Annotated in this window: 44 protein-coding genes, 1 tRNA gene, 3 rRNA genes and 2 pseudogenes (1 of these 50 running past the window's edge); 16 read left to right on the top strand and 34 right to left on the bottom strand. The window is 73.1% G+C overall.

Going from position 1 to position 57,671, the window contains the following annotated elements:
- A protein-coding gene (locus AYX06_RS00240) for a mycothione reductase (RefSeq protein WP_062733247.1) crosses the window boundary here: on the bottom strand, positions 1–726 show its 5' portion. It extends 732 nt beyond the left edge of the window; only the first 726 of its 1,458 coding nucleotides appear in the window; the start codon lies at positions 724–726; its stop codon lies off the left edge, out of view.
- 105 nt (positions 727–831) lie between these two features.
- Here AYX06_RS00240 and AYX06_RS00235 point away from each other — a divergent pair, with 105 nt between their 5' ends.
- Positions 832–2,208 carry a phenylacetate--CoA ligase family protein gene (locus tag AYX06_RS00235; protein ID WP_147017615.1) on the top strand — a complete coding sequence of 459 codons (1,377 nt, stop codon included), beginning with the start codon at positions 832–834 and terminating at the stop codon, positions 2,206–2,208.
- 79 nt (positions 2,209–2,287) lie between these two features.
- On the opposite strand, the gene AYX06_RS00230 is transcribed toward AYX06_RS00235, so the two are convergent.
- The gene (locus AYX06_RS00230; protein ID WP_062733245.1) at positions 2,288–5,740 is read right to left on the bottom strand and encodes a pyruvate carboxylase; all 3,453 of its coding nucleotides are present in this window, start codon (positions 5,738–5,740) and stop codon (positions 2,288–2,290) included.
- 361 nt (positions 5,741–6,101) lie between these two features.
- Between AYX06_RS00230 and AYX06_RS00225 the strand changes: the two genes are divergently transcribed.
- Positions 6,102–6,890 (top strand): ParA family protein, encoded by a 789-nt coding sequence (locus tag AYX06_RS00225; protein WP_062733243.1) that lies wholly within the window; start codon positions 6,102–6,104, stop codon positions 6,888–6,890.
- 9 nt (positions 6,891–6,899) lie between these two features.
- Here the strand turns inward: AYX06_RS00225 and AYX06_RS00220 are convergent, their stop codons facing one another.
- From AYX06_RS00220 to AYX06_RS00195, 6 genes are all read right to left on the bottom strand, one after another.
- Positions 6,900–7,502: a MerR family transcriptional regulator gene (locus AYX06_RS00220; RefSeq protein WP_062733240.1), complete on the bottom strand. Its 603-nt coding sequence runs from the start codon at positions 7,500–7,502 to the stop codon at positions 6,900–6,902.
- Positions 7,503–7,679: 177 nt separating this feature from the next.
- Complete coding sequence (locus AYX06_RS00215) at positions 7,680–8,204, bottom strand: bifunctional nuclease family protein (protein ID WP_062733238.1); 525 nt, start codon at positions 8,202–8,204, stop codon at positions 7,680–7,682.
- 1 nt (position 8,205) lies between these two features.
- Positions 8,206–8,952, bottom strand: a complete 747-nt coding sequence (gene ftsR, locus AYX06_RS00210; protein ID WP_062733236.1) for a transcriptional regulator FtsR — start codon at positions 8,950–8,952, stop codon at positions 8,206–8,208.
- Positions 8,953–8,961: 9 nt separating this feature from the next.
- Positions 8,962–9,417, bottom strand: coding sequence for an FHA domain-containing protein (locus AYX06_RS00205; protein WP_062733233.1), 456 nt, complete (start codon positions 9,415–9,417; stop codon positions 8,962–8,964).
- A gap of 195 nt (positions 9,418–9,612) precedes the next feature.
- On the bottom strand, positions 9,613–9,999 hold the full coding sequence (gene gcvH, locus AYX06_RS00200) for a glycine cleavage system protein GcvH (RefSeq protein ID WP_062733231.1): 387 nt from the start codon (positions 9,997–9,999) through the stop codon (positions 9,613–9,615).
- Positions 10,000–10,081: 82 nt separating this feature from the next.
- A complete protein-coding gene (locus AYX06_RS00195; RefSeq protein ID WP_062733229.1) occupies positions 10,082–11,080 on the bottom strand; it encodes an adenosine deaminase in 999 nt (332 codons plus the stop codon).
- 258 nt (positions 11,081–11,338) lie between these two features.
- Here AYX06_RS00195 and AYX06_RS20320 point away from each other — a divergent pair, with 258 nt between their 5' ends.
- The 5 genes and pseudogenes from AYX06_RS20320 to AYX06_RS20685 all read left to right on the top strand — a co-directional run bounded on the left by AYX06_RS20320 (position 11,339) and on the right by AYX06_RS20685 (position 16,106).
- Entirely contained in the window at positions 11,339–13,534 is a 2,196-nt protein-coding gene (locus AYX06_RS20320) for a DUF2252 domain-containing protein (RefSeq protein WP_232319349.1), read from the top strand.
- A gap of 594 nt (positions 13,535–14,128) precedes the next feature.
- Positions 14,129–15,286: pseudogene (locus AYX06_RS20100) on the top strand (LuxR C-terminal-related transcriptional regulator); the annotation flags it as partial.
- Between the two features lie 121 nt (positions 15,287–15,407).
- On the top strand, positions 15,408–15,632 hold the full coding sequence (locus AYX06_RS20095; RefSeq protein ID WP_269148892.1) for a response regulator transcription factor: 225 nt from the start codon (positions 15,408–15,410) through the stop codon (positions 15,630–15,632).
- A gap of 183 nt (positions 15,633–15,815) precedes the next feature.
- Positions 15,816–15,881: pseudogene (locus AYX06_RS20690) on the top strand (PLDc N-terminal domain-containing protein); the annotation flags it as partial.
- A 66-nt stretch (positions 15,882–15,947) separates the two neighbouring features.
- Positions 15,948–16,106, top strand: a complete 159-nt coding sequence (locus tag AYX06_RS20685; RefSeq protein WP_261775417.1) for an SHOCT domain-containing protein — start codon at positions 15,948–15,950, stop codon at positions 16,104–16,106.
- 19 nt (positions 16,107–16,125) lie between these two features.
- Here AYX06_RS20685 and AYX06_RS20680 read toward each other — a convergent pair whose 3' ends face one another.
- Together AYX06_RS20680 and AYX06_RS20675 are read right to left on the bottom strand one after the other, a co-directional pair.
- Complete coding sequence (locus AYX06_RS20680; RefSeq protein ID WP_269148882.1) at positions 16,126–16,701, bottom strand: AI-2E family transporter; 576 nt, start codon at positions 16,699–16,701, stop codon at positions 16,126–16,128.
- Positions 16,702–16,736: 35 nt separating this feature from the next.
- Positions 16,737–17,372 carry an AI-2E family transporter gene (locus AYX06_RS20675; protein WP_198161406.1) on the bottom strand — a complete coding sequence of 212 codons (636 nt, stop codon included), beginning with the start codon at positions 17,370–17,372 and terminating at the stop codon, positions 16,737–16,739.
- Positions 17,373–17,566: 194 nt separating this feature from the next.
- Between AYX06_RS20675 and AYX06_RS00165 the strand changes: the two genes are divergently transcribed.
- On the top strand, positions 17,567–18,484 hold the full coding sequence (locus AYX06_RS00165; RefSeq protein ID WP_062733223.1) for a PfkB family carbohydrate kinase: 918 nt from the start codon (positions 17,567–17,569) through the stop codon (positions 18,482–18,484).
- A 79-nt stretch (positions 18,485–18,563) separates the two neighbouring features.
- Here the strand turns inward: AYX06_RS00165 and AYX06_RS00160 are convergent.
- The 9 genes from AYX06_RS00160 to AYX06_RS00120 form a co-directional block, all read right to left on the bottom strand.
- A tRNA-Pro gene (locus AYX06_RS00160) sits at positions 18,564–18,637 on the bottom strand.
- A gap of 84 nt (positions 18,638–18,721) precedes the next feature.
- Positions 18,722–20,281, bottom strand: a complete 1,560-nt coding sequence (gene der, locus AYX06_RS00155) for a ribosome biogenesis GTPase Der (protein ID WP_232319348.1) — start codon at positions 20,279–20,281, stop codon at positions 18,722–18,724.
- Between the two features lie 74 nt (positions 20,282–20,355).
- Positions 20,356–21,021 carry a (d)CMP kinase gene (gene cmk, locus AYX06_RS00150; RefSeq protein WP_062736786.1) on the bottom strand — a complete coding sequence of 222 codons (666 nt, stop codon included), beginning with the start codon at positions 21,019–21,021 and terminating at the stop codon, positions 20,356–20,358.
- A 104-nt stretch (positions 21,022–21,125) separates the two neighbouring features.
- On the bottom strand, positions 21,126–22,244 hold the full coding sequence (locus tag AYX06_RS00145; RefSeq protein ID WP_062733221.1) for a prephenate dehydrogenase: 1,119 nt from the start codon (positions 22,242–22,244) through the stop codon (positions 21,126–21,128).
- 10 nt (positions 22,245–22,254) lie between these two features.
- Complete coding sequence (locus tag AYX06_RS00140; protein ID WP_062733218.1) at positions 22,255–23,403, bottom strand: pseudouridine synthase; 1,149 nt, start codon at positions 23,401–23,403, stop codon at positions 22,255–22,257.
- Positions 23,404–23,412: 9 nt separating this feature from the next.
- On the bottom strand, positions 23,413–24,027 hold the full coding sequence (gene scpB, locus AYX06_RS00135) for an SMC-Scp complex subunit ScpB (RefSeq protein WP_062733216.1): 615 nt from the start codon (positions 24,025–24,027) through the stop codon (positions 23,413–23,415).
- Positions 24,024–24,941 carry a segregation and condensation protein A gene (locus tag AYX06_RS00130; RefSeq protein ID WP_062733213.1) on the bottom strand — a complete coding sequence of 306 codons (918 nt, stop codon included), beginning with the start codon at positions 24,939–24,941 and terminating at the stop codon, positions 24,024–24,026. Before AYX06_RS00130 ends, scpB begins: the two co-directional genes overlap by 4 nt.
- Positions 24,941–25,834, bottom strand: a complete 894-nt coding sequence (locus tag AYX06_RS00125) for a ParA family protein (RefSeq protein WP_062733211.1) — start codon at positions 25,832–25,834, stop codon at positions 24,941–24,943. The genes AYX06_RS00130 and AYX06_RS00125 overlap by 1 nt, the downstream gene beginning before the upstream one ends.
- Before the next feature lie 112 nt (positions 25,835–25,946).
- Positions 25,947–27,386, bottom strand: coding sequence for a cation:dicarboxylate symporter family transporter (locus AYX06_RS00120; RefSeq protein ID WP_062733209.1), 1,440 nt, complete (start codon positions 27,384–27,386; stop codon positions 25,947–25,949).
- 256 nt (positions 27,387–27,642) lie between these two features.
- On the opposite strand from AYX06_RS00120, the gene AYX06_RS00115 reads away from it, so the two are divergent.
- The 3 genes from AYX06_RS00115 (at position 27,643) to AYX06_RS00105 (ending at position 31,374) form a co-directional block, all read left to right on the top strand.
- Positions 27,643–29,271, top strand: a complete 1,629-nt coding sequence (locus AYX06_RS00115) for a sensor histidine kinase (protein ID WP_062733207.1) — start codon at positions 27,643–27,645, stop codon at positions 29,269–29,271.
- Positions 29,268–29,960 carry a response regulator gene (locus AYX06_RS00110; protein WP_062733205.1) on the top strand — a complete coding sequence of 231 codons (693 nt, stop codon included), beginning with the start codon at positions 29,268–29,270 and terminating at the stop codon, positions 29,958–29,960. The genes AYX06_RS00115 and AYX06_RS00110 overlap by 4 nt, the downstream gene beginning before the upstream one ends.
- A 109-nt stretch (positions 29,961–30,069) precedes the next feature.
- Positions 30,070–31,374, top strand: coding sequence for a cation:proton antiporter (locus AYX06_RS00105; protein WP_062733202.1), 1,305 nt, complete (start codon positions 30,070–30,072; stop codon positions 31,372–31,374).
- A gap of 19 nt (positions 31,375–31,393) precedes the next feature.
- Here AYX06_RS00105 and AYX06_RS00100 read toward each other — a convergent pair whose 3' ends face one another.
- The gene (locus AYX06_RS00100) at positions 31,394–33,346 is read right to left on the bottom strand and encodes a propionyl-CoA synthetase (RefSeq protein ID WP_062733200.1); all 1,953 of its coding nucleotides are present in this window, start codon (positions 33,344–33,346) and stop codon (positions 31,394–31,396) included.
- A 218-nt stretch (positions 33,347–33,564) separates the two neighbouring features.
- On the opposite strand from AYX06_RS00100, the gene AYX06_RS00095 reads away from it, so the two are divergent.
- From AYX06_RS00095 to AYX06_RS00080, 4 genes are read left to right on the top strand one after another with little or no spacing between them, the layout of a single operon-like run.
- On the top strand, positions 33,565–34,245 hold the full coding sequence (locus AYX06_RS00095; RefSeq protein WP_062733197.1) for a GntR family transcriptional regulator: 681 nt from the start codon (positions 33,565–33,567) through the stop codon (positions 34,243–34,245).
- A gap of 44 nt (positions 34,246–34,289) precedes the next feature.
- The gene (locus AYX06_RS00090; protein WP_062733195.1) at positions 34,290–35,810 is read left to right on the top strand and encodes an MmgE/PrpD family protein; all 1,521 of its coding nucleotides are present in this window, start codon (positions 34,290–34,292) and stop codon (positions 35,808–35,810) included.
- A gap of 2 nt (positions 35,811–35,812) precedes the next feature.
- Entirely contained in the window at positions 35,813–36,721 is a 909-nt protein-coding gene (gene prpB / locus AYX06_RS00085; RefSeq protein ID WP_062733193.1) for a methylisocitrate lyase, read from the top strand.
- A gap of 36 nt (positions 36,722–36,757) precedes the next feature.
- The gene (locus tag AYX06_RS00080; protein ID WP_062733191.1) at positions 36,758–37,921 is read left to right on the top strand and encodes a bifunctional 2-methylcitrate synthase/citrate synthase; all 1,164 of its coding nucleotides are present in this window, start codon (positions 36,758–36,760) and stop codon (positions 37,919–37,921) included.
- On the opposite strand, the gene AYX06_RS00075 is transcribed toward AYX06_RS00080, so the two are convergent.
- The 10 genes from AYX06_RS00075 to AYX06_RS00030 form a co-directional block, all read right to left on the bottom strand.
- The gene (locus tag AYX06_RS00075) at positions 37,915–39,072 is read right to left on the bottom strand and encodes a D-alanyl-D-alanine carboxypeptidase family protein (protein WP_062733189.1); all 1,158 of its coding nucleotides are present in this window, start codon (positions 39,070–39,072) and stop codon (positions 37,915–37,917) included. The two genes, AYX06_RS00080 and AYX06_RS00075, sit on opposite strands and share 7 nt — an antisense overlap.
- A gap of 155 nt (positions 39,073–39,227) precedes the next feature.
- Positions 39,228–40,172 (bottom strand): site-specific tyrosine recombinase XerD, encoded by a 945-nt coding sequence (locus AYX06_RS00070; RefSeq protein WP_307725498.1) that lies wholly within the window; start codon positions 40,170–40,172, stop codon positions 39,228–39,230.
- Between the two features lie 263 nt (positions 40,173–40,435).
- Positions 40,436–41,089, bottom strand: coding sequence for an NUDIX domain-containing protein (locus AYX06_RS00065; RefSeq protein ID WP_062733186.1), 654 nt, complete (start codon positions 41,087–41,089; stop codon positions 40,436–40,438).
- A 132-nt stretch (positions 41,090–41,221) separates the two neighbouring features.
- Positions 41,222–42,946, bottom strand: coding sequence for a CTP synthase (locus tag AYX06_RS00060; RefSeq protein WP_062733184.1), 1,725 nt, complete (start codon positions 42,944–42,946; stop codon positions 41,222–41,224).
- Between the two features lie 87 nt (positions 42,947–43,033).
- Positions 43,034–44,746 (bottom strand): DNA repair protein RecN, encoded by a 1,713-nt coding sequence (recN, locus tag AYX06_RS00055; protein ID WP_062733182.1) that lies wholly within the window; start codon positions 44,744–44,746, stop codon positions 43,034–43,036.
- On the bottom strand, positions 44,747–45,811 hold the full coding sequence (locus AYX06_RS00050; protein ID WP_062733180.1) for an NAD kinase: 1,065 nt from the start codon (positions 45,809–45,811) through the stop codon (positions 44,747–44,749).
- A gap of 122 nt (positions 45,812–45,933) precedes the next feature.
- Entirely contained in the window at positions 45,934–46,689 is a 756-nt protein-coding gene (locus tag AYX06_RS00045; protein WP_062733179.1) for a TlyA family RNA methyltransferase, read from the bottom strand.
- A complete protein-coding gene (locus tag AYX06_RS00040) occupies positions 46,686–46,910 on the bottom strand; it encodes a hypothetical protein (protein ID WP_062733177.1) in 225 nt (74 codons plus the stop codon). The genes AYX06_RS00045 and AYX06_RS00040 overlap by 4 nt, the downstream gene beginning before the upstream one ends.
- On the bottom strand, positions 46,907–47,911 hold the full coding sequence (locus AYX06_RS00035; RefSeq protein WP_062733175.1) for an HAD-IIA family hydrolase: 1,005 nt from the start codon (positions 47,909–47,911) through the stop codon (positions 46,907–46,909). The genes AYX06_RS00040 and AYX06_RS00035 overlap by 4 nt, the downstream gene beginning before the upstream one ends.
- Positions 47,904–48,842, bottom strand: a complete 939-nt coding sequence (locus tag AYX06_RS00030; protein ID WP_062733173.1) for a hypothetical protein — start codon at positions 48,840–48,842, stop codon at positions 47,904–47,906. Before AYX06_RS00030 ends, AYX06_RS00035 begins: the two co-directional genes overlap by 8 nt.
- A gap of 1,443 nt (positions 48,843–50,285) precedes the next feature.
- Between AYX06_RS00030 and AYX06_RS00025 the strand changes: the two genes are divergently transcribed.
- Positions 50,286–51,518 (top strand): dicarboxylate/amino acid:cation symporter, encoded by a 1,233-nt coding sequence (locus AYX06_RS00025; protein ID WP_062736784.1) that lies wholly within the window; start codon positions 50,286–50,288, stop codon positions 51,516–51,518.
- Between the two features lie 78 nt (positions 51,519–51,596).
- Here the strand turns inward: AYX06_RS00025 and AYX06_RS00020 are convergent, their stop codons facing one another.
- The 4 genes from AYX06_RS00020 to AYX06_RS00005 all read right to left on the bottom strand — a co-directional run bounded on the left by AYX06_RS00020 (position 51,597) and on the right by AYX06_RS00005 (position 57,671).
- The gene (locus AYX06_RS00020; protein WP_062733171.1) at positions 51,597–52,085 is read right to left on the bottom strand and encodes a GyrI-like domain-containing protein; all 489 of its coding nucleotides are present in this window, start codon (positions 52,083–52,085) and stop codon (positions 51,597–51,599) included.
- A 309-nt stretch (positions 52,086–52,394) separates the two neighbouring features.
- Positions 52,395–52,511, bottom strand: a 5S ribosomal RNA gene (gene rrf, locus AYX06_RS00015).
- Between the two features lie 139 nt (positions 52,512–52,650).
- Positions 52,651–55,784, bottom strand: a 23S ribosomal RNA gene (locus AYX06_RS00010).
- 672 nt (positions 55,785–56,456) lie between these two features.
- Positions 56,457–57,671, bottom strand: a 16S ribosomal RNA gene (locus AYX06_RS00005).
- The 16S, 23S and 5S rRNA genes sit together here, the layout of an rRNA operon.

Below are 57,671 nucleotides of genomic sequence, written 5' to 3'. Positions count from 1 at the left end.
GGCGCACTCGTCCCCGGCCCACTCCTCGATCGCCGACAGCGCCCAGCCCGTCTCGAGCTTCCACTGCCGGGAGGCCTCCCGGGCGAACCGCTCGGCGATCTCGGGGTCGTGGTAGCGCAGGAGGCGCTGGGAGCGGTTCACCTGGGTGACCCGGGAGCCCAGGCTGGAGAAGACGTGGGCGAACTCGGCGCCGATGTAGCCGCCGCCGACCACCACCACGCGACGGGGCAGCTCGTCGATGCGCATCACGGTGTCCGAGGTGTGCACCTGGGGCAGGTCGATCCCGGGGACGTTGGGGCGGACCGGGCGGGACCCGGAGGCCACCACGATCTGCGGGGCGGTGATCTCCTCCCCGGACGCGGTGCGCAGGACCCGCGGCCTGATGAAGCGCACGTGCTCCTGGTAGACGGTCACCTGCGGCAGCGTCCGGCGGTACTCCAGGCCCCCCTGGGAGATCGCGTCGATCCGCCCGAAGATCCGGTCCCGCATCTCCCGCCAGCGCACCTCCTGCACCTCCGCGCGGACCCCGAGCCGGTCGGCGTCCGCGGTGTGCCGGGCCAGCGTGGCCGGGTAGGCGTACATCTTCGTGGGGATGCAGCCCACGTTCAGACAGGTGCCCCCGAAGGTCCCCCCGTCGACGATCGCCACGTCCAGGCCCTCGTAGTCCTCGTTGAGGATCGAGTTGCCGGAGCCGGAGCCGATGATGATGAGGTCGAATGTCCGCATGGCGTCATCCTATGCGGCTCCCGTGCCCTCCCGGCCGGCCGGCCCTACCCTGGGTCCACGGGCACGGGCACGAGCACAGGCACAGGCACGGACACGGAGGATGCGATGGCCACAGCCGCGGCGGCCGGGGCGGCGGGGGACGCCTGGTGGGTCGAGCACGCCGGGGCGGCGGCCGTGGCGCACCGGCAGCAGGTCCGCCTGGCCGCGCTCGTGCGGCACGCCCGCCGGGCGTCGCCCTACTACCGGCGGCTCTACCGCGCGGTGCCGCCGGACGTGACGGAGCCGGTGGTCCTGCCGCCGGTGGCGAAGCCGCAGCTCATGGAGCACTTCGACCAGTGGGTGACCGACCCGCGGATCACCCTCGCGGGGCTGCGCCGTGATGTCCTGGCCGACCCGGCCCGGGTGGGCGTCCCCTACCTCGGCCGGTACCACGTGCTCACGAGCTCCGGGAGCAGCGGGGAGCCCGCGGTGCTGGTGCACGACCACCGCTCGTGGTCGAGCGCCGGCGCGGTGCTGGGGGTCCGGGCGCGGCGCACGCTCCTGCGCCGCGACGTGCTCGCCCCGGTGGCCCGCCACGGCCTGCGCGTGGCCGCGCTGCTGGCCACGGGCGGGCACTTCGCGGCCGTCACCGCCGCCGAGGACCTGCGGCGGCGGAGCCCGCGCCGGCGCGAGCGGCTGCGCGTGCTCTCCGTCCTGCGGCCGCTCCCCGAGCTCGCGGCGGAGCTCGACGCCTTCCGCCCCACCGTGCTCGTGGGCTATCCGAGCGCCGTGGACCTGCTCGCCGCGGAGCAGGCCGGCGGGCGGCTGCGGATCGCCCCGGCGCTGGTCGCCGTGGGCGGGGAGACGCTCACCCCCGCCGCCCGGCGCCGGATCCGGGCCGCCTTCGGCTGTCCCGTCCTCGACGAGTACGCGGCCTCCGAGGCGCCGGGCCTGGCCGTGCAGTGCCACCGCGGGACGCTGCACGTGAACGCCGACCGGTACCTGTTCGAGCCCGTCGACGAGGACGGCCGGCCCGTGCCGCCGGGCGGCACCTCGGCCACCGTGCTGGTGACGGACCTCGGCAACCGGGTGCAGCCCATCGTCCGCTACGACCTCGGCGACCGCGTCGAGCTCCCGGCCGACCCGTGCCCGTGCGGCAGCCCGCTGCCCGCGGTGCGGGTGGAGGGGCGCGCCGGGGACGTCCTGCGCTTCGCGTCGGCCGACGGGCGCGCGGTGCCCGTGCTGCCCCTGGCCCTGGGCACGGTCGTCGAGGAGACCCCGGGGGTCCGGCGGTTCCAGGCGGTGCGGACCGCCCCGGACACCCTCGTCCTGCGGCTGGAGCCGGAGTCCGGCGCCGATCCGGGGCGGGTGCGCGCGGCCGTGGACGCCCGGGTGCGCGCCTTCCTCGCGGACCGGGGCCTGGGCGCGGTCCGTGTCCGGCACGCCCCGGACCCGCCCCGCCCGGAGCCCTCCGGGAAGTTCCGCCAGGTGTGGTCGGCCTGAGCCGGGCGCACCGCCCCGGCCCTCCGACGCCCCGGCGGGCTTCCCACGACGGCCCGGCCGCCCGCCCGGGCGGGACGCCTCAGCCCGCGGGCTCCAGGACGAGCAGGAGGTCCCCGCCGGAGACCTGCGTGACCCCCTGCAGCGCGACGCGCCTGACGGTCCCGCCGGTGGGGGCCGTGATGGAGGCCTCCATCTTCATGGCCTCGATGGTGGCCACCTGGGCCCCGGCCTCCACGGTGTCCCCCTCGGCCGCCGTGACGGTCACGGCGCCGGCGAAGGGAGCGGCCACGTGGCCGGGGTCGGCGGGGTCGGCCTTCTCGGTCTCGGGCACGGCCGAGGCCACCGAGGTGTCCCGGACCTCGATCATGCGCGGCTGGCCGTTGAGGGTGACCATCACCGTGCGCATGCCCTTGTCGTCGGCCTCCGAGATCGCCTGCAGCGTGACGAGCAGCCGCACCCCCTTGCCCAGGGAGATCACGTGCTCGTGGTCCGAGGTCAGACCGTAGAGGAAGTCCCGGGTGTGCAGCAGGGCGAGATTGCCGTACTTCGCCCGGCTGGCCTCGAAGTCACGGGTGGGGCCGGCGAAGAGCAGCCGGTTGAGCGTCGCCCGCCGGGTCGCGGAGTCCCCGGCCAGGGCCTGCGAGTCCTCGGGGGCCAGCTCGGTGATCCCCACCTTGACGGTGCGCCCCTCCAGCGCCCGGGTGCGGAACGGCTCGGGCCACCCGCCCGGGGGCGTGCCCAGCTCCCCGGCCAGGAAGCTGATCACCGAGTCCGGGATGTCGAACCTCTGCGGCTGGGCCTCGAACTCGGCCGGGTCCACGCCCATGCCCACCAGCTGCAGTGCGAGGTCGCCGACGACCTTGGAGGACGGGGTGACCTTCACCAGCCGCCCGAGCATGGCGTTGGCGGCGGTGTACATGTCCTCGATGGCCTCGAAGCGCTCCCCCAGCCCCAGCGCGATCGCCTGCTGGCGCAGGTTCGACAGCTGCCCGCCGGGGATCTCGTGCCGGTAGACCCGCCCGGTCGGGGCGGTGAGCCCGGACTCGAAGGGGGCGTACATCCGGCGGATGACCTCCCAGTAGGGCTCCATCGCGGTGGCCGCCTCCAGCGGGATGCCGGTGTCGCGGTCGGTGTGGGCCAGCGCGGCGATCAGCGCCGAGGCCGGGACCTGGGAGGTGGTGCCGGCCATCGAGGCCTCGGCGACGTCCACGGCGTCCACCCCGGCCTCGATCGCCGCCATCAGCGTGGCGAGCTGGCCACCGGCGGTGTCGTGGGTGTGCAGGTGCACGGGCAGGTCGAAGCGCTCCCGCAGGGCGGTGACGAGCGTGGCGGCCGCGGCCGGGCGCAGCAGCCCGGCCATGTCCTTGATCGCCAGCACGTGGGCGCCGGCGTCGACGCACTGCTGGGCGAGGTCGAGGTAGTAGTCGAGGGTGTAGAGGTCCTCGGCCGGGTCCAGGAGGTTGCCGGTGTAGCACAGGGCGACCTCGGCCACCGCGGTGCCGGTCGCCCGCACCGCCTCGATGGCCGGGCGCATCTGCTCGACGTCGTTGAGCGCGTCGAAGATCCGGAAGATGTCCACCCCGGTGGCGGCGGCCTCCGTGACGAAGGCGTCGGTGACCTCGGTGGGGTACGGGGTGTAGCCCACCGTGTTGCGCCCGCGCAGCAGCATCTGGATCGGGATGTTGGGCATCGCCTCGCGCAGCAGCCGCAGCCGCTCCCAGGGGTCCTCGCCGAGGAAGCGCAGCGCGACGTCGTAGGTCGCCCCGCCCCAGGCCTCGACCGAGAGCAGCTGCGGGAGGGTGTGGGCGTAGGCCGGGGCGGCTGCGAGCAGGTCGCGGGTGCGCACCCGGGTGGCCAGCAGCGACTGATGGGCGTCGCGGAAGGTCGTGGACGTCACCGCCACCGCGGACTGCTCCCGCAGGGCCTTCGCGAAGCCCTCGGGGCCCAGCTCCTGCAGCCTCTGCCGCCAGCCCGGCGGCGGGGTGTGCTCGGAGGGCCCGTCGAAGGGCGAGCGGAAGGGCTCGTCGACCTTGTCCCCCGGGTAGCGGGGCAGCTTGTTGCGCGGGTCGATGCCCTCGACCCGCTCGCCGTTGGGCTTGTTCACGGTGACCTCAGCCAGCCACGTGAGCGCCTTGGTGGCCCGGTCGCCCGAGGTCCTGGCCTCGAGCAGCTCGGGGCGCCGTTCGATGAAGTCGGTGGCCACGTCCCCGGCGAGGAACTCGGGGTCGGCCAGCACCGCCTGCAGGAACTGGATGTTGGTGGCCACCCCGCGGATGCGGAACTCGGCCAGGGCGCGCTGGGAGCGGTGCACCGCGGTGGTGTAGTCCCGGCCGCGGCAGGTGAGCTTCACGAGCATGGAGTCGAAGTGCGGGGAGATCTCCGCGCCCGCGTAGACGGTGCCCCCGTCCAGGCGCACCCCCGCCCCGCCGGCGGAGCGGTAGGCGGAGATCTTCCCGACGTCGGGGCGGAAGCCGTTGGCCGGGTCCTCGGTGGTGATCCGGCACTGCAGCGCGGCCCCGCGCACCGCCAGCTGCTCCTGGGCGATGCCGAGATCGGCCAGGGACTCCCCGGCCGCGATCCGCAGCTGGGACTGGACCAGGTCCACGTCGGTGATCTCCTCGGTCACCGTGTGCTCCACCTGGATGCGCGGGTTCATCTCGATGAACACGTGCTGGCCGGCGCGCTCCCCGGCGGTGTCCACCAGGAACTCCACCGTCCCGGCGTTGACGTAGCCCAGCTCCCGGGCGAACTTCACGGCGTCGGCGTGCAGGGCCCGGCGGATGCCCTCGTCGAGGTTCGGGGCCGGGGCGATCTCCACGACCTTCTGGTGCCGGCGCTGCAGCGAGCAGTCGCGCTCGAAGAGGTGGACGATCTCGCCCTCGTTGTCGGCCAGGATCTGCACCTCGATGTGGCGGGGGCGCAGCACCGCCTGCTCCAGGAACACGGTGGGGTCCCCGAAGGCGGTGTCGGCCTCGCGCATCGCCGCCGCCAGCGCCTCGGGCAGCGCCCCGGGGGTCTCCACCCGGCGCATCCCCCGGCCGCCGCCGCCGGCGACCGCCTTGACGAAGATGGGGAAGCCGATGTCCGCCGCCTGGGCGAGCAGCGCCTCGGCGTCCGCCGAGGGCTCCGTGGAGGCCAGGGTGGGGATCCCGGCGCGCTTGGCGGCCTTGAGCGCGGCGACCTTGTTGCCCGCCAGCTCCAGGATCTCCGCGGCCGGGCCCACGAACGTGATGCCCTCCCGGGCCGCCGCCCGGGCCAGCTCCGGGTTCTCGGAGAGGAAGCCGTAGCCGGGGTAGATGGCGTCGGCCCCGGACTCCTTGGCGACCCGGATGATCTCCTCGACGTCGAGGTAGGCCCGCACGGGGTGGCCCTCCTCCCCGATCCGGTACGCCTCGTCGGCCTTCTGCCGGTGGATCGAGTTGCGGTCCTCGTAGGGGAACACCGCCACCGTCTTGGCCCCGAGCTCGTACGCGGCGCGGAAGGCGCGGATCGCGATCTCACCGCGGTTGGCCACCAGGATCTTGGAGAACATCTACACCCGTCCCGCGCCCGGGGCCGTCCGGCGGACACCCGGGCACTGTTTCTTCGAAGGTCGTGCCCCTCCGGACACACGGTCAGCATGGCCACCCGCGGGCGCCCCTGACCAGTGAACCACGCCGCACCGGGGCGGACTGTGACCGCCGTCACGGCGGGTGTCCGTGGTCAGGGTACTCCCCTCGCGCGGCGGGGCGGGCCGCCGGGTCGCGTGTGACCCCGCGCCGCGCCGGGGCCGGGCACGCGTGCCCGGCTACGATGGGCCCGGACCGTCTCCTCACCGCGGCCCCCGACCCCGGGCACGAGGAGCCTGCGCCCCTGTTTCCCCAGTCCCCCCGCGAACGAAGGGTGCCCCCTCCGTGCAGATCGTCAGCGTCAGCAGCCTCAAGGGCGGTGTCGGCAAGTCCTCGGTGACCCTCGGGATCGCCTCCGCGGCGCTCCGGGCAGGCGTGCCCACCCTCGTGGTGGACCTCGACCCCCACGCCGACGCCACGACCGGGCTGGGCGTGCAGCCGGCGCGCGGCCACGACGTGGGCGGGGCGCTGCGCCGGCCCCGCCGGGGAGCCCTCGAGCGCGTGGTCGTGGCCTCGGCCTGGGCGGTGCGCGAGGGCCTCGACGCCAAGGCCCTCGACGTGGCCCCGGGATCCGCGCGCTCGTCCTACCTCGACCGCTCCGAGTACCGGGACAAGGACCTGGGCCGGCTGGAGCGGGCCCTGGCGGGGGTCTCCGGCTACGACCTGGTGCTGGTCGACTGCCCCCCGACCCTCAGCGCCCTCACGCGCACCGCGTGGGCGGCCAGCGACAAGGTCCTCTGCGTCGCGGAGCCGTCCCTGTTCTCGGTCGCGGGGACGAAGCGCACCATGACCGCCATCGCCCAGTTCGAGCAGAGCCGCAGCTGGGCGGTGCCGTCCGCCGGCGTGGTGGTGAACAAGGTCCGGCACGCGTCGGTGGAGCACCGTCACCGGCTGCAGGAGCTCGGGGAGCTGTTCGGGCCGCTGCTGGTCAGTCCCGTGCTCCCGGACCTGCCCGTGTGGCAGCAGGCGCAGGGCGCGGCCTGGCCGATCCACCGGTGGCCCGGCGCCGAGGCCAAGGACCTCTCCGGGCGGTTCACGGCGATCCTCCAGGGCCTGCTGGAGCGGGCGGCCTGAGCCCGGACCTCAGCCCGCGCTCTGCCGGCGGGCCCGGCGGGCCGAGAGTTCGTCGTCGGGCGCGGGACGCCCGGCCGGGGCGGGCGGCTGCCCGGTGTGCTCCCCGGGCATCGCCGCGAGGGTCCCCTCGACCTCACGCCACACCCGGCCCACCGCGATCCCGAAGACCCCCTGGCCGCCCTGCACCAGGTCGATGACCTCGTGCGGGGAGGTGCAGGCGTAGACGCTGGCGCCGTCGCTCATCATCGTGAGCTGCGCGAGGTCCTCGACGCCCTGCGCCCGCAGCGCGCCGACGGCGGTGCGGATCTGCTGCAGGGAGACCCCGGTGTCCAGGAGCCGCTTGACGATCTTGAGCACCAGGATGTCCCGGAAGCTGTACAGCCGCTGGGTCCCGGAGCCGGAGGCGCCGCGGACGGTGGGCTCCACCAGGCCGGTGCGCGCCCAGTAGTCGAGCTGCCGGTAGGTGATGCCCGCGGCCTTGCACGCCGTGGGCCCGCGGTAGCCCACGGACTCGTCCCGGACCACCGAGTCGTCGAAGAGGACGCCCTGGGTGCCGTGGGCCGGAGGGCGATCGGGCCCGGCCGGGCCGCCGGGCTGCTCGCGGTCGCTCACGCCGCCTCCTCGTTCGTGGGTCCGGCCCTCGCGGCACCGGCAGGACATGCTCTCGGCGAGACGTCCGGACCCCCCGGGGACACCTCGAGTACAGCTTCGACGTTAGACCTCCCCGGTGACGGGGTCAAAGACATCCGCCGTTCCGGGCCCGTGTCGGCGCGGCCCCCGGCCGGTCGCTCAGAAGTCCTCCGGATCGACGTTGTCCAGGAAGTCCCGGAACTGCTCGACCTGCGTCTCCGGGGGCAGCTGCTGCTCGGCCTCGCCGGAACGGTGCGACGGCTCCCGCAGCTCGCCGTCCCCGCTCATCACGAGCCCGGCCTCGTCCAGGACGGTCTCGGTGCACAGGATGGGACAGTCCGTGCGGGCCGCCAGGGCGATCGCGTCCGAGGCACGGGAGTCCACCACCGTCCCGTCCGAGAACTCCAGGGCCGCGTGGAAGACGCCCTCCTCCACCGTGTGGATCCGCACCCGGGTGAGGGTGCGCCCGAAGGCGGTGGCCACCGAGAGCAGCAGGTCGTGCGTCAGCGGCCGGGGCGGTTCGATGCCCTGCACCGCGAAGACGATCGACGTCGCCTCGTTGGTGCCGATCCAGATCGGCAGGTGCCGCCCGCCCTCCACCTCGCGCAGCACCACGACCGGCTGCGCGGACGGCACGTCCATCCGCACCCCGGCGATCTCCATCAGGACCTGGTGCACGGCCATGTCAGTGCTCCACCGCGGCGCGCTCCTGGAGCGCGGCGATCTCGGACCTCACGAGCGAGGTGTGGATGGTCAGGCACAGCCCGGAGATCTCCTGGGCGCGCTCGACGGCCCGGGCGCGCGAGGCGGCGTCGCGGCGGGAGCTCAGCGGCGCCACGGCCCGCTCCACCAGGCCGAGCTCGCGGTCCGCCGCGGCCTTGAAGGGGCGCAGGTGCCGCGGCTCGAGGCCGTGGGCGGTGAGGGCGAGGGCGGCGCGGGTGATCGCCAGCGCGTGGTCGTCGAAGACGCCGTTCTGCTCGCGGATCAGCCCGTAGCTCACGAGCTCGCGCACGAGGGGGATCCCGGCCCCGGTGCGCCCGGCCAGCTCGCGCAGGCTGTACGCGGGCGGTGCGGGGACGATCGGGATGGGGGCGGTCACGGGGTCCGCGGCCTCCGGGGTCCGCCGGTCACCGTCGTCCGGGGAGGTCGCGTCGGCGTCGAGCCGCTCCCGGATGACCTTCAGCGGGAGGTAGCGGTCGCGCTGGAGCTCCAGGATGCGGCGCAGCCGCTCGATGTCGGCCCGGGAGAACTTCCGGTAGCCCGAGGCGGTGCGGGCCGGATGCACCAGGCCCTTGTCCTCGAGGAAGCGCAGCTTCGAGGCGGTGATGCCCGGGTGATCCGCACCGAGCTCCTTGAGCACGGCGCTGATGCCCACCCGGGGCTCGTGCTGGACGTCGTCCCGGTGCAGGTCGGTCTCGGCGGGGTCGGCCATGGCTCCCTTCTACTGGTCCGACTGCGTGCGCAGCGAACGGTAGAACGTGAACCGGAACTTCCCGATCTGGACCTCGTCGCCGTTGTCGAGCGTCGCGCTGTCCACCCGGTCCCCGTTGACGTAGGTCCCGTTGAGGGACCCGGAGTCGATGAGCTCGAAGGTGTCGCCGCGGCGGACGAACCGGGCGTGCCGGCGGGATACGGTGACGTCGTCCAGGAAGATCTCCGAGGACGGGTGGCGTCCGGCGGGGACCTCGTCCCGGTCCAGGAGGAAGCGCGAACCGGTGCCGCCGCTGTCGTGGGCGACGAGCAGGGCGCTGCGCGGGGGCAGGGCCGAGACCGCGGCGTTCTCCTCCGGCGAGAGCTTGTGGGAAGCGGCGCGGGAGAGGACCTCGGCCACGATCTGGATCGACGTGGTCTCCGGCTCCCCCTGGGGTGCGTTCGAGCCGTTCTGGGTTCTGGACATCTCTTCCCTCGACTGGTGACGTGTTGGTTGGCGGATCCCGTGGGATCCCGACCCCGCGACCGCCTGTCCCGGGGTTCTCCCGGGGGCGGCCGGAGCCACCCGGTTGCAGTTCCCAGTGTACTGGGTGGGGGCGACGGGACGCGGCGGCCGGGACACGTCCCGGTCGCCGGTCCACCGGGCACGGCCCGGGGCGGTTCAGCCCAGCTGCGCGGCGTAGCCCTCCGCGTCCAGCAGCCCGGACCGGTAGTCCTCGTCCGCGGGACGGACCTCGAACAGCCAGCCCTCGCCGTAGGGGGCGGTGTTCACGGCCGCGGGCTCCTCCTCGAGGCGGTCGTTGACCGCGGTGACCTCGCCGGAGACCGGGGCGAAGATGTCGCTGACGGACTTGGTGGACTCGATCTCGCCCACGGCGGCGCCGGCCTCGACGGCCTCCCCCACCTCGGGCAGCTGGACGAAGACGACGTCGCCCAGCTCGCTCTGCGCGTGGTCGGTGATGCCGATGCGCACCACGCCGTCGGCTCCGGGGTCCGCGACCCACTCGTGCTCGGCCGTGTAGGACAGGTCGGCGGGGATCTCGCTCATGGGTCGCTCCTGGTCGGACGTGCGCGGTCGGCTCGATTATGGCACAGAGCACCCGGCGGGCCGGGCACGGCGGCGCGGCGGCTCAGCCGCGCTCCCACGCGCGGATCTCCTCGTGCATCTCCCGCTTGCGCGGCGCCCCGGCGAAGGAGGCGTCCACCGCGTTGCGGGCCAGCGCGGCGGCCTGCTCGTCGGTGAGCCCGAGGGCCTCGCGCAGCCCCTGGAAGGCGTCGCCCACGTAGCCGCCGAAGTATGCGGGGTCGTCCGAGTTGACGGTCACCACGAGCCCGCGCTCGAGCATCTCCAGCACCGGGTGCTCCGCGAGCGTGCGGACCACCCGCAGGCGCACGTTGGACTGCGGGCACACGGTCAGCGGCACCCGGTCGGCGACGAGGCGCTCCACGAGCCGGGGGTCCTGCAGGCACTGGATGCCGTGGTCCACCCGCTCGACGCGCAGCACGTCCAGCGCCTCCCGGACGTACTCGGGACCGGCCTCCTCCCCCGCGTGGGCGACCACGTGCAGCCCCGCGGCCCGTGCCCGGGCGAAGACCTCCTCGAACAGCGCCGGCGGGTGGCCCACCTCGGCCGAGTCGAGGCCGATCCCGTCGATCCGGACGAGCTGGTCCCCCAGCGCGTCGAACATGGCCAGGGCCTCGGCGGCGGGCCGGTCGCGCAGGAAGCACAGCAGCAGCGTGCTGGTGATGCCGTGCTGCGCACGGGCGGTGTCCAGGCCGGCGCGGATGCCGTCGATCACCGCCTCCAGCGGCACCCCCCGGGCCGTGTGCGCCTGCGGGTCGAAGAAGACGTCGACGTGGCGCAGGCCCTGGCCCGCCGCCCGGTCGAGGTAGGCGCGGGTGAGGGCCTCGAAGTCCGAGGCCTCGCGCAGCACGGCCATCGTGGCGTAGTAGAGCTCCAGGAAGGAGGACAGGTCCTCGAAGTCGTACTGCCGCCGCAGCTCCTCCACCGAGGCGTACGGCAGCTCCAGGCCGTTCCGGGCGGCGAGCTCGAACGCGAGCTCGGGCTCCAGGGTGCCCTCGATGTGCAGGTGCAGCTCCGCCTTCGGCAGGGTGTACAGGTCCTTCATCCTCGACGCTCCTTCGCGTCCCGCGGCGTCCCGCCACGGGCGGCGGGATCCCGAGCAGTGTACCGGTGGTCGCGTCCGGTGCGGGGCCGCCGGGAACGAGTCGCTCCCGGGGCGCAGCGGCGCGGGAGCCCCGGATTCACCCGCGGCAGGTGAGCCGCCACGGGGCGCGGTGGGGCGAGAGTGGCCGCAGCGGGCTGCCGCCCGTTCCCCCGGGCGCCCGGCGACGGGGACCGGCCGAGACGGACGGAGGACACGGACGTGACCCCGAGCTTCACCCCGCCACCGCGGTCCGCGGAGGCGGCCGAGCGGGCCCGCGAGCGCTGCCCGCTGTCCGCCCACGGCCTGCTGGAGCCCGTGCGCGGGCAGCGCGACCCCGTGGCGCTGCTGCGCTCCCAGGACGAGGGGCGGCTGCCGGAGCTCGTCCCGCTGCGGCACGAGCGCATGGCCGCCTCGCCCTTCGCCTTCTTCCGGGGCGCGGCGCTCGTCATGGCCCACGACCTCGCCCACCGGCCCGGCACCGGCCTGGAGGTGCAGCTGTGCGGGGACGCCCACCTGTCGAACTTCGGGGTCTTCGGCACCCCGGAGCGCCGGCTCCTGTTCGACCTCGACGACTTCGACGAGACCGCCCGCGGCCCGTGGGAGTGGGACGTGCTGCGCCTGGCCGCCAGCTTCGCCGTGGCCGGACGCCAGAACGGCTTCGGCCGGGACGAGCGCCGCGGCGTCGTCGCCGCCGCGGCGCGGTCCTACCGCCGGGCGGTGCGCGGTTTCGCGCGCGAGTCCACCCTGGCCGTCTGGTACGCGGCCGCCGACACCGAGCAGGTCCGGCACCAGTACGCCCGGGGCAAGGAGGCCTCCCGCCGCACCGAGGCGGCGCTGCGCAAGGCCCGCTCCCGCGACAGCCGCCGGCTCCTGGGCACGCTGACGGAGGAGGTCGCGGGCCGGCCGCGCTTCGCGGCGGACCCGCCCGTCGTCGTGCCGGCCCGGGAGCTGCTGGGCCCGGCCGAGCACACGGCCCTCGCCGAGCGCATGGCCCGGCTCCTGGACGGCTACCGCGAGACCCTCGTGAGCGACCGCCGCTTCCTGCTCGACCAGTTCGACGTGGTCGACATCGCCCGCAGCGTGCGCGGGCTCGGCAGCGTGGGGACGCGCAGCTGGCTCGTGCTCCTCACGGGGCGGGCCGACGGTGAGCCGCTCTTCCTCCAGGTCAAGGAGGCCGGGGCGTCGGTGCTCGCCGCCGCCGGGGCCGTCCCGTCCGGCGTGCCCGGGGTCGAGCACGGGGGCGAGCGCGTGGTCGCCGGGCAGCGGCTCATGCAGGCCGCCAGCGACACGTTCCTGGGCTGGCTGTCCGTGGTCGACGCCGACGGGGTGCACCGCGACTACTACGTCCGCCAGCTGCGGGACTGGAAGGCCTCCGCCGCGGTGGAGCGGATGACCCCCGGTGGGATGCGGTCCTACGGCGAGCTGTGCGGCTGGACCCTGGCCCGGGCCCACGCACGCTCCGGGGACCGGATGGCGCTCGCGGCCTACCTGGCCCAGGGCAAGGTCCTCGACGAGGCCCTGGCGGACTTCGCCGAGGCGTACGCGGACCGCAACGCCGAGGACCACCGACGGTTCTGCGCCGTGCTCGAGGCAGAGGACCTGACGCCGGGGCACGCACGGCCGTCCCGCGCCGCGGCCTCCGGGGGGGCCGCCAGCGTGAGGCACCCCGCCGTTGCCCGTGCGCCCCGAGCGGGCCCCGGACCACCCGCCCCGGTCCCGCTCCGGCGCACCGGCCGGTCGCCGCCACGCCCCCGGCCAGGGGCCGAACCGCCCGGACGCGGAGGGCACAGTACCGGCCTTCCTTCCTCGCGAGTAGCCTCGAAGCATGAGGACCGCACCGACACGGGGGCTGGCGGGCGCGTCCGGAGGCCTGACGGCCGCCCGGTCCCTCGTCCCCCGGCTGCCCGCCGGGCTCGTGCGCCGTCCCCGTCTGGAGCGGCTGCTCGACGACGGCGTGGCGGCCGGCACGGTGGTCGTGTCCGGCCCGGCGGGCTCGGGCAAGACGCTCCTGCTGGCCTCGTGGGCCACCGGGCGCCGCCCGCCGGTCGCGTGGCTGTCGGTCGAGCCGGCCGACGCGGACCCGCACCAGTTCTGGGCCCGGGTGCTCTCCTCGCTGCAGGCCGTGCACGACGTGCCGCCGGCCAGCCCGCTGGCGACCCTGCACCCGCCCTCCGCGCACGACCCGCGCTTCGTCTCCGTCCTGGTGGAGGCCTGCACGGCGCTGCCAGGGCCGCGGGTGCTGGTGCTCGACGACGCGCACCTGATCGCGGGCACCGCCGCCGAGCAGTCCCTCGCCGCGGTGGTCCGCCGCGGCCTCGGCGGACTGCGCCTGGTCGTGGCGACACGGACCGTCCCGGGGCTCCCCCTGCAGCGGCTGCGCCTCGAGGGGCGGCTCACGGAGCTGCGCGCGGGTGACCTGGAGTTCGACGCCGAGGAGGCCGCGCAGCTGCTCCGGGCCCACGGCGTGGTGCTGCCACCGGCGCAGCTGGCCGCACTCCTGGAGAAGACCGAGGGGTGGGCGGCCGGGCTGCGTCTGGCGGCCCTGTCCCTGGAGAACTCGGGAGACCTCGGCGCCGTCGTCGAGCAGCTCGCCGGCGACCAGCGGGCCGTGGCCGACTACTTCGTGCAGGAGGTCCTGGACGGCCAGGACCCCGAGCTGACCGGGTTCCTGCTGGACACCTGCGTGGTCCACCGGATCTCGGGGACCTGGCCGACGCCCTCACCGGCCGCGCGGACGGCCGCCTGCTGCTGGGCCGGCTCGCGCGGGCGGACCTGTTCGTCGTCGCCCTCGACGACCGGGGCGAGTGGTACCGCTGCCACCAGCTCTTCGGGGACCTGCTGCGCCACCGGCTCCGGACCCAGGCCCCCGAGCGCCGGCAGGAGCTGCACCGGCGGGCCGCGGCCTGGTTCGCGGCGCGCGGGGAGCTGCTCGAGGCCGCCCGGCACCTGCGGGCCGCCGAGGACTGGACCGCGCTCGCGCGGTTCGTGCTGCGCAGCGCCGGCGCGGAGATGCTCGGCACGGAGCGCGCCGCGCTCGTCGCCCTCCTCGCGGACGCGCCCGTCGACCTCGTCACCCGGCACGCCGAGGTCGCGGCGGCGACGACCGTGGCCAGCTACGCCGAGTACGACGCCGGGGGCCTCGCCTCCCGCATCGCCCGCGCACGGGCGCTGCTGCCCGGTCTCGGCCCGCGCGACGCCCAGCTGACGGAGGCGGTCCTCACCACCCTGGAGGCGCTGCTCGCCTGGATGCACGCGGACGCCGCCGCGCAGGTGCGGTCCTCGGAGCAGGCGCTCCGGCGGCTCGAGGACGTCCTGCCCGAAGAGATGCCGGCCGCTCCCGTCTACCGCATCGCCGCGACCACCGTGCAGGCGATGGGCCGGCTGTGGTCCGGGGAGCTGGGCGAGGCCGAGACGGCGCTGCGGCGCACGATCAGGGCGGTCTCGGCCCGCCAGGCGATGACCCCGGTGCTGGCCCTGCACCTGCACGGGAACCTCGCCGTGCTCGAGGCGATGGGCGGACGGCTGCACGAGGCCCGCCGGGACGTGGACATCGCCCTGGCCGTGGCGGAGGAGTCCGGCTGGACGTTCCTGCCGCAGGCGGCCACGGCCTACCTGGCCGAGTCGCTGATCCGGCTGCTCGAGGTCGACACGGAGGCCTGCGCCGCCGCGCTCGCGCGCGGACTCGCCTGCGTGGGGAACCTGCGGGACCGCTACGCGGAGACGGGCCTGTCCCTGGTCGGCGCCCGCCTGGAGGTGTCGCGGGGAGACCTCCGGGCGGCGCGCGCCGGCCTGGCGCAGCTGCGCCGGCGGACGGCGGACTGGGCCATGCCCCGCTTCCTGGGGCAGTGGTGCACGCTCGTGGAGGCCGAGGTGCTCCTGGCGGAGGGGCACCCGGAGGAGGCCGCGCACCTGCTCGCCGCCGCCCGGACCGCGGCGGCGGGCGAGCGCCCCCACGCCCACCGCCTGGTGCTGCTCGCCCGCTCCCGTCTGGTGGCCGGCCGGCCGCAGGAGTGCCTGCAGGTGCTGCAGCCGCTGCTGGAGCAGCCGCCGGAGGACCGCGGCCCGGCCACCGACCTCTGGGTGCTCGCCGCCCTGGCCCACGACCGGCTGCGCGAGGACGCGCCGGCCCAGGCGGCACTGGACCGGGCGCTGACCGTGGCCGCCCCGGAGGGCATCGCCCGTCCCTTCCTCGTGGCCGGGGACGGCGCGCTGCGCCTGCTGGAACGGCACGGCCGCGCGGCTCGGCGGAGCCGCGCGCCCCGCGGCTCCCCCCGGGCCGGCCGAGCCGCTGACCAACCGGGAGCGCAGCGTCCTGCAGCTGCTGCCGACGATGATGAGCAACTCGGAGATCGCCGGCGAGCTCTACCTGTCGGTGAACACCGTCAAGGTCCACCTGAAGTCCCTGTACCGCAAGCTCGGGGTCGGCACCCGGCGCCAGGCGGTGCTGCGGGCCGGAGAGCTGGGCCTGCTGGGCGGGTCCTCCCCCGGTCCCACGATCACCCGCCGGGGGTGATCCCGCCGCGCCCGGCCAGGCCTGAGCCTGGAGCCGGGCCCGGAGACGCCGCGGCCGCGTGGACCGAGGAGAACCCGATGGATCTCTGGGACGTCTTTGTACTGATGCTGATCTGGGTGCCGCTGTTCCTGGTGTGGGGCATGGCGCTGCACGACATCTTCCGGCGCGACGACATCCGGGGGGGTCATGAAGGCGGTGTGGACCCTGGTGGTCATCTTCCTGCCGTTCCTGGGCACCCTGATCTACCTCGTCGTCCGGCCGGCCGGGGCCACCGAGCAGGAGCGTCAGGCGATCGACACGGCGAGCCGGCAGTTCGTGGCCCGGTACGCGCCGACCGACAACGCCCAGCAGCTCGCCCTGCTGACCGACCTGCGCGACCGCGGGGCGCTCACCGCCCAGGAGTTCGAGGCCGAGAAGGCCCGGGTCCTGGCCCAGGCGGCACCCGGGCGCGCCCCGGCCGAGCCGGCACTCTGAGCGCCGGCTCGGCGCGCCGTCACGAGGCCCGCCCCGGGCGCCCGGAGATCCTGGTCCGGCGCACCCGGGGCGGGCGCTCCGTCAGCAGCCGGGCCGCCTCCGCCGGACGGGCCTCGGCCGGGCCGGGCGCCGTCGGAGCGACCGCCGGGGCACCGGCCCCCGCCCCCGGGGCCGCGGCATCCCGGCCGGCGTCCGCCGGGCCGGACAGCAGCGGGCCGACCCACCGGGTGCGGGGGTCGGCGTCCACGAGGACCGCCTTGAAGAAGAGCGTGAGCGGCACCGCCAGCAGCGCGCCCAGGGCCCCCAGGGTGGCGGCCCAGAAGACGAGCGAGAGCATGGTCACCGTCACGGAGAGCCCCACCGCGTCCCCGACGATCTTCGGCTGGATGAAGGTCTGGATCACCACGTTGACCACGCTGTAGACCGCGATCACCGCGAGCATCAGCCGCGGCCCGCCCTCGAGCAGGCCGATCAGGGCCGGTGGGACGAGGCCCAGAACGAAGCCGATGTTGGGGATGTAGTTGGTGATGAACGCCAGCAGGCCCCACAGCACCGCGACGGGCACGCCGAGCCAGATCAGCGCCAGGGTGTCCACCGCCGCGACGATCAGTCCGAACGCCGTGGTGACGATCAGGTACTTCCGGCTCGTGCGGCGAAGCGGCCCAGCGCCACGGCGAGCTCCCCCGGGGCGCCGCGCAGGGCCGCCAGCTTGCCGGGGAAGGACGCGGCGTCCACCGCCATGAACAGCACGAGGGTCACGATGAAGAACAGGCTGGTGAGCAGGGCGAGCAGGCCGCCCAGCAGTCCGCCCGCCAGGGAGGCCACCCGCCCGAGGTCCACCCCCGCGAGGATCCGGGAGATCTGCTCCTGTCCCACCCCGAACTGGGCGAGGGCCGCGACCAGCCCGTCCAGCAGCGCGTCCAGCTCGGCCTGGTAGGTGGGCAGCAGGGTGGCGAAGCGGGCCCCGGCGACCACGAGGGAGGCCGTGAGGACCAGGAGTGCCACGTAGACGGCGACCAGGGCCACGGCCGTGCCGACCCAGCCCGGCAGCCCCCGGCGGACGAACCAGCCCCGCAGCGGGTGCGCCGCCAGGGTCAGCACCAGCGCGAGGAACGCCGGGCCCAGCAGGTCCGCCATCGTGCGCATCCCGAGGACGACGACGACGGCCGCGGCGAGCCCCACCAGCACCGCCACGGGGCGGCCCATCAGCGACCCCGGTGCCCGCCCGGGGGGAGTGTGGGCTCCGGTTCCTGCCTGCAGTGCCATGGCGACTCCTCCGCGTCGGCGCCCCGGGCGCACGGTCCGCCGCCCGGGGTCGTCTCCACCGTCGCGCTCCGCGCCCGGTGCGCGCATCACCCCGCGCGGGTGACGCCCGCCCCGCCGGCCGGTGCCCTCGCCGCGGCCGGTGCGCTCCCCTAGGCTGGCCAGCAGGACCGGTCCGTCGTCGGAAGGAGGGCCCCGTGCCCGGTGTCGTGGTGGTGGGTCAGGTCGCGCGCGACCTCGTGCTGGTCGTCGACCGGGTCCCTGAGGAGGGCGGCTCGGCGGACGTCCGCGAGCGCCAGGAGCTGCTCGGCGGCAAGGGCGCGAACCAGGCCGTGGCGTGCCGCCGGCTGGGCGCCGAGGTGGAGCTGATCGGGGTCGTCGGCGCCGACCGGGCCGGCGAGGACGTGCTCGCCCAGGCCGCCGCGGACGGGATCGGCGTGGCCGGCGTGCTGCGCCGCGAGGGCGTCCCGACGGCGCTGCTGGTCGACGTCGTCGGCCCGCCCGGGGTGCGCCGCCTGCTCGAGGACGTCGCGCCGGCGGCGCTGCTCACGGCCGAGGACGTGCGCGCCCGGGCGGGCCTGCTGCGGGACGCGGACGCCGTGCTGGTCCAGCTCCAGCAGCCGGGCCCGGCGGTGGTGGAGACGCTCACGGCCGCCGGCGGTGCGCTGGTCGTGGCCGACGGGGCCCCCGCGGACGCGCGGACCCGGCGGCGGGTCCTGGACGCGGCGGACGTGGTGCGCGCCGACGGCTCGGAGGCCGAGGCGCTGGCGGGGTGGGCCCCGCGCGGGGTGCCGGAGACGGTGCGGGCGGCGCAGGAGCTGCTCGAGGAGGGTCCGTCCGTCGTCGCCCTGGCCGCCGGGGACGCGGACGTGGTCGCCTGGGCCGGCGGGCACGTGGTGCTGCCGCACCTGGGCGAGGACCCGGTGGACCCGACCGGCGCGGGGGACGCGTTCGTGGCCGCGCTCGCCGTCGCGCTGCTGCACGGCGAGGACCCGGGGACCGCGGCCTGGTGGGCCGCGGCGGCCGCCGCGCAGGTGGTCGGCACGGCCGGCGGGCGGCCGCACCTGGACCCGGACCGGCTGCGGGAGACGGTGCGGCGCCACCGGGGCGGCTGAGCCGGCGGCCGGCGCGAGGCCCCCGGGTACGACGAAGGCCGGTGGTCCGCGTTCCCGCGGTCCACCGGCCTCCAGATCGTCGGGCTGACAGGATTTGAACCTGCGACCCCTTGACCCCCAGTCAAGTGCGCTACCAAGCTGCGCCACAGCCCGAAGTGCTCAGTACGTCGCCGCCCTGAGCACTCGCATCACATTACAGCAACCCGGGACGGAATTCATCTCGGCCGGAGCCGGCGCTCAGCGCTTCCGGGCGCGCTTCTCGCGCACCCGCATGCTGACCTCGATCGGGGTGCCCTCGAAGCCGAAGGTCTCGCGCAACCGCCGGGTGATGAAGCGGCGGTACCCCGGGTCGAGGAAGCCGGTGGTGAACAGCACGAACCGCGGCGGGCGGGAGGAGGCCTGCGTGCCGAACAGGATGCGGGGCTGCTTGCCGCCGCGCACGGGGTGCGGGTGGGCGGCCACGATCTCGCCGAGGAACGCGTTGAGCCGGCCGGTGGGGACGCGGGTGTCCCAGGACTCGAGGGCCTTCTCCAGCGCGGGCACCAGCCGGTCCTTGTGCCAGCCCGTCTTGGCGGAGACGTTCACCCGCGGCGCCCAGGCCACGTGCGCGAGGTCGCGGTCGATCTCGCGCTCCAGGTAGTAGCGGCGGTCCTCGTCCATCAGGTCCCACTTGTTGAAGGCCAGCACGAGGGCGCGCCCGGAGTCCACGGCCAGCTGCAGGATGCGCACGTCCTGCTCCGAGAGCACCTCGTCGGCGGCCAGCAGCACCACGGCCACCTCGGCGCGCTCCAGAGCGGCCTGGGTGCGCAGGGACGCGTAGAAGTCGGCGCCCTGGGCCATGTGCACGCGGCGGCGGATGCCGGCGGTGTCGATGAAGCGCCACGGCCTGCCGCCCAGCTCGATGAGCTCGTCGACCGGGTCCCGGGTGGTGCCGGCGAGCGGGTCGACCACGACGCGCTCGGAGCCGGCGAGCTTGTTGAGCAGCGAGGACTTCCCGACGTTGGGGCGCCCGATCAGCGCCACCCGGCGGGGCCCGCCGGTGAGCTCGGTCTCGGCCACGGCGGAGAACTCCGGCAGCACCTCCATCACGGCGTCCAGGACGTCGGCGGCGCCGCGCCCGTGCAGCGCGGAGACCGGGTGCGGCTCCCCCATGCCCAGGGACCACAGGTAGGTGGCCTCGACCTCCAGCTGCGGGGAGTCGACCTTGTTGGCGACCAGGATCACCGGCTTCCGCACCTTGCGCAGCATCTTCACGATGGCCTCGTCCGCGGCGGTCACCCCCACGGTGGCGTCGAGCACGAGCAGCACGGCGTCGGCGAACTCCACCGCCAGCTCGGCCTGCTCGGCGACCCGGGCGTTGATGCCCTTGGCGTCGTACTCCCACCCGCCGGTGTCCACGAGGGTGAAGTTGCGCCCGGCCCAGGTGGCCCGGTAGGAGACCCGGTCCCGGGTGACGCCCGGGGTGTCCTCCACCACGGCCTCGCGCCGGCCGAGGATCCGGTTGACCAGGGTGGACTTGCCGACGTTGGGCCGGCCCACGATGGCGAGCACGGGGGCGGGGCGGCGCACCGGCGCCCGGTCCTCGCCCTCGGCCCACCCGGCGAGCAGCGCGGCGTCCTCCTCGTCGAGCTCGTAGTCCTCGAGCCCGGCCCGCAGGGCCTGCGCGCGCTGCTCGGCCTCGTCGTCGTCGATGGCCGCGAGCCGCTCGGCGACGTCGTCCGTGCTGCCGCCGAGGATCTCGGCCTCGTAGGGGTCGTGGGCGGTGTCGTGCGCGGAGTTCTCGGGGTTGCCGGTCATGGCTGTCCTTCGCTGGGCCGGGTGCGGCCGGTCGGGGTGCGGATGGGTGTCGGGGGAAGCCGGGCGGGCCCGGCTCAGGCCGTGCGGCCGGCGGCCCGGACGACGGCGTCGAGCACGGCCTGGACGGTCTGCTCGACCGTGAGGTCGGAGGAGTCGATGGTCACGACGCCGTCGGCGGCCTCGGTGAAGTTGACCACCGTGGAGTCCTTCGCGTCCCGGCCCACGACCTCGGCCCGCAGCTGCGCGGCGTCCTCGACCCCGCCGTTCTGCAGGCCGCGGCGGGCCATCCGGGCCCGTTCGTCCGCGGTGAGCAGGATTCGGGCGTCGGCGTCCGGGGCGACCACGGTGGTGATGTCCCGGCCCTCGGCCACGATCCGGCGGCCGCTGTCGGCGATGAGCTGCTGCTGCCGGGCCACCAGGACGGCGCGCGCCGCCGGGTTGGTCGCCACGGCGCTGACCGCCCCGGTCACCCGGGCGCCCCGGATCTCGACGGCCACGTCGGTGCCGCCCACCAGGACCAGCTCCCGGTCGGGGTCGGTGCCCTGGGCGAGGGGGAAGGTGCGGGCGGCCTCCACCACGGCCTCGGCGTCGGCGAGGTCCACCCCGCGGTCGAGGCACCACCAGGTGAGGGCCCGGTACATCGCCCCGGTGTCCAGGTAGGCGAGGCCGAAGCGGCGGGCCACCTCCTTGGACACGCTGGACTTGCCCGAGCCGGAGGGCCCGTCGATGGCGACGACCAGCTCCCGCCCGGCGGCGGGGAACGGCGCCCCGGCCGGCGGGGCGCCCGCGGCGGCGCTCGTCCCGGTGTTCGTCCCGGTGTTCGTCCCGGTGTTCGTTCCGGTGTTCACTGCACGACCTTCCATCCGCGCTCCTGGAGCGCCTCGACGAGTTCCTTGCGGCGGTTGGGGAGCACGGAGACCTCGGCGAGGCCCACCGGCTGGCCCGGGGAGTGCTCGAGGCGCAGGTCCTCGAGGTTCACGCCGATCTCCCCGATCTCGGTGAGCAGGCGGGCCAGCTGACCGGGCACGTCGCCGACGAGAACGGTGAGGCTGGCGAAGGACCGCGGCGCCCCGCCGTGCTTGCCGGGGATGCGGGCCTGGCCCGCGTTGCCCTCGGCGATGAGCTGGGCGATGTCCAGGCGCGCCCCCGGGGCCTCGGGTCCCTCGAGGGTGGCGATGAGGCGGTCGAGGTCCTGGCGCACCCCGTGCAGGGACGCCACGACCGGCTCGGCGTTGGCGGAGAGGATCTGCACCCACAGGTGCGGGTCCGAGGCGGCGATGCGGGTGGTGTCCCGCAGTCCCTGGCCCGCCAGGGACAGGTGGTGCAGCGGGGTGTCCTGCAGCCGGGAGGCCAGCAGCGAGGACATCACCTGCGGCAGGTGGGAGATCAGCGCCACCGTGGCGTCGTGCTCACGGGCGTCCATGAAGGTCACGGTCGCCCCGAGGTCCACCGCGAGGTTCTTCGCCGCGGCCAGGGCCGCCGGCGAGGAGCGCCCCGAGTCGCACACGACCCAGGGCATGGAGGTGAACAGCTCCCCGCGGGCGGCCACGGGACCGGACCGCTCGCGCCCGGCCATCGGGTGGGTGCCCACGTACCGGGTGAGGTCGCCGCCGAGCTCGCGCACGCCCTCCAGCACCGCCTCCTTGACGGAGGCGATGTCGAGGACGACGGCGCCGGGGTGGCGCTCCAGCGCCTCGGTCACGGTCCGGGCCGTGACGTCGGGCGGGGTGGCGACGACGACGAGGGCCGGCTCCGGGGCCGGTCCGGCGGCCCGGCAGGAGCGGCCGGCGCCGATGTCCTGGGCCACGGCCTCGGCGGTGGGCGAGGCGTCCTGCAGCCACACGTCCACGCCCAGGTGGCGCAGGCCCAGCCCGATGCTGGCGCCGAGCAGCCCGGCACCGACCACGAGCACGGGGCCGGTGGTCGCCGCGGGGGCCGGGCGGGCGGAGGGGGTCTGCGTCACCGGGGGCTCCTCACATGCCGACCGAGGCGAGGAGGTGCCCGACCTCGGTCTTCGAGAGCTTGCGGATGGTGCCCTGGCGCTGGTCCCCGATCCGGATGGGACCGACCTGGGTGCGCACGAGCTTCTCCACGGGGTGGCCCACCGCGTCGAAGAGCCGGCGCACGATCCGGTTGCGCCCGGAGTGCAGGACGACCTCCACGAGGATGTGCCCGGGGGTGGAGTCCACGAGCCGGAACGAGTCGACGGAGGCCGGCCCGTCCTCGAGCTGGATGCCGGCCTTCATGGCGGCCCCGACGCCCTTCTCCATGGGCCCGCGCACCTGCACGAGGTAGGTCTTGGGCACCTCGTAGGAGGGGTGGGTGAGCCGGTTGGTCAGCTCGCCGTCGTTGGTGAGCAGCAGCAGCCCCTCGGTCTCGACGTCGAGGCGGCCCACGTGGAACACGCGCTCGTTCTTCTGCTGGTTCAGGTAGTCGGCCACGCACGGGCGGCCTTCGGGGTCCTCCATGGTGGAGAGCACGCCCTCGGGCTTGTTGAACGCGTAGTAGACGAGGTTCTCGTCCAGCTGCACGCGCACGCCGTCCACGTGGATCTCGACGGTGGCCGGATCCACGCGGATGCCCAGCTCGGTGACGGTCTCGCCGTTGACCTGCACGCGGCCGGCCTCGATCATCTCCTCGCAGACCCGCCGCGAGGCCACCCCGGCCTGGGCCATGAGCTTCTGCAGGCGCACCCCGTCCGGGTCGTGCTGGTCCAGCCGGTCCACCGGCGGGTTCGTGGGGCGGCGGCGACGGTGCGGCGGGCGGTAGGGCGTGGCCGGCATCCGCCGGGCGCTGCGCTCGGAGGAGGCGAACGGCCGGGGGCCGCGCTCCTGGGCCCCGCCCTTGGGACCGGCGCCCTTCGCGGCGCCGCCCTTCGCGGTGCCGCCCTTCGCGGTGCCGCCCTTGGGACCGGCGCCCTTCGCGGTGCCGCCCTTGGGACCGGCGCCCTTCGCCGTGCCGCCGCGCCCGGAGCCGGCCGGGGCCGCGCCGCGGCCGGTGCCGCCGCGCCCGCCCGGGAAGGACGCGCCGCCCTGGCCGCTCCGGGGCTTCCCGCCCTGGGAGCCGGGGCCGCGGCGGCCGCCGGGCCCGGGACGGCCGGATGATGAACGTGGTGTGGCCATGGTGGTGTCTCAGTCCTCGTAGTGGTCGATCTGATCGATGCCCGGCAGATGAGGGGCGATGTCGGGGAGCTCGTCGAGCGACCCGATGCCCATCCTCTCCAGGAAGAACGTGGTGGTGCCGTAGAGCACGGCCCCGGACTCGCCGTCCCGCTCGAGCTCGCGGATCAGCCCCCGCTGCACGAGGGTGCGGACGACGCCGTCGACGTTCACCCCGCGGATCGCGGAGATCCGTCCTCGGCTCACGGGTTGGCGGTACGCCACCACGGCCAGGGTCTCCAGGGCCGCCTGGGACAACCGGGCGGTCTGCCCCTCCGCGACGAACGCGGAGACGACCGGGGCGAACTCGCTGCGGGAGTAGATCCGCCATCCGGCACCGGTGCTGCGCAGCTCGAAGCCGCGCGGCTCCAACGTTCCAGCATACCCCAGATCCGCGGCACGTCCGTCGTACTCCGCGCGCAGCCGGTCCAGGACCCGCTGCACCGAGGCGACGGGGACCACGAGCGCGGCGGCGATCTCGTACTCGCCGACGGGTTCGTCGGCGACCATCAGGATCGCCTCGACGGCGGCCTTCAGGCCCCCGGGCAGGGCCTCGAGGTCCGGACCGGCCGCCGGCACGGCGCTCACGCGGGCACCCCTGCCGGGGACGCGACGGACGAGGGAACGGGGTCGGCCGCGGGTCCGGCCGCCGGGCCGCCGATGGCGTCGGCGGCCGCGCCGATGTCGTCCGTGGCGAGGCGGTCGGCGGTCCACCCGCTGCCGGCCCCGGTCCAGCGCACCGTGAGCTCCCCCAGCGGGGCGTCCTGGGCGAGCTCGATCACGGCGTCCCGGAACATCTCCAGCAGCGCCAGGAACCGGACGACCACCGCGAGCGTGGACCCGGCGTCGACCACCAGCGCGTGGAAGGAACGCGGCCGGCCGTCCTCGAGCAGGCCCACCAGGGCCTCGGCCTCGTCCCGGACGGACACGGCGGCCCCGTGCAGGTGGTCGACGCCGACCTCGGGGGGCGTCCCCGGCCGGGCCGCGAACACCGCGCGCGCGATCTCGGCGAACTGTTCGGGGGTGGTCCGCCAGTCGAGCTCGGGCAGGACGGCGGCGACCTCCGGGTCCAGCGGCACCACCCGCGGGAGGCGGGCGGACTCGGCCCGCAGCCGCTCGTCGAGCAGGCCGGCGACCTCCTTGAAGGCCTTGTACTGCAGCAGCCGGGCGAAGAGCAGGTCCCGGGCCTCGAGCAGGGCCACGTCCTCCTCGTCCTCGACCTCGCCCCGCGGCAGCAGCCGGGCGGCCTTGAGGTCCAGGAGGGTGGCGGCGACCACGAGGAACTCGCTGGCCTCGTCGAGGGCGCGGACCGACCCGGAGTCGTGCAGGGCGCGCACGTACTGCAGGAACTCGTCGGTGACGGTGGCCAGCGCGATCCGGGTGATGTCCATCTCGTGCTTGGCGATCAGGGACAGCAGGACCTCGAAGGGCCCGGCGAAGTCCTCCAGCTGCACCGTGAAGCCGCCGGGCCCGCTGGGCTCCGGCAGCTCCTCGGGGTGCATCAGGGCGCGCCGCCGCGCGAGATCAGCTCCCGCGCCAGCTGGCGGTAGGACTCGGCACCCTGGTGGGCCGTGGCGAAGGAGAGGATGGGCTCCGCGGCGACCGTGGCGTCCGGGAACTTCACGGTGCGCTTGATGACCGTGTCGAAGACCTTGTCGCCGAACGCGTCGACGATCCGGGCCATGACCTCCCGGGAGTGCAGCGTCCGGGAGTCGAACATCGTGGCGAGCACGCCGTCGATCTGCAGGCGCGGGTTGAGCCGGTCCTGGACCTTCTCGATGGAGTCCACGAGCAGGGCCACGGCCCGCAGCGCGAAGAACTCGGCGATGAGCGGGATGACCACGCCGTGGGCGGCGGTCAGGGCGTTGACGGTCAGCAGGCCCAGCGAGGGCTGGCAGTCGATGATGATGACGTCGTAGTGCTCCTCGAGCTTGCGCAGCGCGCTGGCCAGGACCTGTTCCCGGGCCACCTCGGTGACCAGCTGCACCTCGGCCGCGGAGAGGTCGATGTTGGCGGGGAGCAGGTCCACGCCCTCGACGTCGGTCTCCTGGACCACGTCCCACACGTCCACGGAACGGTCCATCATCACGTTGTAGACCGTCAGCTCCAGCTCGTGCGGGTTCGCGCCGAGGCCGGCGGAGAGCGCGCCCTGCGGGTCGAAGTCGACGAGCAGGACCTTGCGCCCCAGCTCCGCCAGCGCGGCCCCGAGGTTGATGGTGGACGTGGTCTTGCCCACCCCGCCCTTCTGGTTGACCATCGCGATGATCCGGGCGGGCCCGTGGGAGGACAGCTCGGGCGGTTCGGGGAAGTCGCGGACGGGACGGCCGGTGGGGCCCAGGGCTCCCGCCGCGGTCTCGCCCGTTCCGGGGATCCTCTCGTCGCTTCGCTGGCTCACTCGTGGCACCGCTCTTTCGTTCGTGGTCGCTGGCGCGGGCGGGCCGGCCCGGGCGCGGCCGGACCCGGTGGGGTCCGGCGGGCGCGGTCGGCTCGTCGGCAGGAGGCGGTGCTCAGCGGGTGCCGGCGGCGGCCTCGACCTTCTCGGCCACGGAGTCCTCGACGCGGGCGCCGTCGGCGCCGGCGCCCTGCTCGGGGGCGTCCTGCTCGGGGGCGCCGTGCGAGTGGGCGGCCATGGTGGACTCGTCGAAGCGGTCCTGGCCGGAGAGCACGCGCTCGACCTGGTCGAGGTCGATCTCCCGGGTCCACTTGCCGATCAGCAGGGTGGCCACGGCGTTGCCCGTGAAGTTCGTCAGGGCGCGGGCCTCGGACATGAACCGGTCGATGCCCACGATGATGCCCACGCCGTCGACCAGGTCCGGGCGGTACGACTGCAGCCCGCCGGCGAGGGTGGCCAGTCCGGCGCCGGTGACGCCGGCGGCACCCTTGGAGGCGATGATCATGAACACCAGCAGGGAGATCTGCTCGCCCAGGGCCAGGGGGTTGCCCATGGCGGAGGCGACGAACAGGGCGGCCATGGTCAGGTAGATCGCGGTGCCGTCCAGGTTGAAGGAGTACCCGGTGGGGACCGTCACGCCGACCACGGGCTTGGAGACGCCCACGTGCTCCATCTTGGCGATCAGCCGCGGCAGGGCGGCCTCGGAGGAGGAGGTCGAGAAGATCAGCAGGTACTCCCGGGCCAGGTACTTCATGAGCCGGAAGATGTTGATCCCCGTGACCGCCTTCAGCAGCCCGCCCAGGACCACCACGATGAACAGGACGCAGGTGAGGTAGAAGGCGATCATCAGCGTGGCCATGGAGATGATGGCCTGCACGCCGGTCTCCCCCACCACGCCGGCGATCGCGCCGAACGCACCGATCGGGGCGACCCACATGACCATGATCAGGATCCGGAAGACCAGGGCCTGGATGTAGCCGACGGCCTTGAGCACGGGCTTGCCGGCCGGGCCCATCTGCTGGAGGGCGAAGCCCACGATGAGGGCCACGAAGAGGGTCTGCAGGATGTTGCCCTCGGTCAGCGAGGAGATCAGGGTGGTGGGGATGATGCCGAGCAGGAACCCGATCGTCCCGCCCTCCCCGTCGCCGTGGCCGGTGTCGGTGATCTCGTACTCGGAGCCCTGGATGTTCAGGCCCTCACCCGGGTGGATGAGGTTGCCCACGAGCAGCCCGATGGCCAGGGCGGCGGTGGACATCGCCATGAAGTAGGCCAGGGCCAGGCCGCCGACCTTGCCGACGGTGGCCGCCTTGGCGATGGAGCCGACGCCCAGCACGATCGTGCAGAAGATGATGGGGGCGATCATCATCTTGATCAGGGCGATGAACGCGGTGCCGATGGGCTTGAGCGTCTGGGCGAACTCGGGGGCCACGAGGCCCAGCACGGCGCCGGCGACGACGGCGACGATCACGAAGACGTACAGGTAGTGCGTCTTGTCCTTCTTCTGCTTCTGGACGGGCCGTTGCGGGTCGACGGGTTCCGTGGCGACGGTGGCCATGCTTCTCCTGACGGTGCGGATGGACGGTGCGGACGGACGGTGCGGATGGACGGTGCCGGCGGGCGGTGCGGGGAGGCGCTGCCCGTGGGCCGGGCCCGGGCCGTTGTGACGAGTCTCACCGGCCGCCGCGGCCCTGTCGCGTTGTGGTCATAATGGTCGTGACGCCCACCACAGCCCGACCACAACCGGACCGCGCGCAGGTGGCACGGGCAGGTGGCACGGGCGGCCGGGACGGGCAGGAGGGGAGGAGGCGGGCATGTCGTTGGCCAGGCGCTTCCTCCTCCTCCAGCTGGTCGTCGTGGCGGTCGTGACCGTCGCGGTCTCCCTGGTCCTGTTCGCCCAGGAGCGGGAGGCGGTCCAGGAGCGCGCCGAGGCCGTGACCCGGGCCGTGGCCACGGCCCTGGCCGACGACCCCTACGTCCTGGAGGCCGCCGGCACCCCGGACCCGCACGCCGCCCTGCAGCCGCTCACGGACCGGCTGCTCGAGGACACGGGCCTGGACTTCGTCACGATCATGGCCCCCGACGGCACCCGCTGGACCCACCCCTGGCCCTCCTCGGTGGGCGACCCCTACCGGGGCGACCGCTCGCAGGCGCTCGCCGGGCAGGTCTGGACCAGCACGGAGCGGGGCAACCTCGGCCCGTCGGTGCGCACGATCGCCCCCGTGCGGGACGGGGACGGGACGGTCGTGGCGCTCGTGGCCACGGGGGTGCTGCTCGAGGCGCTCACCGAGCAGGCGCTGGCCCAGCTGCCGGCCGTGCTCCTCGTCGGGGTGCTGCTGCTCGCCGCCTCCGCGACGGTCGCGGTCCTCGGGGCGCGCTACCTGGGCCGGGTCACGCACGGGTGGGGCCCGGAGGAGCTCGCCCAGGTCCACTCCCTGCACGACGCCGTGCTCAACGAGGCCACCGAGGGCCTGCTGCTCGTGGACCCCTCCGGGGCGGTGCCGGTGCTCAACGCCCGCGCCCGCGAGCTGCTCGGGATCGCCCCGGACGCGGCCGGGCCCGGCCGGCGCAGCGCACCACCCGTCGAGGCGCTGGGCCTGCCCCCGGCACTGGAGGCCGTGCTGCGCTCGGGGGCGCCCGTGCAGGAGCAGTGGGTCGTGGTCGGGGAGCGCACGCTCATCGTCTCGAGCCTGCCGGCGGGCGGGGCGCTCGCCGGCCGCGGCATGGTCGTGATCCTGCGCGACCACACCGAGATCTCCCGGCTCTCCGGGCAGCTGCGCGCCACCTCCGCCCTGGCCGGAGCCCTCCGGGCGCAGACGCACGAGCACGCCAACCGGATGCACACGGTCGTCTCGCTGCTGGAGCTGGGGCGCGAGGCTGAGGCCCTGGACTTCGCCTCCGCGGACCGGCAGCGCACCCAGGGGCTGTCCCAGGACCTGCTCGCCCGCCTCGAGGACCCCTTCCTCGCCGCCCTGCTCGTGGGCAAGACGGCCGCCGCCCACGAGCGCGGCGTGGAGCTGGAGGTCGCCGTGGGCCCGGACGTGCCGCGCGTCCCGGTCTCCCCCGCCGACCTCGTGACCCTCGTCGGCAACCTCGTCGACAACGCCGTGGAGGCGGCCGCGGCCAACGCCGACCGCGTCCGCCCCGTGGTCGAGGTGGAGATCGTGGGGGCGCCCGACGACGCCGACCCGGCCCGGGACGCCGTCGTGGTCACCGTGGCCGACACCGGCATGGGCGTTCCGGAGGAGCTCGCCCAGGACGTCTTCGAGCCCGGGGTCAGCACCAAGCCCGCCGGCCCCGAGGGCCGGGGCGTGGGCCTGCACCTGGTGCGCGAGGTCGTGGAGCGCTGGGGTGCCCGGATCGAGCTCGACAACGACGGCGGGGCCGTGTTCACCGTGACCATCCCCGCCCCCCGGGACGCCGCGCCGGAGCAGGTCCCGTGACCGGGACGGTGCGGGTCCTCGTCGTCGACGACGAGCCGCTGACCGCCGCCGCCCACGCGGAGTACGTCGATCGCTCCCCGGGCTTCCGGGCCGTGGCCACCGCCGTGTCCGGGCACACGGCGGTGCAGGCCGTGCAGGCCGCCCGCCGGGCGGGCCGGCCCGTGGACCTGGTGCTGCTGGACGTCAACCTCCCGGACATGTCCGGGCTCGACGTCGCCCGCACCCTGCGGGCGCGCGGGGAGTCGGTGGACCTGCTGGTGATCACCGCGCACCGGGACGTGGCCACCGTCCGCGAGGCGACCACGCTCGGCGTCGTGGGCTACCTCATCAAGCCCTTCACCTACGCCGTGTTCGAGGAGAAGCTCGCCGCCTACCGCAGCTACCGCTCGGCTCTCGGACGGGCCGGGGCCGTGGACCAGGCCGAGGTGGACCGGGCCTTCGCGGCCCTGGCCTCCCCGGTGCGCGCCGCCGCGCCCAAGGGGCTCTCCGCCCAGACCCTGGCCGCCGTCACCGAGCTCGTGCGCGGCGGCGAGTGGCTCTCCGCCGGGGAGGTGGCCGAGCGCAGCACGCTGTCGCGGGTGACGGCACGGCGCTACCTGGAGCACCTGGCCGACCGCGGCCTCGTGCGCCGGCGCTCCCGCTACGGCACCCCCGGGCGCCCGGAGCTCGAGTACGCGTGGGCCGGCTGAGCGGACGCCGCCCAGGACGTCCCCGGCGCGCACCGGCGCGGTGCCCGCGTCCGCAGCGGTGCGTAGTCTTCTCGGGATCAGCCCCATCCGCCGAGGGAACGAGGTCCCGGTGTTCGACGCCCCGAGCTTGATGTTCACCGCCGCCGGTGTGGCCGTGTTCGCCGCCGCGCTGCTGCCGCGGCTGCTGATGCGCGCCCCCGTCTCGATGCCCATGGTCTTCCTGGGGACGGGCCTGGCCGTCTTCTCCGTGGCCGAGACCCTCCCGGACCCGGACCCGGTGGCCTACAGCGACATCACCGTCCACCTCAGCGAGATCTGCGTCATCGTCTCCCTGATGGGCGCCGGCCTGGCCCTGGACCGCCCCCTGGGACGCGTCCGGTGGGCCACCACCTGGCGCCTGCTGGGCATCGTCATGCCGCTGTGCCTCGTCGGGCTCACCCTGCTCGGGTGGTCGGTGCTGGGCCTGAGCCTGGCCGGGGCCCTGCTCTTGGCCGCGGCCCTGGCCCCCACCGACCCCGTCCTCGCCTCCGAGGTCCAGGTCGCGGAGCCCTCGGAAGCCGAGGAGGACCTCGACGGGGAGGACGAGGTGCGCTTCGGCCTCACCTCCGAGGCCGGGCTCAACGACGGCCTCGCCTTCCCGTTCGTCTACCTCGCCGTGGCCCTCAGCGTCGTGGGGACCGCGCCCGCGGCGTGGCTGCCGCACTTCCTCCTCGTGGACGTCGGCTGGCGGATCGCGGTCGGGTGCCTCGCCGGCTACCTCGTGGGCAGGCTGCTGGGGCGGGTCTTCTTCCGCTCCCCGGTCGAGAGCATCCGTCTGGCCTCCCACTCCGAGGGCTTCGTCGCGCTCGCGGCGACCTTCCTCACCTACGGCATCACCGAGATGGTGGAGGGCTACGGCTTCGTCGCCGTGTTCGTGTGCGCGCTCACCATCCGCGCCGGCGAGCGGGTCCACGGCTACCACGGCGTGCTGCACAGCTACATCGAGCAGCTCGAGCGCCTGCTCACGGTGGCGGTGCTCGTGCTGCTGGGCGGGGCCGTGGCCCGGGGCCTGCTCGCCGGCCTCAGCTGGTCCGAGGTCCTGGTCGCCGCGGCCTTCCTCCTGCTGGTGCGGCCCGTCGCCGGGTGGATCGGCCTGGCCCGGGGCCGGACCGGCCCGTGGGAGCGCGGCGTCATCGCCTTCTTCGGCGTCCGCGGCATCGGCTCCGTCTACTACCTCGGCTACGCCCTGGCCGAGGGGGACTTCGCCGCGGAGGACCAGACGCTGTGGCGGATCGTGGGGCTGGTGGTCGTCATGTCGGTCGTCCTCCACGGCGTCACCGCCGGGCCGGGCATGGCCCTGCTCGACCGCGCCCGGCGGCGCAAGGCCGTGCGCGAGGCCGGGACGGAGGCGGCCGCCCCCCGCACCCCCATCTGAGCGGGGGCCGCGCCGGTCCTCAGCCGCCGCGCGGAGGCCGCAGCACGCCCTCCAGGGCCTCGAGCACGGCGGAGTCCTCGATCGTGGAGGGCACCGTGTAGTCCTCGCCGTCGGCCATCTGCCGCATGGTCTTGCGCAGGATCTTGCCCGAACGGGTCTTGGGCAGCCCCTCCACGACCGTCACGTCCTTGAAGTCGGCGACCGCCCCGATCTGCCGGCGCACCAGCGCCACCAGCTCCTCCCGCAGCTGCTCCTCCGGCACCTCCACACCGGACTTGAGCACCACGTAGCCGGCCGGACGCTGGCCCTTGAGCGGGTCGGCCACCCCGATCACCGCGCACTCGGCCACGGCGGGGTGGGAGGCCAGGACCTGCTCCATCGCGCCGGTGGAGAGCCGGTGGCCGGACACGTTGATCACGTCGTCGGTGCGCCCCATGACGTAGACGTAGCCGTCCTCGTCGACGTGGCCGGAGTCACCGGTCGCGTAGTAGCCCGGGAAGGCCGTGAGGTAGGAGTCCACGAAGCGCCGGTCGTCGCCCCACAGCGTGCTCAGTGTTCCCGGGGGCAGCGGCAGGCGCAGGGCGATGTTGCCCTCCTCGCCGGTCGCGACCGGCTGCCCCAGCGGGTCCAGGATCTCCACCCGGTAGCCGGGCACCGGCACGGACGGCGAACCGGGCTTCAGGGGCAGGCGCTCGATCCCGAAGGGGTTGGCGCAGATCGCCCACCCCGTCTCCGTCTGCCACCAGTGGTCGACCACCGGCACGCCCAGCACCCGGGAGGCCCAGCCGTAGGTCTCGGGGTCCAGCCGCTCCCCCGCCACGAACAGCGCCCGCAGGGAGCCGATGTCGTGCCTGCGCACCAGCGCGCCCTCGGGGTCCGCCCGGCGGATGGCGCGCAGGGCCGTGGGGGCGGTGAACAGGACCTTCACGCCGTGGTCCTCCACGCGCTGCCAGAACGCGCCCGCGTCCGGGGTGCCCACGGGCTTTCCCTCGTAGAGCACGGTCGTCGCACCGGCGAGCAGCGGGCCGTAGACGATGTAGGAGTGGCCCACCACCCACCCCACGTCGGAGGCCGTCCACATCACCTCGCCGGGGCCCACGTCGTAGATGTGGCGCATGGACCACGTCATGGCCACCGCGTGCCCGCCGTTGTCGCGGACCACGCCCTTGGGGGCGCCGGTGGTGCCCGAGGTGTAGAGCACGTACAGCGGATCCGTGGCCGCCACGGGCACCGGCGCCGTGGGCTCGGCGCCCGCCACGGCGGCGTCCCAGCCCAGCCACTCGACCGCGGGCTGCTCGCCGTGCCCGGCCCGTTCCCCGGCCTGCTCCACGGTGGTCTCGAAGCCGGGGCGCTCGTGCACGATCACCGTGCCGGGCTCGTGCCGGGCCAGCCGCAGGGCCTCCTCGATCGCGGGGATGTACTCGATCCGCCGCTTCGGCTCCAGCCCGCCGGTCGTGGTCACCACCACCCGGGGCCGCGAGTCGTCGATCCGCGAGGCCAGCTCCTTCGGGGCGAACCCCCCGAAGACCACCGAGTGCACGGCGCCCAGGCGGGCGCAGGCGAGCATCGCCACGGCGGCCTGCGGGATCATCGGGAGGTACACCAGCACCCGGTCGCCCCTGCCCACCCCCCGCGCGGCGAGCGCACCGGCGAACAGCGCGACCTCGTCGCGCAGCCTGGCGTAGCTGTAGCGCTCCTGGACGCCCAGCAGCGCGGAGTCGTAGATCAGGGCCGTGCGCTCGCCGTGGCCGGCCTCCACGTGCCGGTCGAGGGCGTTGTAGGAGGTGTTGAGCTCACCGTCGGGGAACCAGCGGTAGAGCGGGGCCATGGTCGCGTCGAGGGCCACGGTGGGTTCGCGCGTCCAGTCGACGGCCCGGGCCGCCTCGAGCCAGAACCGCTCCGGGTCCCGGACGCTGCGGCGGTAGACCTCCGCGTAGTCCTCGGCCTGCGTCGTCTGCTGCTCGGTGCTCATGGGTCCCTCCGGGGCGTAGCGGTCCTGGCGGCCACCCTAGTGGTGCACATCACAGACGACAAGACTGCTGTATACATCGACGCGTCAATATGGGAGCGGGACGGGAATCCCTGGCCCCTGGGTGACAAATGTGTATACACTGGCGGGGACGTGTGAGGTCGGTCACCGATGGCCCCCGCCGGTTCTCCAGCCCGGGCCGCAGAAGCGAGGAGGGAGCCGTGCGCGCCAGCGACCGCGCCTACGAGGCACTGCGGGAGGACATCGTCGAGTGGCGGCTGCTCCCGGGCCAGGTGCTGGGCGAGGTGGAGCAGTCGGAGCGGTTCGGCATCTCCCGCACCCCCATCCGGGAGGCCCTGAGCAGGCTCACCGCCGACGGGCTCGCCGAGGCCCACCGCGGTCGCGGCGTGGTGGTCTCCCAGGTCTCCCTCGACGACGTCCGCGCCCTGTTCGAGCTGCGCGAGGCCCTCGACTGCCGTGCCGCCCGCCTGGCGGCCCGGCGCCGGGACCCCGCCGAGTTCCAGCGGCTGGCCACGGAGCTCGAGGCGTGCGTGGACCGGCTCCACGGCCCGAGCACCGACGACCGCTCCGCCTACTACGAGCTCGTGGAGCGCATGGACCGGGCCGTCGACGACGCCACGGCCAACCCGTACCTCACCGCCGCCCAGCGGTCCCTGCGTCTGCACCTGGCCCGCGTGCGCAAGCTCTCCCGGACCAATCCGTCCCGCCTGGCGTTGGCCGCCGCCGAGCACGCCCAGATCGCGCGCGCCATCGCGGAGGGCTCCGAGGAGCTGGCGGAGGCCGCCACCCGCGTGCACCTGGCCAACTCGCTGCACGCGGTCCTGACCACCCCTGTCCGCGAGTGGGTCCAGCCCGCTCCCCCGCTCGACGCCGCCGGCTGAGCGGCGGCCCCCGGCCACTGTCCGTCCCCACGAGAGGAAGCTCCATGACCGTTCTCCATTCCGTGCGTGTCCACCCGTCCGCCGACAACCTGCCCCGGCAGGAGCAGCTGGCCTGGAAGATGGCGGAGGTCGCCGCGGACCCGGTCGCGGTGAGCGAGGAGGTGACCGAGATGGTGATCAACCGCGTTCTCGACAACGCCTCGGTGGCGATCGCCTCCCTGAACCGGGACCCGATCGTCTCGGCCCGTGACCAGGCGCTCGCCCACGCCCCGACGCCGGGCGGGTCCGGGTCCGCCCTGTACGGGGCGGACGCCGCGGCCACCAAGGTCTCCCCGGAGTGGGCGGCCTGGGCCAACGGGGTGGCGGTGCGCGAGCTGGACTACCACGACACCTTCCTGGCCGCGGAGTACTCCCACCCCGGGGACAACATCCCGCCGATCCTGGCGGTGGCCCAGCACGTGGGCGCCACCGGGGCCGACCTGGTGCGCGGGATCGCCACCGGCTACGAGCTGCAGGTCGACCTGGTGAAGGCCATCTGCCTGCATCAGCACAAGATCGACCACGTCGCCCACCTGGGTCCGTCGGCGGCCGCGGGGATCGGCACTCTGCTGGGTCTTGACGTGGAGACGATCTTCCACGCCATCGGCCAGGGCCTGCACACCACCACCGCTACCCGCCAGTCCCGCAAGGGCGAGATCTCCACCTGGAAGGCCCACGCCCCGGCCTTCGCCGGGAAGATGGCCGTGGAGGCCGTGGACCGCGCGATGCGCGGGCAGACCTCCCCCACCCCGATCTACGAGGGCGAGGACGGGGTGATCGCCTGGCTGCTGGACGGCCCCGGCGCCTCCTACGAGGTCCCGCTGCCGGCCCCGGGCGAGGCCAAGGCCGCGATCCTGGACACCTACACCAAGGAGCACTCGGCGGAGTACCAGGCGCAGGCCTGGATCGACCTGGCCCGCAAGCTGCACCGGGAGCGGCCCGAGCTGGCCGATCCGGCGCGGATCGCCTCGGTGGTGCTGCACACCTCCCACCACACCCACTACGTGATCGGCTCCGGGGCCAACGACCCGCAGAAGTACGACCCGGCCGCCACGCGGGAGACCCTCGACCACTCGATCCCCTACATCTTCACCGTGGCGCTGCAGGACGGGGCGTGGCACCACGTGGACTCCTACGCCCCCGCCCGGGCGGGCCGACCCGACACCGTCGAGCTGTGGCGGAAGGTCACCACCGCCGAGGACGCGGAGTGGACCCGCCGCTACCACTCCCTGGACCCGGCCGAGAAGGCCTTCGGCGGGCGGGCCGAGATCACCCTCACGGACGGGTCCACCGTGGTCGAGGAGATCGCGGTGGCCGACGCCCACCCGCTGGGCGCCCGCCCGTTCGCCCGCGCCCAGTACGTCACCAAGCTGCGCACCCTCGCCGAGGGCGTCGTGGCCGACGCGGAGCTGGAGCGTTTCATCAGTGCGGCCGAGAACCTGCGCGACCTCGGTCCCGGGGAGCTCGACGCCCTCAACGTCACCGCCGACGTGGACCTGCGCACCGGCACGAAGGGAATCTTCTGAGCATGCTGTTCTCCACCACCACCCCCGAGGCCAAGCGAGTCACCCTGCGGCAGATGCTCACCGGCCCGCGCATCGCCCGGTTCCCGGGCGCCTACACCCCGCTGTCCACGAAGCTGATCGCCGAGCAGGGCTTCGACGGCGTCTACATCTCCGGGGCCGTGCTCGCCAACGAGCTCGGCTTCCCCGACATCGGGCTTTCTACCCTGCCCGAGGTCGCGCAGCGGGCCGGGCAGATCGCCCGGGTCACCGACCTGCCGGCCCTCGTCGACGCCGACACCGGCTTCGGCGAGCCGATGAACGTGGCCCGCACCGTGCAGGAGCTCGAGAACGCCGGACTGGCCGGGTGCCACATCGAGGACCAGTTCAACCCCAAGCGCTGCGGCCACCTGGACGGCAAGGCCGTGGTGGACCTGGCCACCGCCACCAAGCGGATCCGCGCCGCGACCGAGGCCCGCCGGGACCCGAACTTCCTGATCATGGCCCGCACCGACATCCGCGGCGTGGAGGACCTCGCCGCGGCCACCGACCGGGCCAGGGCCCTCGTGGACGCCGGGGCGGACGCGATCTTCCCCGAGGCCATGGCCGACCTGAGCGAGTTCGAGGCCATGCGCGCGGCGGTGGACGTGCCGATCCTGGCGAACATGACCGAGTTCGGGAAGTCCCAGCTGTTCACCGCCGCCCAGCTCGAGGAGGTGGGCGTGAACATGGTCATCTACCCGGTGACCCTGATGCGCTCGGCCCTGGGCGCCATGGAGCGGGTGCTGGCCACGATCGCCGCCGACGGCACCCAGCAGGCCGCCGTCCCCGAGATGCTCACTCGCGCCCGGCTCTACGAACTGGTGGACTACCACGGGTACAACCAGTTCGACGCCGGCGTCTTCGACTTCGAGGTGCCCGGCCTGCACCACTGACCGGACCGACCGCACGACCACGAGAAGGAGACCACCATGACCGAGACCCAGAGCGAGGTCCGCAAGGGACTGGCCGGCGTCGTCGCCGACTACACGGCCGTGTCCAAGGTCAACCCGGAGACCAACTCCCTGCTCTACCGCGGCTATCCCGTCCAGGAGCTGGCCGCGAACTGCTCCTTCGAGCAGGTCGCCCTGCTGCTGTGGAACGGCGAGCTGCCCACGGAGGCGGAGCTGGCGGAGTTCACGGCCCGGGAGCGGGCGCACCGGGCGCTGACGCCCGAGCTGCGGGCGATCATCGACGCCCTGCCCACCACCTGCCACCCCATGGACGTCTGCCGCACCGCGGCCTCCGTCCTGGGCGCCCAGGACCCCGAGGCCGAGGACTCCTCCCACGAGGCCAACTTGCGCAAGGCCCAGAAGCTGTTCGCGGCCATGCCGGCGGTGGTCTGCTACGACCAGCGGCGCCGGCGCGGCCAGGAGCCGGTGGCCCCGCGGGAGGACCTCGGCTACTCGGCCAACTTCCTGTGGATGGCCTTCGGCGAGGAGGCCGACCCGGCGGTGGTCGAGGCGTTCAACGTCTCGATGATCCTCTACGCCGAGCACTCCTTCAACGCCTCGACCTTCACCGCCCGGGTGGTCACCTCGACCCTGTCGGACCTGCACTCGGCGGTCACCGCCGCGATCGGCGCGCTGAAGGGACCGCTGCACGGCGGGGCCAACGAGGCCGTGATGGAGACGTTCGTGGAGCTCGGCATCCGCACGGAGGAGTCCGCCGCCGAGGCCGAGGCCCGCGCCAAGGCCTGGATGGACGAGGCCCTGGCCGCGAAGAAGAAGGTCATGGGCTTCGGCCACCGCGTGTACAAGCACGGCGACTCCCGGGTGCCGACCATGAAGGCGGCCCTGGATCGGATGGTCGCCCACTACGGCCGCGACGAGCTGCTGGGCCTGTACAACGGGCTGGAGAAGTCCATGGACGAGGCCAAGGGGATCAAGCCCAACCTCGACTACCCGGCCGGGCCCACCTACTGGCTGATGGGCTTCGACATCCCCACCTTCACCCCGCTGTTCGTCGCCGCCCGCATCACCGGCTGGACCGCCCACGTCATGGAGCAGGTCGCCGCCAACTCCCTGATCCGGCCGCTGTCCGAGTACAACGGCCCCGCCGAGCGGCACCTCCCCGGCGCCCGGGCCGCTCAGTAGGAGGGCGCCGGCGGCAGCCCCATGTAGTGCTCCAGCGTGGGGATGCGCTGGGAGACCATGCCGGCGGCCACGTGCCCGCCCACGTAGCGCAGGTGCCAGGGCTCGTAGGCGTACCCGGTGGTCCCCGTGCGGCCCGCCGGGTAGCGCACCACGAAGCCGTACTCGTGTGCGTGGGCCCGCGCCCACGCCCCGGCCGGGGTGTCCGCGAAGCAGCTCTGCAGTCCGCACGCCCCGTCCGGGTTGCCGATGTCCAGGGCGAGTCCGGTCTGGTGCTCGCTGTGGCCCGGGCGGGCGGAGATCAGGTCCGCCTGCTCCCTCCCGTACCGGGCGACGTAGTCGCGGTACAGCCCGGCCTGCGTGGTGTAGGAGCGGTAGCCGCTGACCGCCGTGATCGGGACCCCCGTGGCGGCCGCGTCCGCCCGCATCCGCCGGAACGCCGCGGCGGCGTCCGCGCGCAGGAGCGGCCCGCCCACGGACTCGAGGCCGCGCGGGACGTGGTCGACCGGGTTCAGGGGCCGGCGCTTGTTGACGACGACGTACACGGAGGCGGCCCGGTCGATCTCCCGGGCCACCCGGGTCCCGGCGCCCGGGCTCCAGCTGACGGACCCGCGCTGGAAGCTCTGGCGGCAGGTGCCGCCCGCGCAGGCCTCCGCCGAGGTCGGATAGCCCAGCGCCCCCCGCTCGGCACCGTGGCGCAGCCAGGCCGCCCGGATGCCGCCGAGCGTGGGGTGGGCCCCGCTCGCCCGCGACCAGAGCACGACCCCGCCCTCGAAGCCCTGGTAGCACCCGGCGTCGCGCAGCCCGCAGACCTCCCGGCCGACCGGGTAGCCCAGCCGGCCCCGCTCCCAGTCCTGTCCCGCCCATGCGCCGCGGATCGCCCCCCACGTGGGGCGTGCCCCCGTCCTCGGGGACCAGTGGATGCTGCCCCGCTCGAAGGACCGGTAGCAGCCCCCGCGCACCAGGCCGCAGCGCTCGGGGCCCAGGGCCCGGCCGAGCCGGCCGTCCGCGCCGCCGAGACGCTGGTGCTCGGCCTCGATCGCCGTGGCCGCCGACGCCGGGACCGCCAGGGGCGCCAGGAGCAGGCCCAGGCAGCAGAGCAGGACCAGCAGCACCCGGCGCAGGCCCGTGCCCGGGCTGATGTTCTCTCGCATGACGTCCCCGTCCGTCCTGGCGCACCCGTTGCAGTTGCAACCAGGTTAGGCCCTGCGGGACGCGGGCAACAGCACCGCCCCCTGTGTGACCGGGCGGCGGGGATCCGCCGGGGCGCGGCGGGACGAGCGCGCCGCCGGGTGGTGCGGCGGGCGGGCTACAGGGCGCGGGGGTGGGCGGCGGCGTAGACCTCCCGCAGGGACTCCACGGTGACCAGCGTGTACACCTGCGTGGTGCTGACGGAGGCGTGGCCGAGCAGCTCCTGGACCACGCGCAGGTCCGCCCCGCCCTCCAGGAGGTGGGTCGCGAAGGAGTGGCGCAGCGTGTGGGGCGTGATCCGGTCCCCCAGTCCGGCGCGCTCGGCGGCGGTGCGCACCGTGGTCCAGGCCGTCTGCCGGCTGATCCGGCCGCCGCGGGCGTTGAGGAAGAGGGCGGGGGTGCCCCGCCCCTTCGCCGCCAGCGCCGGCCGGCCCCGGACGAGCCAGTCGTCCACGGCGCGCACCGCCCAGGAGCCCAGGGGGACCATCCGCTCCTTGCCGCCCTTGCCGAACAGCCGCACGAACGGCATCGCGCCGCCGTCCTCCTCGGGCTGCCCGGTGCGGCGCACGGCCCGGGACAGGTCGTCGACGTCGAGGGCGGTGGCCTCCGAGATCCGGGCGCCGGTCGAGTAGAGGATCTCCAGCAGGGCGCGGTCGCGCAGCTGCTGGGGCGTCTCGGTGCCGGTCGACTCCAGCAGCGCCGTGACCTGATCGACGGGTACCGCCTTGGGCAGGCGCATTCCGGGGGTGGGCGGCGGGACGGGGGCGGCGGGGTCCGTGCGCGTGAGGCCCTCGAGCGCCCAGAAGCGGTGGGCGCCCCGGACCGCGACGAGGCAGCGGGCGGCGCTGCGCGTGCTCAGCGGCCCCCGGCCCTCCGCCCCGGCCGAGACCGTGCGCAGGAAGTCCTGGACGTGTCCCGTCCCGATCCCCCGCAGCGTGGTCACCGGCGGGTCCGTGTGCTCCTGGAGGTGCTCCGTGTAGCGGCGCAGGTCTCGCCGGTAGGCCGCGAGGGTGTTGGCGGCCAGGCCCCGCTCCACGGCCAGGTGCTGCAGGTAGCGCTCCACGGCCTGCTCCAGCGCGCCGCCGGGCGCCGGACCCGCCGCCGCACCGGGCTCGGGACCGGGTCCTGCACCGGGCTCGGGACGGGACGCCGCCTCCTCCTCCGGAGCGGACGCCGCGCCTCCCTCCGGAGCGGACGCCCCACCAGGCCAAGGCCCGAACGCCGCGCCCTCCTCCGGAGCGAGCGCTGCACCCGGCGTCCCGCCGGGCCCAGGTCGGGACCCGGGCTCGGACGCCGGACGGGACGGCCGGCCGGCCGGGGGCTCGGTCACCGCAGGTCGGGGTGGCCGGGCCACGGGGTGTCGGCCGGGCGCAGGGAGCGGTAGCCGTCGGCGCGGGCGGCGTGCACGGCGAGCAGGCCGACCACCGCCGCGGGCGAGTTCAGCCGGCCCTCGAGGACGGCCCGCACGGCGGCGTCCAGCGGCACCCAGGTGCCGTGGATCTCCGCCTCCTCGCCGTCGCGCTCGTGGAGCTCGGCGTCGGGGACCTCGCTCAGCCCGCGGGCCAGGAAGATCCGGTTGGCCTCCGAGGACGAGCCGGGACTGTTGTGGAAGTCCACCAGGACGTCCCACTGCTCCGCGCGCAGGTCGGCCTCCTCCGCCAGCTCCCGCCGGGCCGCCGCGGCGGGGTCCTCGCCGTCGACGTCGAGCAGGCCGGCGGGGATCTCCCACATGGTCATCCCGACGGGGCGGCGGTACTGGTTGATCAGCAGCACCCGGTCGTCGTCGTCGAGCACGAGCACGGACACCGCGCCCGGGTGGGTGATGTAGTCGCGCCGGAGCGGGTCGGTGCCCTGGGCCAGCTCGAACTCGTCGCGCTGCACGTTCCAGATGAAGCCCTCGTAGACCGTCTCGGAGGCCACCGTGCGGCGGTCGCTGGGCCGGTCCGAGATCTCCTCGGGGGCGAGCTGTCGGATGTCCATGGGGTCCTTCCGGGTCGGCCGCCCCGCACGGGCCGGCGGGAGCGAGGGGTCTGGCGGGGACGGCGCAGGCGCCGCGCCCCGGTGGGGACACGGCGCCTGCGCCGGGCGGCCCGTGGAGCACGGGCCGGGGCTTCAGCGGCCCTCGGCCTCCCGGCGCTGGAGCGCGGCCTTGACGAGGCCGTCGAACAGCGGGTGCGGGCGGGTCGGGCGGGACATGAGCTCGGGGTGCGCCTGGGTGCCCACGTAGTAGGGGTGCACGTCGGCGGGCAGCTCCACGAACTCCACGAGGGTGCCGTTCGGCGAGGTCCCCGAGATCACCAGGCCGGCCTGCTCCAGGCCCTCCCGGTATTCGTTGTTGACCTCGTAGCGGTGACGGTGGCGCTCCTTGACCGTGGTGGAGCCGTAGGCGCCGGCCACCACGGACCCGTCGCGCAGCCGTGCGTCGTAGAGGCCCAGCCGCATGGTGCCGCCGAGGTCCCCGGCGCCCTCCACGAACTGCTTCTGCTCGTCCATGGTCGCCACGACCGGGAACGCGGTGTCCGGCTCGAACTCGGTGGAGGACGCCCCGGCCAGACCGAGCTCGGTGCGGGCGTACTCGATCACCATGCACTGCAGGCCCAGGCACAGGCCCAGGGTCGGGATGCGGTGCTCGCGGGCGAAGCGCAGGGTGCCCAGCTTGCCCTCGATGCCGCGGATGCCGAACCCCCCGGGGACGCAGATGGCGTCCACGTCGCCCAGTTCCCGCTGGGCGCCCTCGGGGGTCTCGCACAGGTCGGAGGCGACCCACTTGATCTTCACCCGCGCGTCGTTGGCGAAACCGCCCGCCCGCAGGGCCTCCGAGACGGAGAGGTAGGCGTCCGGCAGGTCGATGTACTTGCCCACCATGGCCACCGTGACGAAGTGGGACGGCTCGTGCACGGCCTTCAGCAGCCGGTCCCACTGCCCCAGGTCCGCGTCCTGGTAGTCCAGGCCGAGGTAGTCGAGGATGTAGGTGTCCAGCCCCTGGGAGTGCAGGGTCTTCGGGATGTCGTAGATGCTCGGGGCGTCCGGGCAGGAGATCACCGCGTCGTGGTCGACGTCGCAGGCGTTGCCGATCTTGCGCAGCATCGTGTCCGGGACCTGCCGGTCGGAGCGCAGCACGAGCGCGTCGGGCTGGATCCCGAGCCCGCGCAGGGCCGCCACGGAGTGCTGGGTGGGCTTGGTCTTGAGCTCCCCGGAGGGCCCGATGTACGGGATCAGGGACACGTGCAGGTAGAACACGTGGCGGCGGCCGACGTCCTGGCGGACCTGGCGGGCGGCCTCGATGAAGGGCTGGGACTCGATGTCGCCGACCGTGCCGCCGATCTCCGTGATGATGATGTCCGGCTGGTCGTCGTCCTGCGCGCGGCGGCGCATCCGGTTCTTCAGCTCGTCCGTGATGTGCGGGATGACCTGCACGGTGTCGCCGAGGTACTCGCCGCGACGCTCCTTGGCGATGACCGTGGAGTACACCTGCCCGGTGGTCACGTTCGCCGAGGCGTCGAGGTTCTCGTCGAGGAAGCGCTCGTAGTGGCCGATGTCGAGGTCGGTCTCCGCCCCGTCGTCGGTGACGAAGACCTCACCGTGCTGGAAGGGGTTCATGGTGCCCGGATCGACGTTGAGGTACGGATCCAGCTTCTGCATCGTCACGGAGAGCCCCCGTGCCCGCAGCAGCATCCCGAGGGAGGAGGCGGTCAGGCCCTTGCCGAGGGAGGAGGCGACGCCGCCCGTCACGAAGATCTGACGGGTCACCTTGCCCGGTCGCTGGTTTTCGGTCTGCTGTGCGCCGGCCACGTGGGCGGCTTCGTTTGCATTCACCACGGAATTCGACCCTATCATTCTTGCCCCTGCGGGACACCGGTTGCGTGCTGCGGATCACCGTGCGGCCGGCCGCGCGGACGGCGACCTCCCGGACGGGCGACGGGCTCAGAGCTGCGCGTCGCGGACGAGCTCGCGGGCGTGCTCGCGCGCCGCCGCGGAGTCCTCGTGGCCCGCGAGCATGCGGGCCAGCTCCACCACGCGCTCCTCCTCGTCCAGCACGCGCACGTCGCTGACGGTGGAGTCCCGGCTCTTGGTGACGAGGATGTGCTGGTCCGCGAAGGCGGCCACCTGCGGCAGGTGCGTCACCACGAGGACCTGGACGTGCTGGGCCAGCATCTTCAGCCGGCGCCCGATCTCCACGGCCGCCTTGCCGCCCACGCCCGAGTCCACCTCGTCGAAGACGAACGTGGGCACGGGGTCGACCGCGGCGAGGACCACCTCGATGGCCAGCATCAGCCGGGACAGCTCACCGCCGGAGGCGCCCTTGCCGAGGGGCCGCGGGGCGGCGCCGGCGTGGGGTTTGAGCAGGAAGGCGATCTCGTCCCGGCCGTGGCCGGAGAACTCCTCGGTGGGCTCCACCTCGATGACCAGGGAGGCGTTGGGCATCGCCAGGGCCGTGAGCTCGGCGCTGACGGCTTCGGACAGCCGGTGCGCGGCGTCCTGCCGCCGCTCGGTCATCCGCGCGGCCAGCTCGCTCAGCCCGGCGTGCAGCTGCTCGAGGCGCGCGCGCAGCTCCTGCTCTCGGGCGGGGTCGTCGGTGAGCTCGTCGAGGCGGGTCCGCGAGCGCTGCGCCCACTCGAGGACCTCGTCCACCGTGGCCCCGTACTTGCGGGTCAGAGCCTTCAGCTTGGCCCGGCGGGCCTCGACCTCGGCCAGGCGCGCCGGGCCCTCGTCGTCGAGGCCGGACGCGTAGCCGGAGAGGTCCGCGGCGATGTCGTTGACGAGCACGGCCAGCTCCGCGACCCGGCCCGCGAGCTCCTCCAGGTCGCGGTCCGAGCCCGCCTCCTGGTCCAGGGCCCGGTGCGCGGCGGCGATGAGCGCGGTCGCGTCCGCGCTGTCGCCGTCGGAGAACTCCCCGCCGCTCAGGGCCGCGTGCGCGGTCAGCGCCGCGGCGCGCAGCTGCTCCAGGTTGGTGAGCTTCTGGCTCTCCTGGTCGAGCCGCTCGTCCTCGCCGGGCTCGGGGTCCACCGCGTCGATCTCCTCGAGGGCGCCCTGCAGGGTCTGGGCCTCGAGGGCGCGTTCCCGGCCGTGCTCGGTGACCTCCCGCAGGGTCTGCTGCACGGTGCGGTACTCGGCGAGCAGCTCCCGGTAGCGTCGCAGGTCGGCCGCCAGCTCCTCCCCCGCGTACTGGTCGAGGGCGTGGCGCTGGGCGGCCGCGGACTTCAGCCGCAGCTGGTCGGACTGCCCGTGCACCGCCACCAGGGTCTGCCCCACGGCCGAGAGCGTGCCCACGGGGGCGGAGCGGCCCCCGACGTGGGCCCGGCTGCGCCCCTCCGCCGTCACCGTGCGGGCCACGGTGACCAGGGCCTCGTCCGCGTCGCCCACGGGTTCGACGTCGACGGCTCCGCCGGCGTCCTCGACGAGGGCCGCGGCCGGGTGCCCGGCCGGTACCCGCACGACCGCCTCGGCGACGGCGCGCGGCGCCCCCGAGCGCACAGCCCCCGCGTCGGAGCGGTTGCCGAGCAGCATCCCCAGGGCGGTGACCACCATGGTCTTGCCCGCGCCGGTCTCACCCGAGAGGATGCTCAGCCCCGGCCCGAGCGGCAGCACGGCGTCGGTGATGACGCCGAGGTCGTGGATGTGGATCTCCTCGATCATTCAGTCGGCCTCCGTCCGCTCGTGCCGGCTCCCGAGGGTCGCCGGGTCCGGGTCGTGGGGCATCTCGTGGCCCACCGTCGACTTCGGCAGCGCCGCCACCCGGCCGCCGCCGTCGGCGCGGACGGTGGGCAGGGCGGCGGTCCGGGCCGCGGTCGCCTCCTGCGGGGGCACCGGACCGCGCCAGCCCGTCGTGGGCAGCTCGAACTTCCGGACCAGCCGCTCGGAGAAGGGCGTGCGGTGCATCCGGGCGAGGTTGACCGCCTTCGGCGAGCGCACCACCTCGATCCGGGACCCCGGCGGCAGCTCCGTGGTCCGCCGGCCGTCGCACCACAGCACGCCCCGGGCGTCCGTGCGGGTGAGGACCTCCACGGCCATCATCGAGTTCGGGGAGATGACCAGCGGCCGGGCGAACAGGGCGTGGGCGCTCAGCGGGACGAGGAGCAGCGCCTCGACCTCCGGCCACACGACGGGCCCGCCCGCGGAGAACGCGTAGGCGGTGGAGCCGGTGGGGGTGGCCAGCACCACGCCGTCGCACCCGAAGGTGCTCAGCGGCCGCCGGTCGACCTCGACGACCACCTCGATCATCTTCTCGCGGTCGCCCTTCTCCACCGAGGCCTCGTTCAGGGCCCAGGTGTGCAGGACCTTCTTCTGGTCCTGCCACACGGTGACGTCGATGGTCATGCGCTGCTCCACCGTGTAGCGCCCGTCCACGATGGCCTCGACGGACTCGGCGAGGTCCGAGCGCTCGCTCTCGGCGAGGAAGCCGACGTGGCCGAGGTTCACGCCCAGCAGCGGAGTGTCCACGCTGCGCACCAGCTCGGCGGCCCGCAGGATGGACCCGTCCCCGCCGAGCACCATGACCAGCTCGATCTCCCGCAGCGAGACGTCCTCCTCGATCACCTCCACGGGCACGAGGGGGAGCCCGTCCTCCTGGAGCGCCTCGAGGTCGGCGCGCGAGATCACCGGCACCAGTCCGGCGTCGTGGAGCTGGAGGCAGGAGTCGCGCGCGGCGTCCTTGGCCTCCTGCCGGCCCATGTGGGCCATGACCAGGATCTTCCGGCTCACAGGATCCTCCCGTTCTGGACTGCTCGGTGCACGCGGGCGTCGTCGGTACCGGGACCGGCCCGTGCTGCGCGCCGTGCCCGGGACCGGGCACCGCTCACCACCCTACGCGAGGGCGAAGACAGTCAGGGCGTGGCGCTCTCCACGTCCCGGCGGCACCACAGGAAGAACTCGTGGTTGCCGTCCTGGCCGGGCAGCGGGCTGCGCTCCTGGCCCCGGACCGTGAGCCCGTGGGCCCGTGCGGCGGCGGCCACGGCGTCGACCGCCCGCGCCCGTTCCTGCTCGCTGGTGACCACGCCGGTGCGGGCGAGCCGGTCGGCGCCGACCTCGAACTGCGGCTTGACCATGAGCACCAGGTCGCCGCCGGGCACGGTGGCCGCCGCCAGGGGGCCGACCACCAGGGTCAGCGAGATGAAGGAGAGGTCGCACACCGTCAGCTGGGCCGGGCCGCCGATGTCCTCGGGCCGCATCCAGCGCACGTTCGTGCCCTCGAACACCCGGACCCGGTCGTCCTGCCGCAGCGCGGGCACGAGCTGGTCGTGGCCGACGTCCACGGCGACCACCTCCCGGGCTCCGGCCCGCAGCAGCACGTCGGTGAAGCCCCCGGTGGAGGCGCCGGCGTCGAGGCAGCGCTTGCCCGCCACGGTGATGTCCGGGAAGGCCGTCAGGGCACCGGCCAGCTTGTGGCCTGCGCGGCTGACGTAGTCGGGGCCGTCCGCGGGCCGGATCTCCAGCCGGTCGTCGGCGCCGACGCGGACGGAGGCCTTGGTGGCCGGCTCGCCGTTCACCAGCACCCTGCCCTCGGCGATCCAGCGGGCGGCCACGGTGCGGGAGCGGGCGAGCTCCCGGGTGGTCAGCTCCTGGTCCAGGCGCGCGCTCATCGGGACCCGTTCTGCTCCTGCCCGGCCTCCCGGCCGGGGACCAGCCCGGCCGGGACGGTCCCCGGCTCGGCGTTGAGCTCGGCGACGAGGTCGGCGTGCAGTTCCTCGTAGCGGCCGGGGTGCTCCGCGACGGGCAGCGCGTCCAGCTCCGCGGCCCGCTCGAGCACCGCGTCCACACGGGCGTGACCCGTCGGGGACGCCGTGCCGGCGTCGGGGCTCATGCCGCGGCCTCCCACTCCAGGACCGGGGCCACGGGCGCCTCCGCGTCGGGGTGCGCGGCCCACCAGGCCCCGCACGCGGCCCGCCAGGCGTCGAGGTCTCCCCGGGACCCCCGGATCCGCACCCGGGTGCCGTCCGTCTGGGCGGTCGCCGTCCCGCAGCGCGCCTCGTGGCCGCCCGGCGCGGCGGTGACCTCGACCTCCGGACAGGGGGCGAAGAGCTCCTCCAGGGTCCCGACGACGTGGTCGGGGCGCTCCGCGCTGCACGCGGCCAGGATGGTCTCGAGCGTGTCCACGCCGGTGAGGACGGCCACCGTGGCGAACCCGGCGGCGTTGCCGCCCCGGATGTCGGTGTCGAGCCGGTCCCCCAGCACCACGGGCCGTGCGCTGCCGGCGCGCTCGGCGGCGGTGCGGAAGATGGGGGCCTCCGGCTTGCCCGCCACCACCGGCGCACGACCGGTGGCGGCGGCGACCGCCGCCACCAGGGTCCCGTTGCCCGGGGCCAGTCCCCGCGCCTGCGGGATCGAGAGGTCGGTGTTGGTCGCGACCCACAGCACGTCGGGATCGGCGAGGGTGTAGGACGCCTCGGCCAGCTGGGCCCAGCCGATGCCGGGGTCGAACCCCTGGATGACGGCGCGGGGCTCCTCCTCCTGCGTGCGGACCGGCACGAGCCCCGCGTCCGCGACCACGTCCGCGAGAGCCTGCGACCCCGTGAGGAGCACCTTCGTGCCGGCGGGCAGACGCTGCGCCAGGAGCTCGGCGCCGGCCTGGGCCGAGCTCGCCACGCACTCGGGGCTCGTGGGCACGCCCAGGTCCGTGAGGTGCGCGGCGACCGTGGCGACGGAGCGCGAGGCGTTGTTCGTCACGTAGATCACGGGCACGCCCTCCGAGGAGATCCGGCGCAGGACCTCCGGTGCCCCCGGGATCGCGTGCGGACCGGCGTAGACGACGCCGTCCAGGTCGCTCAGGACCGCGTCGTAGCGGTCGAGAAGGCGCTCAGACATCCTGGGCACCGCGTCCCTCGCCGTCGTCGGACGGATCGTGCGGGGCGGCACCGTGGTCCTCGGGATCCAGGAGCTCCTCGTCGTCGTCCGGGTCCAGGTCGTCCTCCGACCCGCCCTCGAAGTCGTCGTCGGGATCCAGATCGCCGTCCGAAGCGCCCTCGTCGTCCTCGGGCTCCTCGTCGGCACCCTCGTCGAGCACGTCGTCGGACTCGTGCTCGGCGCTGTCGTCCGTGCTGTCGGCCGGCTCCTCCCGCAGACCTGCCCGGGTGTCCTCGGACACCACGGCGCCCGCGGACTCGGCGGTGGGCGCGTCCTCCGTGGCCGTCTCCGGCTCGGTCAGGGCGACGCCGGTGGGCGGTGCCTGCTCGGTCTCCTCCTCGTCGTCGAAGTCGAGGATCTCGGGTTCGGCGAACTGGCCGATCCCGAGCGCCGCCTCGGCCACCACGGCCTGCCGGTCCCAGGTGAGCGCCTCGCGTGCCCGGTCGACACCCCGGAGGGCCTCGGCGTAGGCGCGGAACAGGCGCGGGCTGTAGGAGAAGCCACGGTTCTTGTCGAGCTGCGGGATGCTCAGCGCGTCGACGGCGCCCTGGGCGTCCCCCTGGTCACGGCGCATGCCGGCGAGAACGATGGCGAGCTCGACCCGCTCGCTGGTCTCGAGGGACGCGGCGGCCTCGGACGTCGCGAGCTCGACCGCCTTGTCGGTGCGGCCCAGCGCGCGTTCGCAGTCGACCATGAGCGGAAGGTGGATCTCGGCGCCGGTCATCCGGCGGAACGTGCGCAGCTCCTTGAGCGCGAGCGCGTAGTCCCCCGCCTCGTAGGCCGCGACGCCCGTGGCCTCCCGGACCGCGGCGATGCGGCCGCCGCGGCGGCCCGCGGCCTGTGCGTGCTCGAGGGCCAGCGCGGGGTCGTCGGACAGGTAGCGGCCGGCCATGACCAGGTGCTTGGCGACGGCCTCGGCGTTGCGGGGCTCCAGGGCCCCCAGCTGGGCGCGGGTCGGCTTGTCGAGCTCCCGTCCCGTGATGTCCTCGTCGATCTCGGGGGCGCGGTGACGGTGCGTGGAGACCTCCGTGCGGTCGTCACGGCGGCCCCGGTAGTCCTCGCCGCGGTCCGGGTAGCCACCACGCCGGTCGTCACGGCGGTCACCACGCGGAGCGTACCCACCGCGGCGCTCGCCCTGACCCTCCTCACGCCGGCCGCGGTAGCCCTCACCGCGGTCCGGGTAGCCACCACGCCGGTCGTCACGGCGGTCACCGCGCGGGGCGTACCCACCGCGGCGGTCACCCTGGCCCTCCTCACGGCGCCCACGGTAGCCCTCACCATCACGGCGCGGCCCCCGCTCACCCTGACGCTCGTCGCCCCGGCCGCGGTAGCCCTCACCGCGGTCCGGGTAGCCACCACGCCGGTCGTCACGGCGGTCACCACGCGGAGCGTACCCACCGCGGCGCTCGCCCTGACCCTCCTCACGCCGGCCGCGGTAGCCCTCACCGCGGTCCGGGTAGCCACCACGCCGGTCGTCACGGCGGTCACCGCGCGGGGCGTACCCACCGCGGCGGTCACCCTGGCCCTCCTCACGGCGCCCACGGTAGCCCTCACCATCACGGCGCGGCCCCCGCTCACCCTGACGCTCGTCGCCCCGGCCGCGGTAGCCCTCACCGCGGTCCGGGTAGCCACCACGCCGGTCGTCACGGCGGTCGTCACGCCGGTCACCGCGCGGAGCGTACCCACCGCGGCGCTCGCCCTGACCCTCGTCACGGCGGTCACCGCGCGCGGCGTACCCACCGCGGCGGTCACCCTGAGCCTCGTCACGGCGCCCACGGTAGCCCTCCGTCCGTCCCTCGCCGTCACGGCGAGGCCCCCGGTCCCCGGATCGGGCGTCACGACGCTCGCCCTGTGCCGGACGCTGGTCACGGTAGCCCCCGCGGTTCTCGCCCCGGCTGTCACCACGGCTGTCACCACGGCGATCATCCCGCCGGTCACCGCGCGGGGCGTAGCCACCACGGCCCTCACCCTGGCGGTCGTCGCTGCGGCCCCGGAAGCCCTGCGAACGGCCGTCGCCACCGGGTCGACCAGCGGACCGCTCGTCGTCGCGGGAGAAGCTGCGGCGAGGCGCGCCGCTCGAGCGGCCGCCGTCGCGTCGGGCGCCTGCGCCGGACCGACGGTCGCCGGAACCGCTGTTCCGGCGATCGCCCTGGGAACCGTGCTGGGAAGACTCGGACACGTACCGCTCCTCTGTGCCGTCCGGAAGGGGGCGGCGCTCGTGGATGTCGAAGGGGACCGCACACGGGTCCGCCAATTGATCGTCCTCCATTCTAAAGGAGGCCCGCCCGGGCCCCTTCCGGTTCGTGAGGCCTTCTCCGGGGCCGATAATTGGCCCATGACCAAGAAACCCCTCACGTCCCACCTGCTGGTGCGCGTGCTCCTCGGCATCGTCCTGGGCATCGCCTGCGGGTTGTTCTTCCCCGAACCGCTCGCACGGGTGTTCCTGACGTTCAACGGCCTCTTCAGCGCCTTCCTCGGCTTCATCGTCCCGTTGCTCATCCTCGGCCTCGTCACCCCTGCCATCGCGGACCTCGGGCGGGGAGCGGGGAAGTGGCTCGGCATCACGGCAGGTATCGCCTACGCGTCCACCGTCTTCTCCGGCGTTCTGGCCTTCCTCGTCGCCCGCGGCAGCTACCCCTGGCTGCTGGGCGGGCAGCAGGACGTCAATCCGCTGGCCAATCCGGAGGAGAGCGCCCTCACGGGGTACTTCGTCCTCGAGATGGACCCCGTCTTCGGTGTCATGACGGCGCTGCTGCTCTCGTTCTGCCTGGGGGTGGGGATCACGCTCATCCCGGGCGACACCCTGCACCGGACCATGGACGACCTCCGGCGGATCATCATGCGGATCGTGGAGCTCGTCATCATCCCCTTGCTCCCCGTCTACATCTTCGGGATGTTCATGGGCCTCACCATGAACGGCCAGATCGCCGCCGTGATCTCGACCTTCTTCAAGGTCGTGGTGCTCGCCCTCGTCCTGACGATCGTCCTGCTGCTGGTCCAGTACGGGATCGCCGGTGCCTACGCCCGGCGCAACCCGCTGGTGCTCCTCAAGAACATGCTCCCGGCATACGCGACGGCCCTGGGCACGTCCTCCTCCGCCGCCACCATTCCGGTGACCCTCAAGTGCGCCGAGGCCAACGGCGTCAGCAAGCCGGTCGCGGGGTTCGCTGTTCCGCTGTGCGCCACCATCCACCTGGCCGGCTCCACCATGAAGATCGTCCTCTTCTCGCTGGCCATCATGACGATCACCGGGATGCCCATCGACAACCTGACCTTCCTGGGATTCATCCTCATGCTGGGGGTCACGATGGTGGCGGCCCCCGGCGTCCCGGGAGGGGCCATCATGGCCGCCGTGGGGGTCCTGCAGAGCATGCTGGGCTTCGACGAGACCGCCGTCGGGCTCATGATCGCCACCTACATCGCCATCGACTCGTTCGGCACGGCGACCAACGTCACGGGCGACGGCGCGATCGCCGTGGTCGTGGACAAGCTCGTCGGCAGGCGCGGGGACGCGGCGGAGGTGGCCGCCGAGCAGGACGACGCGCAGGTCCTCGTCTCCGGCCGCTGATCCGGCGACTCCGTCCACGACGCAGGCCCCGACCGCAAGGTCGGGGCCTGCGTCACACCGTGCAGGTGCAGCCGACGGTCAGGCCTCCACGGCCCAGTAGAGCTCCGTCACCATGTCTAGGGGGTCGTCACCCGGGCGGGGCTCCGTCACGTAGACCTCCCACAGCGGCGCACCGAGGCGCAGGTGCCGCTCCTGCGCCCAGGTCCGCAGCCTCTCCCACGACGAGCTCAGCCCGTCGTAGTCGCCGTGGTGAGTACAGGTCACCGCGCGGGTCGCCGGGATCCGCCCGACGACGACGGACCCCGCCGACGCCACCTGCTCCGCCACCGGGAACCCGACCTCGAGCTCCACGACCGGTCCCGGTTCCGAGTGGTAGAGCGACAGGGCCGGACCCGTCGGGCGGAGCTCCCCGCGGTCGATGCGCCGGCCCAACTCGTGGAACGCCGCATCGAAGAACTCCCGCAGCCCGTCGATCGGCACCTTCCCGGCGACCACCACGGTCATCTGTTCCCCCACCTCCACGACGCGTGGTCCCTCGCTGCTCTGCGCGCCCCTGGTGTCCGACATGACCCCATTCTGCGCCGCAGCGACAGCCCCGGAACAGTCTCGGCCCGGACCACAGGATCATGTCGGGCCCGGCGGGGACCCATATGCGGAGCACTTCGAGGTCCTCAGGAGTGGTCGGCCGCCGGTGCGTACGCTCATGCTAGGCCGGTCGGGCGCTTCTCCTCCTGCGTCGCGTGCGGGCATGAGGAAAGGCCCCGCACCGGTGGGTGCGGGGCCTGGGGGGGTGTGGTGGGGGTGTGGTCATGTGCTGCGCTTAATGTGGGGAGCCCCCGCACCTGGTGGTGCGGGGGCTCGACCCTTGTCGGTGTGGTCCGGCGGTGTCCTACTCTCCCACACCCTGGCGGGTGCAGTACCATCGGCGCTGTGGGTCTTAGCTTCCGGGTTCGGGATGGGACCGGGCGTTTCCCCCACGCTATGACCGCCGTAACTCTGTCTCCCCCGGTGCTCTCCCGCGCCGGTGCCGGCGGGGTGGGGGGGGAAATCTGGTCACAGTGATGACTGTGGATGCAATTGTGTGCTGCGGTGGTGCAGCCGTGGCCCGTGCCGGCCCACCGCGGGCTGGGTGTGGGGTAAGTTGTCGGCGTATTAGTACCGGTCGGCTGCACACGTCGTTGGTTCGTGCTTCCACCTCCGGCCTATCAACCCAGTGGTCTCGCTGGGGGCCTCTCACACCAAGTGGTGTCTGGAAATCTCATCTCGAAGCGAGCTTCCCGCTTAGATGCTTTCAGCGGTTATCTCTTCCGAACGTAGCGAAGCAGCGGTGCACCTGGCGGTACAACTGCCATACCAGAGGTTCGTCCGTCCCGGTCCTCTCGTACTAAGGACAGGTCTTCTCAAATTTCCTGCGCGCGCAGCGGATAGGGACCGAACTGTCTCACGACGTTCTGAACCCAGCTCGCGTACCGCTTTAATGGGCGAACAGCCCAACCCTTGGGACCAACTCCAGCCCCAGGATGCGACGAGCCGACATCGAGGTGCCAAACCATGCCGTCGATATGGACTCTTGGGCAAGATCAGCCTGTTATCCCCGAGGTACCTTTTATCCGTTGAGCGACGGCCATTCCACAATGTACCGCCGGATCACTAGTCCCGACTTTCGTCCCTGCTCGAGCTGTCGCTCTCACAGTCAAGCTCCCTTGTGCACTTACACTCGACACCTGATTGCCAACCAGGCTGAGGGAACCTTTGGGCGCCTCCGTTACTCTTTAGGAGGCAACCGCCCCAGTTAAACTACCCATCAGGCACTGTCCCTGACCCGGATCACGGGCCGAAGTTAGATGTCCAGAGTGACCAGAGTGGTATTTCAACGTTGACTCCACGTGCACTGGCGTGCCCGCTTCACCGTCTCCCACCTATCCTACACAAGCCACACCGAACACCAATACCAAACTATAGTAAAGGTCTCGGGGTCTTTCCGTCCTGCTGCGCGTAACGAGCATCTTTACTCGTACTGCAATTTCGCCGAGTTCATGGTTGAGACAGCGGGGAAGTCGTTACTCCATTCGTGCAGGTCGGAACTTACCCGACAAGGAATTTCGCTACCTTAGGATGGTTATAGTTACCACCGCCGTTTACTGGGGCTTGAATTCTCCGCTTCGCCGTGAGGCTAACGGGTCCTCTTAACCTTCCAGCACCGGGCAGGAGTCAGTCCGTATACCTCGTCTTGCGACTTCGCACGGACCTGTGTTTTTGATAAACAGTCGCTTCCCCCTGGTCTCTGCGGCCCTTACCCGCTCGCACCAGCTAGTGGTGTCCACGGTCCGGGCCCCCCTTCTCCCGAAGTTACGGGGGCATTTTGCCGAGTTCCTTAACCATGATTCTCTCGATCGCCTTAGTATTCTCTACCTGATCACCTGTGTCGGTTTGGGGTACGGGCGGCTGGAACCTCGCGTCGATGCTTTTCTCGGCAGCATAGGATCACCGAATCCCCCCACGGATGGGGGTCCCGTCACGTCTCAGGCACGTGATCCGCGGATTTGCCAACGGATCGCCCTACACGCTTAGACCGGGTCTACCATCGCCCGGCTCGGCTACCTTCCTGCGTCACACCTGTTAATACGCTTACCTCCCCGGTTCAGGTCCCACGCTCCCCGACACCGGCGACCGGCCAATGGCCGGCACCTGGTGCGGTTCGGGTGGTTAGTGTCCCCGGTTCGATAGGGGCGGTTCTTCGCCGGTACGGGAATATCAACCCGTTGTCCATCGACTACGCCTGTCGGCCTCGCCTTAGGTCCCGACTGACCCAGGGCAGATTAGCTTGACCCTGGAACCCTTGATCATCCGGCGGACGGGTTTCTCACCCGTCATTCGCTACTCATGCCTGCATTCTCACTCGTGTGGGCTCCACCACTGGGTCACCCCGCAGCTTCACTGCCCACACGACGCTCCCCTACCCATCGCACCACCTGAACCACCCCCACGAAAGGGACGGCTGGGTATCGTTGGTGCAATGCCACAACTTCGGCGGTGTACTTGAGCCCCGCTACATTGTCGGCGCGGAATCACTTGACCAGTGAGCTATTACGCACTCTTTCAAGGGTGGCTGCTTCTAAGCCAACCTCCTGGTTGTCTGAGCAACTCCACATCCTTTCCCACTTAGCACACGCTTAGGGGCCTTAGTTGGTGGTCTGGGCTGTTTCCCTCTCGACTATGAAGCTTATCCCCCACAGTCTCACTGCTACGCTCTCACTTACCGGCATTCGGAGTTTGGCTGACGTCAGTAACCTTGTAGGGCCCATCGGCCATCCAGTAGCTCTACCTCCGGCAAGAAACACGTAACGCTGCACCTAAATGCATTTCGGGGAGAACCAGCTATCACGAAGTTTGATTGGCCTTTCACCCCTACCCACAGCTCATCCCCTCCATTTTCAACTGAAGTGGGTTCGGTCCTCCACGCGCTCTTACACGCGCTTCAACCTGGCCATGGGTAGATCACTTCGCTTCGGGTCTAGATCACGCCACTCACTCGCCCTGTTCAGACTCGCTTTCGCTACGGATACCCCTCACGGGTTAACCTCGCGACGTAACACTAACTCGCAGGCTCATTCTTCAAAAGGCACGCCGTCACCTTGTAGGGCTCCGACGGATTGTAGGCACACGGTTTCAGGTACTATTTCACTCCCCTCCCGGGGTACTTTTCACCTTTCCCTCACGGTACTGGTCCGCTATCGGTCATCAGGTAGTATTTAGGCTTACCAGGTGGTCCTGGCAGATTCACACGGGATTTCTCGGGCCCCGTGCTACTTGGGTACATGCTCCGCGCGGCAGCGGCGATTTCGTCTACGGGACTCCCACCCTCTACGGCCCGGCACTCACACCGGTTCGACTATCGCCCTGCACTCACACGCCCGGGCCGGCAGACCCGGGACGACACGCCCCACGACCCCGATGATGCAACCCCTGCCGGGTCTCACACACCATCGGTTTGGCCTCTTCCGCGTTCGCTCGCCACTACTGACGGAATCACTGTTGTTTTCTCTTCCTGTGGGTACTGAGATGTTTCACTTCCCCACGTTCCCTCCACGCACCCTATGCATTCAGGTACGGGTCACCACGCATAACACGTGGCGGGGTTTCCCCATTCGGAGACCCTCGGATCACAGCTCGTTTATCAGCTCCCCGAGGCTTATCGCAGATTACCGCGTCCTTCATCGGCTCCTGATGCCAAGGCATCCACCGTGCGCCCTTAAAAACTTGCCACATGATCACAGAACACACCGACCAACAACCACAACCAGCACCCGTCCACCGGCACCCCCACCCCGAAAGGCAGCAGCACCAGCACGAACACGCGCTCTCGCAGTCGTCGGCGGCGATCAATCACGAACTCTCCCGCACCACCACCCACCCCGCACGCAGCGGAAGCAGGAGAGGGCACGGGCGTTCTTAAGATGCTCGCGTCCACTATACAGTTCTCAAACAACAACCCACACACCCCACACCATGGTGCTTCGGGGGGCGGCACCGGACCCCCGCAAGGAGGACCGCACCGACCCACCGCACCGGTGGGGCGCCGGGACAACCAGAGCCAACACACCCCCACGACCCCGGCCCCCCGCACCACCACCCCCCTGAGGGGACAGCAGCACCGGAAGACCCGGAAACCACGAGGGCCCTGTTGTCTCAGGACCCAACAGTGCGCCATGGACCACACCCCCACCACCCGGGTATCAGCCGTTCCACCACCCCACCGACCCCCCGGCCCGCAAGGACCAGAGAACACAGCGGAGCGGGTACTGAAGAAGAACCCGGCCGGCACACGAGGTGCGGCCGCTTGCTCGTTGACATTCCACCCATGAGCTCACCCCACCAGCACCACGCACGGGCACTAGGGCGGGGGCGACCACCACACGGCGGTCAACGGCTCCTTAGAAAGGAGGTGATCCAGCCGCACCTTCCGGTACGGCTACCTTGTTACGACTTAGTCCCAATCGCCAGTCCCACCTTCGACGGCTCCCTCCCACAAGGGGTTAGGCCACCGGCTTCGGGTGTTACCAACTTTCGTGACTTGACGGGCGGTGTGTACAAGGCCCGGGAACGTATTCACCGCAGCGTTGCTGATCTGCGATTACTAGCGACTCCGACTTCATGAGGTCGAGTTGCAGACCTCAATCCGAACTGAGACCGGCTTTTTGGGATTAGCTCCACCTCACAGTATCGCAACCCTTTGTACCGGCCATTGTAGCATGCGTGAAGCCCAAGACATAAGGGGCATGATGATTTGACGTCATCCCCACCTTCCTCCGAGTTGACCCCGGCAGTCTCCTATGAGTCCCCACCATCACGTGCTGGCAACATAGAACGAGGGTTGCGCTCGTTGCGGGACTTAACCCAACATCTCACGACACGAGCTGACGACAACCATGCACCACCTGTCCACCGACCCCGAAGGGAAACCCCATCTCTGGGGTAGTCCGGTGAATGTCAAGCCTTGGTAAGGTTCTTCGCGTTGCATCGAATTAATCCGCATGCTCCGCCGCTTGTGCGGGCCCCCGTCAATTCCTTTGAGTTTTAGCCTTGCGGCCGTACTCCCCAGGCGGGGCACTTAATGCGTTAGCTACGGCGCGGAGAACGTGGAATGTCCCCCACACCTAGTGCCCAACGTTTACGGCATGGACTACCAGGGTATCTAATCCTGTTCGCTCCCCATGCTTTCGCTCCTCAGCGTCAGTAACAGCCCAGAGACCTGCCTTCGCCATCGGTGTTCCTCCTGATATCTGCGCATTTCACCGCTACACCAGGAATTCCAGTCTCCCCTACTGCACTCTAGTCTGCCCGTACCCACTGCAGACCCGGGGTTGAGCCCCGGGCTTTCACAGCAGACGCGACAAACCGCCTACGAGCTCTTTACGCCCAATAATTCCGGACAACGCTTGCGCCCTACGTATTACCGCGGCTGCTGGCACGTAGTTAGCCGGCGCTTCTTCTGCAGGTACCGTCACTTGTGGCTTCTTCCCTGCTGAAAGAGGTTTACAACCCGAAGGCCGTCATCCCTCACGCGGCGTCGCTGCATCAGGCTTCCGCCCATTGTGCAATATTCCCCACTGCTGCCTCCCGTAGGAGTCTGGGCCGTGTCTCAGTCCCAGT

This window comes from Kocuria turfanensis (assembly GCF_001580365.1).
Lineage (GTDB): Bacteria > Actinomycetota > Actinomycetes > Actinomycetales > Micrococcaceae > Kocuria > Kocuria turfanensis.
Note: the sequence above shows the minus strand (reverse complement) of the source record. Positions and strands in the feature narration are given on the sequence as shown.

Coding starts and splice junctions, on each gene's coding strand:
- AYX06_RS00235 (WP_147017615.1), top strand. CDS start 832: ATGGCCACAGCCGCGGCGGCCGGGGCGGCGGGGGACGCCTGGTGGGTC.
- AYX06_RS00230 (WP_062733245.1), bottom strand. CDS start 5,740: ATGTTCTCCAAGATCCTGGTGGCCAACCGCGGTGAGATCGCGATCCGC.
- AYX06_RS00215 (WP_062733238.1), bottom strand. CDS start 8,204: ATGGCCGTGCACCAGGTCCTGATGGAGATCGCCGGGGTGCGGATGGAC.
- ftsR (WP_062733236.1), bottom strand. CDS start 8,952: ATGGCCGACCCCGCCGAGACCGACCTGCACCGGGACGACGTCCAGCAC.
- AYX06_RS00205 (WP_062733233.1), bottom strand. CDS start 9,417: ATGTCCAGAACCCAGAACGGCTCGAACGCACCCCAGGGGGAGCCGGAG.
- gcvH (WP_062733231.1), bottom strand. CDS start 9,999: ATGAGCGAGATCCCCGCCGACCTGTCCTACACGGCCGAGCACGAGTGG.
- AYX06_RS00195 (WP_062733229.1), bottom strand. CDS start 11,080: ATGAAGGACCTGTACACCCTGCCGAAGGCGGAGCTGCACCTGCACATC.
- AYX06_RS20675 (WP_198161406.1), bottom strand. CDS start 17,372: ATGGCACTGCAGGCAGGAACCGGAGCCCACACTCCCCCCGGGCGGGCA.
- der (WP_232319348.1), bottom strand. CDS start 20,281: ATGACCGGCAACCCCGAGAACTCCGCGCACGACACCGCCCACGACCCC.
- AYX06_RS00140 (WP_062733218.1), bottom strand. CDS start 23,403: ATGGCCACACCACGTTCATCATCCGGCCGTCCCGGGCCCGGCGGCCGC.
- AYX06_RS00130 (WP_062733213.1), bottom strand. CDS start 24,941: ATGCACCCCGAGGAGCTGCCGGAGCCCAGCGGGCCCGGCGGCTTCACG.
- AYX06_RS00120 (WP_062733209.1), bottom strand. CDS start 27,386: ATGGCCACCGTCGCCACGGAACCCGTCGACCCGCAACGGCCCGTCCAG.
- AYX06_RS00115 (WP_062733207.1), top strand. CDS start 27,643: ATGTCGTTGGCCAGGCGCTTCCTCCTCCTCCAGCTGGTCGTCGTGGCG.
- AYX06_RS00100 (WP_062733200.1), bottom strand. CDS start 33,346: ATGAGCACCGAGCAGCAGACGACGCAGGCCGAGGACTACGCGGAGGTC.
- AYX06_RS00090 (WP_062733195.1), top strand. CDS start 34,290: ATGACCGTTCTCCATTCCGTGCGTGTCCACCCGTCCGCCGACAACCTG.
- prpB (WP_062733193.1), top strand. CDS start 35,813: ATGCTGTTCTCCACCACCACCCCCGAGGCCAAGCGAGTCACCCTGCGG.
- AYX06_RS00080 (WP_062733191.1), top strand. CDS start 36,758: ATGACCGAGACCCAGAGCGAGGTCCGCAAGGGACTGGCCGGCGTCGTC.
- AYX06_RS00075 (WP_062733189.1), bottom strand. CDS start 39,072: ATGCGAGAGAACATCAGCCCGGGCACGGGCCTGCGCCGGGTGCTGCTG.
- AYX06_RS00065 (WP_062733186.1), bottom strand. CDS start 41,089: ATGGACATCCGACAGCTCGCCCCCGAGGAGATCTCGGACCGGCCCAGC.
- AYX06_RS00060 (WP_062733184.1), bottom strand. CDS start 42,946: ATGATAGGGTCGAATTCCGTGGTGAATGCAAACGAAGCCGCCCACGTG.
- recN (WP_062733182.1), bottom strand. CDS start 44,746: ATGATCGAGGAGATCCACATCCACGACCTCGGCGTCATCACCGACGCC.
- AYX06_RS00045 (WP_062733179.1), bottom strand. CDS start 46,689: ATGAGCGCGCGCCTGGACCAGGAGCTGACCACCCGGGAGCTCGCCCGC.
- AYX06_RS00040 (WP_062733177.1), bottom strand. CDS start 46,910: ATGAGCCCCGACGCCGGCACGGCGTCCCCGACGGGTCACGCCCGTGTG.
- AYX06_RS00035 (WP_062733175.1), bottom strand. CDS start 47,911: ATGTCTGAGCGCCTTCTCGACCGCTACGACGCGGTCCTGAGCGACCTG.
- AYX06_RS00030 (WP_062733173.1), bottom strand. CDS start 48,842: ATGGCCGGCCGCTACCTGTCCGACGACCCCGCGCTGGCCCTCGAGCAC.
- AYX06_RS00025 (WP_062736784.1), top strand. CDS start 50,286: ATGACCAAGAAACCCCTCACGTCCCACCTGCTGGTGCGCGTGCTCCTC.
- AYX06_RS00020 (WP_062733171.1), bottom strand. CDS start 52,085: ATGTCGGACACCAGGGGCGCGCAGAGCAGCGAGGGACCACGCGTCGTG.